Annotated in this window: 40 protein-coding genes, 10 pseudogenes and 1 other annotated feature; of the genes and pseudogenes, 21 read left to right on the top strand and 29 right to left on the bottom strand. The window is 65.3% G+C overall.

What is annotated here, in order from left to right; all coding sequences use genetic code 11:
- Nucleotides 1-222: 222 nt before the first annotated feature.
- From RCG67_RS15855 to RCG67_RS15840, 4 genes are all read right to left on the bottom strand, one after another.
- A complete protein-coding gene (locus RCG67_RS15855; protein ID WP_368827650.1) occupies nucleotides 223-1,920 on the bottom strand; it encodes a tyrosine-protein kinase domain-containing protein in 1,698 nt (565 codons plus the stop codon).
- 44 nt (nucleotides 1,921-1,964) lie between these two features.
- Entirely contained in the window at nucleotides 1,965-2,969 is a 1,005-nt protein-coding gene (locus RCG67_RS15850) for a GDP-L-fucose synthase family protein (RefSeq protein ID WP_368827649.1), read from the bottom strand.
- A 16-nt stretch (nucleotides 2,970-2,985) separates the two neighbouring features.
- Nucleotides 2,986-4,020, bottom strand: coding sequence for a GDP-mannose 4,6-dehydratase (gene gmd / locus RCG67_RS15845; protein WP_368827648.1), 1,035 nt, complete (start codon nucleotides 4,018-4,020; stop codon nucleotides 2,986-2,988).
- 79 nt (nucleotides 4,021-4,099) lie between these two features.
- Nucleotides 4,100-5,323, bottom strand: a complete 1,224-nt coding sequence (locus tag RCG67_RS15840) for a glycosyltransferase family 4 protein (RefSeq protein WP_368827647.1) — start codon at nucleotides 5,321-5,323, stop codon at nucleotides 4,100-4,102.
- Between the two features lie 185 nt (nucleotides 5,324-5,508).
- Between RCG67_RS15840 and RCG67_RS15835 the strand changes: the two genes are divergently transcribed.
- The 5 genes from RCG67_RS15835 (at nucleotide 5,509) to RCG67_RS15815 (ending at nucleotide 9,965) form a co-directional block, all read left to right on the top strand.
- Nucleotides 5,509-6,120 carry an LbetaH domain-containing protein gene (locus RCG67_RS15835; RefSeq protein ID WP_368827646.1) on the top strand — a complete coding sequence of 204 codons (612 nt, stop codon included), beginning with the start codon at nucleotides 5,509-5,511 and terminating at the stop codon, nucleotides 6,118-6,120.
- A complete protein-coding gene (locus RCG67_RS15830; RefSeq protein WP_368827644.1) occupies nucleotides 6,101-7,282 on the top strand; it encodes a glycosyltransferase family 4 protein in 1,182 nt (393 codons plus the stop codon). The genes RCG67_RS15835 and RCG67_RS15830 overlap by 20 nt, the downstream gene beginning before the upstream one ends.
- An 85-nt stretch (nucleotides 7,283-7,367) precedes the next feature.
- On the top strand, nucleotides 7,368-8,156 hold the full coding sequence (locus RCG67_RS15825; protein ID WP_368827642.1) for a glycosyltransferase: 789 nt from the start codon (nucleotides 7,368-7,370) through the stop codon (nucleotides 8,154-8,156).
- A 305-nt stretch (nucleotides 8,157-8,461) separates the two neighbouring features.
- A complete protein-coding gene (locus tag RCG67_RS15820; RefSeq protein WP_368827640.1) occupies nucleotides 8,462-8,842 on the top strand; it encodes an acyltransferase in 381 nt (126 codons plus the stop codon).
- A 244-nt stretch (nucleotides 8,843-9,086) separates the two neighbouring features.
- On the top strand, nucleotides 9,087-9,965 hold the full coding sequence (locus tag RCG67_RS15815) for an ATP-grasp fold amidoligase family protein (RefSeq protein WP_368827638.1): 879 nt from the start codon (nucleotides 9,087-9,089) through the stop codon (nucleotides 9,963-9,965).
- 12 nt (nucleotides 9,966-9,977) lie between these two features.
- On the opposite strand, the pseudogene RCG67_RS15810 reads toward RCG67_RS15815, so the two are convergent.
- Nucleotides 9,978-10,103, bottom strand: a pseudogene (locus RCG67_RS15810) (IS481 family transposase); the annotation flags it as partial.
- 51 nt (nucleotides 10,104-10,154) lie between these two features.
- Here RCG67_RS15810 and RCG67_RS15805 point away from each other — a divergent pair.
- Both RCG67_RS15805 and RCG67_RS15800 read left to right on the top strand, forming a co-directional pair.
- Nucleotides 10,155-11,404 (top strand): IS3 family transposase gene (locus RCG67_RS15805; protein WP_368827636.1). Its coding sequence is split into 2 segments (ribosomal slippage): nucleotides 10,155-10,434 and nucleotides 10,434-11,404, totalling 1,251 coding nucleotides; the frame shifts between segments, so codons are not numbered across the junction.
- Nucleotides 10,433-10,561, top strand: a sequence feature (AL1L pseudoknot). Its footprint overlaps the gene before it by 129 nt.
- A 16-nt stretch (nucleotides 11,405-11,420) precedes the next feature.
- Nucleotides 11,421-11,549: pseudogene (locus RCG67_RS15800) on the top strand (IS110 family transposase); the annotation flags it as partial.
- On the opposite strand, the pseudogene RCG67_RS15795 reads toward RCG67_RS15800, so the two are convergent.
- The 5 genes and pseudogenes from RCG67_RS15795 to RCG67_RS15775 form a co-directional block, all read right to left on the bottom strand.
- Nucleotides 11,531-12,388, bottom strand: a pseudogene (locus tag RCG67_RS15795) (transposase); the annotation flags it as partial. The pseudogenes RCG67_RS15800 and RCG67_RS15795 sit on opposite strands and share 19 nt — an antisense overlap.
- 438 nt (nucleotides 12,389-12,826) lie before the next feature.
- Nucleotides 12,827-14,137: a flippase gene (locus tag RCG67_RS15790; protein WP_368827634.1), complete on the bottom strand. Its 1,311-nt coding sequence runs from the start codon at nucleotides 14,135-14,137 to the stop codon at nucleotides 12,827-12,829.
- Nucleotides 14,137-15,456, bottom strand: coding sequence for a hypothetical protein (locus RCG67_RS15785; protein ID WP_368827632.1), 1,320 nt, complete (start codon nucleotides 15,454-15,456; stop codon nucleotides 14,137-14,139). The genes RCG67_RS15790 and RCG67_RS15785 overlap by 1 nt, the downstream gene beginning before the upstream one ends.
- Nucleotides 15,457-17,106: 1,650 nt before the next feature.
- Nucleotides 17,107-18,654 (bottom strand): sugar transferase, encoded by a 1,548-nt coding sequence (locus tag RCG67_RS15780; RefSeq protein WP_368827630.1) that lies wholly within the window; start codon nucleotides 18,652-18,654, stop codon nucleotides 17,107-17,109.
- Between the two features lie 304 nt (nucleotides 18,655-18,958).
- Entirely contained in the window at nucleotides 18,959-19,420 is a 462-nt protein-coding gene (locus RCG67_RS15775) for a hypothetical protein (protein ID WP_368827628.1), read from the bottom strand.
- Nucleotides 19,421-19,686: 266 nt separating this feature from the next.
- Between RCG67_RS15775 and RCG67_RS15770 the strand changes: the two genes are divergently transcribed.
- Nucleotides 19,687-20,352 carry a calcium-binding protein gene (locus RCG67_RS15770; protein WP_368827674.1) on the top strand — a complete coding sequence of 222 codons (666 nt, stop codon included), beginning with the start codon at nucleotides 19,687-19,689 and terminating at the stop codon, nucleotides 20,350-20,352.
- A gap of 151 nt (nucleotides 20,353-20,503) precedes the next feature.
- Here RCG67_RS15770 and RCG67_RS15765 read toward each other — a convergent pair.
- From RCG67_RS15765 to RCG67_RS15755, 3 genes and pseudogenes are all read right to left on the bottom strand, one after another.
- Nucleotides 20,504-20,725: pseudogene (locus RCG67_RS15765) on the bottom strand (sugar transferase); the annotation flags it as partial.
- A gap of 83 nt (nucleotides 20,726-20,808) precedes the next feature.
- A complete protein-coding gene (locus RCG67_RS15760; protein ID WP_368827626.1) occupies nucleotides 20,809-21,888 on the bottom strand; it encodes a glycoside hydrolase family 53 protein in 1,080 nt (359 codons plus the stop codon).
- Nucleotides 21,889-22,153: 265 nt separating this feature from the next.
- Nucleotides 22,154-23,638 (bottom strand): sugar transferase, encoded by a 1,485-nt coding sequence (locus tag RCG67_RS15755; protein ID WP_368827623.1) that lies wholly within the window; start codon nucleotides 23,636-23,638, stop codon nucleotides 22,154-22,156.
- A 353-nt stretch (nucleotides 23,639-23,991) separates the two neighbouring features.
- Between RCG67_RS15755 and RCG67_RS15750 the strand changes: the two genes are divergently transcribed.
- The 4 genes from RCG67_RS15750 to RCG67_RS15735 all read left to right on the top strand — a co-directional run bounded on the left by RCG67_RS15750 (nucleotide 23,992) and on the right by RCG67_RS15735 (nucleotide 27,105).
- Nucleotides 23,992-24,792: a WecB/TagA/CpsF family glycosyltransferase gene (locus RCG67_RS15750; protein WP_368827621.1), complete on the top strand. Its 801-nt coding sequence runs from the start codon at nucleotides 23,992-23,994 to the stop codon at nucleotides 24,790-24,792.
- 251 nt (nucleotides 24,793-25,043) lie between these two features.
- The gene (locus tag RCG67_RS15745; RefSeq protein WP_368827619.1) at nucleotides 25,044-25,661 is read left to right on the top strand and encodes a 50S ribosomal protein L25/general stress protein Ctc; all 618 of its coding nucleotides are present in this window, start codon (nucleotides 25,044-25,046) and stop codon (nucleotides 25,659-25,661) included.
- A 113-nt stretch (nucleotides 25,662-25,774) separates the two neighbouring features.
- On the top strand, nucleotides 25,775-26,353 hold the full coding sequence (gene pth, locus RCG67_RS15740; protein WP_368827617.1) for an aminoacyl-tRNA hydrolase: 579 nt from the start codon (nucleotides 25,775-25,777) through the stop codon (nucleotides 26,351-26,353).
- Nucleotides 26,353-27,105, top strand: coding sequence for a hypothetical protein (locus RCG67_RS15735; RefSeq protein WP_368827616.1), 753 nt, complete (start codon nucleotides 26,353-26,355; stop codon nucleotides 27,103-27,105). Before pth ends, RCG67_RS15735 begins: the two co-directional genes overlap by 1 nt.
- 13 nt (nucleotides 27,106-27,118) lie before the next feature.
- Here the strand turns inward: RCG67_RS15735 and RCG67_RS15730 are convergent, their stop codons facing one another.
- Together RCG67_RS15730 and istB are read right to left on the bottom strand one after the other, a co-directional pair.
- Nucleotides 27,119-28,282, bottom strand: a complete 1,164-nt coding sequence (locus RCG67_RS15730; protein WP_368827615.1) for a glycoside hydrolase family 6 protein — start codon at nucleotides 28,280-28,282, stop codon at nucleotides 27,119-27,121.
- Nucleotides 28,283-28,706: 424 nt separating this feature from the next.
- Nucleotides 28,707-29,326: pseudogene (gene istB, locus RCG67_RS15725) on the bottom strand (IS21-like element helper ATPase IstB).
- A 147-nt stretch (nucleotides 29,327-29,473) separates the two neighbouring features.
- On the opposite strand from istB, the pseudogene RCG67_RS17650 reads away from it, so the two are divergent.
- Nucleotides 29,474-30,427: pseudogene (locus RCG67_RS17650) on the top strand (IS256 family transposase); the annotation flags it as partial.
- A gap of 53 nt (nucleotides 30,428-30,480) precedes the next feature.
- Here RCG67_RS17650 and RCG67_RS15705 read toward each other — a convergent pair.
- Both RCG67_RS15705 and RCG67_RS15700 read right to left on the bottom strand, forming a co-directional pair.
- Complete coding sequence (locus RCG67_RS15705) at nucleotides 30,481-32,013, bottom strand: ISL3 family transposase (RefSeq protein ID WP_368827614.1); 1,533 nt, start codon at nucleotides 32,011-32,013, stop codon at nucleotides 30,481-30,483.
- 92 nt (nucleotides 32,014-32,105) lie between these two features.
- A pseudogene (locus tag RCG67_RS15700) lies at nucleotides 32,106-33,002 on the bottom strand (IS30 family transposase); the annotation flags it as partial.
- A 194-nt stretch (nucleotides 33,003-33,196) separates the two neighbouring features.
- Here RCG67_RS15700 and RCG67_RS15695 point away from each other — a divergent pair.
- Nucleotides 33,197-34,346 (top strand): annotated as a pseudogene (locus RCG67_RS15695) (IS3 family transposase).
- Between the two features lie 45 nt (nucleotides 34,347-34,391).
- Here the strand turns inward: RCG67_RS15695 and RCG67_RS15690 are convergent.
- Nucleotides 34,392-35,234, bottom strand: coding sequence for a transposase (locus tag RCG67_RS15690; RefSeq protein ID WP_368827610.1), 843 nt, complete (start codon nucleotides 35,232-35,234; stop codon nucleotides 34,392-34,394).
- Between the two features lie 632 nt (nucleotides 35,235-35,866).
- Between RCG67_RS15690 and RCG67_RS15685 the strand changes: the two genes are divergently transcribed.
- The 4 genes from RCG67_RS15685 to RCG67_RS15670 all read left to right on the top strand — a co-directional run bounded on the left by RCG67_RS15685 (nucleotide 35,867) and on the right by RCG67_RS15670 (nucleotide 41,730).
- On the top strand, nucleotides 35,867-37,150 hold the full coding sequence (locus RCG67_RS15685; protein ID WP_368827608.1) for a glycosyltransferase family 2 protein: 1,284 nt from the start codon (nucleotides 35,867-35,869) through the stop codon (nucleotides 37,148-37,150).
- Between the two features lie 164 nt (nucleotides 37,151-37,314).
- A complete protein-coding gene (locus tag RCG67_RS15680) occupies nucleotides 37,315-38,754 on the top strand; it encodes an ArnT family glycosyltransferase (protein WP_368827606.1) in 1,440 nt (479 codons plus the stop codon).
- A 62-nt stretch (nucleotides 38,755-38,816) separates the two neighbouring features.
- Nucleotides 38,817-39,980: a glycosyltransferase gene (locus tag RCG67_RS15675; protein ID WP_368827604.1), complete on the top strand. Its 1,164-nt coding sequence runs from the start codon at nucleotides 38,817-38,819 to the stop codon at nucleotides 39,978-39,980.
- A 310-nt stretch (nucleotides 39,981-40,290) separates the two neighbouring features.
- Nucleotides 40,291-41,730 carry a glycosyltransferase family 39 protein gene (locus tag RCG67_RS15670; protein ID WP_368827603.1) on the top strand — a complete coding sequence of 480 codons (1,440 nt, stop codon included), beginning with the start codon at nucleotides 40,291-40,293 and terminating at the stop codon, nucleotides 41,728-41,730.
- 110 nt (nucleotides 41,731-41,840) lie between these two features.
- Here the strand turns inward: RCG67_RS15670 and RCG67_RS15665 are convergent.
- Nucleotides 41,841-43,138, bottom strand: a pseudogene (locus tag RCG67_RS15665) (IS110 family RNA-guided transposase).
- A 249-nt stretch (nucleotides 43,139-43,387) separates the two neighbouring features.
- On the opposite strand from RCG67_RS15665, the gene RCG67_RS15660 reads away from it, so the two are divergent.
- A complete protein-coding gene (locus RCG67_RS15660; RefSeq protein WP_368827601.1) occupies nucleotides 43,388-43,885 on the top strand; it encodes a hypothetical protein in 498 nt (165 codons plus the stop codon).
- A gap of 18 nt (nucleotides 43,886-43,903) precedes the next feature.
- Here RCG67_RS15660 and RCG67_RS17645 read toward each other — a convergent pair.
- The 3 genes and pseudogenes from RCG67_RS17645 to RCG67_RS15650 all read right to left on the bottom strand — a co-directional run.
- A pseudogene (locus RCG67_RS17645) lies at nucleotides 43,904-44,114 on the bottom strand (IS982 family transposase); the annotation flags it as partial.
- A gap of 84 nt (nucleotides 44,115-44,198) precedes the next feature.
- Nucleotides 44,199-45,491 (bottom strand): Na+/H+ antiporter NhaA, encoded by a 1,293-nt coding sequence (nhaA, locus tag RCG67_RS15655; RefSeq protein ID WP_368827600.1) that lies wholly within the window; start codon nucleotides 45,489-45,491, stop codon nucleotides 44,199-44,201.
- A gap of 144 nt (nucleotides 45,492-45,635) precedes the next feature.
- Nucleotides 45,636-46,133, bottom strand: coding sequence for a DUF2505 domain-containing protein (locus tag RCG67_RS15650; RefSeq protein WP_368827599.1), 498 nt, complete (start codon nucleotides 46,131-46,133; stop codon nucleotides 45,636-45,638).
- A gap of 291 nt (nucleotides 46,134-46,424) precedes the next feature.
- Here RCG67_RS15650 and mfd point away from each other — a divergent pair, with 291 nt between their 5' ends.
- Entirely contained in the window at nucleotides 46,425-50,144 is a 3,720-nt protein-coding gene (mfd, locus tag RCG67_RS15645; RefSeq protein WP_368827597.1) for a transcription-repair coupling factor, read from the top strand.
- Between the two features lie 108 nt (nucleotides 50,145-50,252).
- Here the strand turns inward: mfd and RCG67_RS15640 are convergent, their stop codons facing one another.
- The 5 genes from RCG67_RS15640 to cobA form a co-directional block, all read right to left on the bottom strand.
- Nucleotides 50,253-50,699 (bottom strand): hypothetical protein, encoded by a 447-nt coding sequence (locus RCG67_RS15640; protein WP_368827595.1) that lies wholly within the window; start codon nucleotides 50,697-50,699, stop codon nucleotides 50,253-50,255.
- 191 nt (nucleotides 50,700-50,890) lie between these two features.
- Complete coding sequence (locus tag RCG67_RS15635) at nucleotides 50,891-51,331, bottom strand: hypothetical protein (protein ID WP_058873403.1); 441 nt, start codon at nucleotides 51,329-51,331, stop codon at nucleotides 50,891-50,893.
- Nucleotides 51,332-51,450: 119 nt separating this feature from the next.
- Nucleotides 51,451-52,104 carry a deoxyribose-phosphate aldolase gene (gene deoC / locus RCG67_RS15630; protein ID WP_368827594.1) on the bottom strand — a complete coding sequence of 218 codons (654 nt, stop codon included), beginning with the start codon at nucleotides 52,102-52,104 and terminating at the stop codon, nucleotides 51,451-51,453.
- Between the two features lie 445 nt (nucleotides 52,105-52,549).
- Nucleotides 52,550-53,401 (bottom strand): uroporphyrinogen-III synthase, encoded by an 852-nt coding sequence (locus RCG67_RS15625; RefSeq protein WP_368827592.1) that lies wholly within the window; start codon nucleotides 53,399-53,401, stop codon nucleotides 52,550-52,552.
- A complete protein-coding gene (gene cobA / locus RCG67_RS15620) occupies nucleotides 53,391-54,413 on the bottom strand; it encodes a uroporphyrinogen-III C-methyltransferase (protein WP_368827591.1) in 1,023 nt (340 codons plus the stop codon). The genes RCG67_RS15625 and cobA overlap by 11 nt, the downstream gene beginning before the upstream one ends.
- Before the next feature lie 134 nt (nucleotides 54,414-54,547).
- Here cobA and RCG67_RS15615 point away from each other — a divergent pair, with 134 nt between their 5' ends.
- Nucleotides 54,548-55,270, top strand: coding sequence for a sirohydrochlorin chelatase (locus tag RCG67_RS15615; RefSeq protein ID WP_368827589.1), 723 nt, complete (start codon nucleotides 54,548-54,550; stop codon nucleotides 55,268-55,270).
- Between the two features lie 40 nt (nucleotides 55,271-55,310).
- Here the strand turns inward: RCG67_RS15615 and RCG67_RS15610 are convergent, their stop codons facing one another.
- Nucleotides 55,311-56,699 carry an ArnT family glycosyltransferase gene (locus tag RCG67_RS15610; protein WP_368827587.1) on the bottom strand — a complete coding sequence of 463 codons (1,389 nt, stop codon included), beginning with the start codon at nucleotides 56,697-56,699 and terminating at the stop codon, nucleotides 55,311-55,313.
- Nucleotides 56,700-57,197: 498 nt separating this feature from the next.
- A partial coding sequence (locus RCG67_RS15605; protein ID WP_368827585.1) for a hypothetical protein occupies nucleotides 57,198-57,671 on the bottom strand: 474 nt, incomplete at its 5' end.

The raw sequence follows: 57,671 nt of genomic DNA, 5'->3' as shown, positions 1-57,671 counted from the left end.
CGTCGTCTCACCGCTGTGGGCGTGCGCTTTGCGCAAGAGCCGACGGCGATGGGCCCGGGCACCAGCGCGGTACTCGACTACACGGGCCGTCACCTTCTCCAAAGCACCTCGCTGAACGTCCTTGAGGCCGCGGGGTAGTAGCGGTGGCATCGGCCGTCAACCCACGAGGGGCGCCTCCCGTAGGAAGCGCCCCTTGACGGCTGAGCCGTGAACAGGCCGGGATCAGTGCCCCTGAGCAGTGGACCCGGTGGAGGAGCCGGAGCGCCCCCACGCCTCGAGCCCGAAGGACTCGTGCTCGGCAGAGGCCTGCCCGTTGGACCGCTCCGCGCGAGGAGCGGGGGCCGCGTCCTCGGCCGACGGTGCTGTCGGCTCCTGCCGGGTCGAAGCCGGGGCCGCCTGCTGGGGCTTGGAGCCCTCCGCGCGCGGTGCGGTGCCCCACGGCTGCTTGGCCGCTGGCGCGGCGACGACAGGCTGGGCACCCGTCGCAGGTGCCGCCTGCTCGTCCGAGTCCGCGTAATAGGATTTGCCATAGTAGCCGTAATAGCCGGCGTCCGCACCGGTGGTGGGCACGCGGTTGAGCACGACGCCGAGCACGTTGCCGTGGACCTGGTGCAGGTTCTCCAGGGACTTGGACAGCTCGTCCGTGGTGGTCTTCTGCGCGGTGGCCACGATGAGCGCGCCGTCGGCGGAGGCCGTGAGCAGTGCGGCGTCGGTGACCGGCAGCAGCGGGGGAGCGTCCACCAGGACCAGGGCGTCCTCGGCGAGGGTCTCGAGCATGGTGTGCATGGCCTTCGAGGACAGCAGCTCCGTGGGGTTCGGGGCGGTGCGGCCGGCGCCGAGCACCTGCAAGTTGGGGAACTTGTCGTAGGTCTGGAGGACCTCGTCCACCTGCACCTGCCCGGTCAGCACGTCCGTGACGCCCACACCGGCCACGAGCCCGAACAGGTCGGTGATCACCGAGCGGCGGAGGTCCCCGTCCACGACGACGACGTTGCGCCCCGTCGAGGCGATGGCCACCGCCAGGTTCGCGGTGATCGAGGACTTGCCCTCACCCGGCAGGGAGGAGGTGACCACGATCATCCGAGGCGGGCTGTCCACAGACACAAAGCTGAGGTTGGTGCGCAGCTCGCGCAGGGCCTCGGAGAACTCGTGGTGCCCGCGCCCGGCGGAGAAGCCGGTCTCGACGATCTCGCGGTGGTCGGCCAGCCGGTCGTCGGTGGGGATGACGCCGAGGACGGCCACGCCGAAGCCGTCCCGGATCTCCTCGACCGACTTGATGCGGCGGTCCATCTTGTACCGGGCGAAGGCGTAGAGCAGGCCCAGCCCGAGGCCGCCCACGAAGCCGAGGGCGAGGTTGAGCTTGAGGTTCGGCGAGGAGGGTGCCAGCGGCAGCGAGGCGTTGCTGAGCGGCTGGACGGCCACGCGGTTGATCGCGTCCTCGTCGCCCTGGCTCTCGAGCTCCTGCACTTGACCGGCCAGTGCCACGACCCAGGCGTTGGCCAGGTCGGCCGCCTCCGTCGGATCCTCGGCGTCCGCGGTGATGCGCAGTTCCGGGGTTTGCATGGGGACGTCCGTGGCGATGCGCGGCAGCAGCTCCTCCGGCGTCGTGTCCAGCTCGAGGTCCTCGATCACCGTGACGGCCACCGGCCGCGCCGTGGCCAGCGACTCGTAGGAGACGGCCTTGGACTGCGCAAGGTTGTTGCCGGCGAGGGCGCTGGCCAGGTCCTGCTCACCGGTGGCGACCACCAGGCCGGAGGCGGTGGCCGAGTAGATCTTGGGCTGGATCAGCGTCCAGCCGAGCGCGAGCAGCGTGCACAGCAGGGTGATCAGCGTGATGGCCCGCCAGTGCGTGCGCACCAGCCGGAGGAGTTCCCGTGCATCGAGAGCGGGGGCCTCCCGCTCTGCGTCAAGGTGCTCCATGGTTCTCCTCGGGATCGGCTCGGGGGTGGGGGGAGGGGTGGAGGTCACTCGCGGATGCCGTCCTGGTGCTCGCGGAACCAGTCGACGGTGGAGCGGAGGCCCTCGCGCAGGGGGATGCGGGCGGTCCAGCCGGCGGCGGCGAGTTTGGAGACGTCCATGAGCTTGCGGGGGGTGCCGTCGGGCTTGGTGGCGTCCCACTCGATGCGGCCCTCGTAGCCCACAGCTTCGGCCACGAGCCCGGCGAGCTCCTTGATGGTCACGTCGGTGCCGGTGCCCACGTTGACGTGCTCGGGTCCGTCGTAGTGCTCGAGCAGGTGCAGGCAGGCCTCGGCCATGTCGTCCACGTGCAGGAACTCCCGCAGCGGCGACCCGGTGCCCCAGTTGGTGACCGACTCGGCTCCGTCCAGGCGGGCTTCCTCGTAGCGGCGGATCATGGCCGGCAGCACGTGGGAGCCGGTGAGGGAGAAGTTGTCGCCCGGCCCGTAGAGGTTGGTGGGCATCGCCGAGATCCAGGGCAGTCCGTACTGGCGGCGCACGGCCTGGATCTGCAGGATCCCGGCGATCTTGGCGATCGCGTAGGCGTCGTTGGTGGGCTCCAGGTGCCCGGTGAGCAGGTACTCCTCCTTCAGCGGCTGCGGGGCCAGCTTCGGGTAGATGCAGGAGGAGCCCAGGAACAGCACCCGCTCCACCCCGTGCTCCAGGGCGGCGTCGAGGACGTTGACCTGGATCCGCAGGTTCTCGGAGAGGAAGTCCACGGGGTAGGTGTTGTTGGCCAGGATCCCGCCGACCTTCGCCGCGGCCAGCACCACATAGCGCGGCTTGGCCTGGGCGAAGAAGGCGAACACCGCGTCGCGGTCCTTGAGGTCCAGCTCGGCGGAGGTGCGGCCGATGAGGTCGGTGAAGCCCTCGGCGGTGAGCTTGCGCCAGATCGCGGAGCCGACCAGGCCGCGGTGGCCGGCCACGTAGAACGGGGCGGTACGGTCCAGCGGGCCAGGGGTGAAAGTGGAGGAAGCGGTGCTGTCGATCATTTCGGTGGTGTCTGCTGTCATTGTGGCGTGTCTCCGGTCACTTGGCCCAGGAGGCGAGCTCGACGGTGTCGACCCAGCCCTCGGTGTGCTCGAGCATGGCGATGTCGGCGTCGACCATCAGCCGGGCCAGCTCGGGGGCCTTGACGGTGGCCTCCCAGCCCAGCTTGTCCTTGGCCTTGGCGGGGTCACCGATCAGGGCGTCGACCTCGGTGGGGCGCAGGTAGCGCTCGTCGAACTCGACGTGCTCGCGCCAGTCCAGCCCGGCGTGGTCGAAGGAGATCTCCAGGAACTCCCGCACCGTGCACGGGTGCCCGGTGGCCAGCACGAAGTCCTCGGGCTCGTCGGCCTGGAGCATCCGCCACATGCCCTCGACGTACTCGGCGGCGTAGCCCCAGTCGCGGATGGCCTGCAGGTTGCCCATGTAGAGCTTCTCCTGGGTGCCGGCCTTGATCGCGGCCACCGCCCGGGTGATCTTGCGGGTCACGAAGGTCTCGCCGCGGCGGGGGGATTCGTGGTTGAAGAGGATCCCGTTGACCGCGAACATGTCGTAGGCCTCGCGGTAGTTCTTGGTGATCCAGTAGGAGTAGATCTTCGCCGCGCCGTAGGGGGAGCGGGGGTAGAACGGGGTGTCCTCGTGCTGCGGCGGCGGGGTGGCGCCGTACAGCTCGGAGGTGGAGGCCTGGTAGTAGCGGGCGTCCACGTTGGCCAAGCGCATCGCCTCGAGCAGGCGGACGGTGCCGAGCCCGGTGGTGTCCCCGGTGTGCTCGGGCTCCTCGAAGGAGACCTTCACGTGGGACTGGGCGGCGAGGTTGTAGACCTCGTCCGGGCGGATCTGCGCCATCAGCGTCACCAGCCGGGACCCGTCGGACAGGTCGCCGTAGTGCAGGAACAGCTTGGCGTCGGCCTCGTGCGGATCCGAGTAGAGGTGGTCGATCCGGTGGGTGTTGAAGGTCGAGGCGCGGCGGATCAGCCCGTGGACCTCGTAGCCCTTGGCGAGCAGCAGCTCCGCCAGGTAGGAACCGTCCTGACCGGTGATCCCGGTGATGAAAGCCTTCTTGGGGGTGGCGTGCATGATCGTCCTTCGGGGGGAGGGGGTGTGGGCCGTTGAGGGGACAGCTTTATGCTAGTGAATGAACGGGCAAAGCCGGTGATCAGAGCCGGACATGTTGCGTCAAAGATCGAAGCACATCATCCCATCGACGCATGGCGGCGTCCGCGGCGAGGTGCTCCGCGACGTATCCGGGACCGCGTCCGCCGATCTCCGAGGCCAGCGCCCGGTCGCCGCCGAGCTCCTCGGCGGCCTGCAGCAGTCCCGCGGGATCTCCGGAGGCGATGACCCTGCCGGCGCCGGAGGACTCGATCTCACCGGCCGAGGAGCTCTCGTCGTCCACCGCAGCCAGGACGGGGCGCCCGGTGGCGAAGTAGGACGTCAGCTTGCTCGGCACGCACATCTCCCGGAGCTCGGGCTTCTCATTGACGAGCAGGACGTCCGCAGCGGCCAGGGCAGCGGTGTACTCCTCATCGGGCAGAGGCTCGACGAACTCCAGGCTCTTGATGCCCGCGGCCAGCTCCTTGAGCCGCTGCAACTGGTTGCCCGCGCCGAGCAGGACGAACCGCACACGAGAGCCCCGCTCATCGGCGAGCCGGGCGGCGTCCACCACGTTTTCGAGGTACTGCTTCACGCCCATGTTGCCGGCGTGGAGGACGACGACCTCGTTCTCGGACCAGCCCCGACGAGCACGGACCGCCGCGGTGTCGATCGCGTGCTGCGGGCTGATGTGGGACCAGTTCCGGTGGATGAGGGCCCTCTCCGTGGCGACGCCCAGCTCGTTAACAGCGTGGCGGCGGAACCGGTCGTGGATGACGATCACACGGTCCATGGCGCGGAGCACCAGGCCCTCGACGTGCCGCATCACGGGTGCCAGCGCGGCGGCCGAAGTGTGCACCTCCTCGAGGCCCCTGGAGTACAGGTCCTGAATCCAGATCGCCGTTCCGGGACGGCGGCGGCCGAGCTTGGCTCGAAGAGCCGCGATGCCCGAGGAGAACAGGCCGGGATTAACGAACAGGACTACGTCCGGGCGACCCCAGTTCGAGAGGGCCGCGCGAATCCCGAAATGGACTTCCATGAGTAGCCGATTGAACAGCTTGGGCTCCGCGGGCACGTAGTGGCGCAAACGCAACACGTCGATCCCGCGGTGATCCTCCTCCAGCGTCCGGCCGTCGTATCCGTCATAAACCCGCCACTGCGGGTAGTGCGGGAAGCCGGTGATGACGCGGACGTCCCACCCGAGCTCGGTCATGCCTTCGGCGAGGGCCGTGGTGTAGGGAGCGTTGCCGCTGGACTCGGGAGCGTAGTTGATGCCGATGATCGTCAAACGAGGGCGCATGGGGTGCTTTCGTCACACTGGGAGCAACGCCGAGGGGAATCAGCGGCCCACCGGAGGGCATGGGGTATAAATCAGACGATACATGTGAGCGCATTCAGCTTCAGGACGAGGCCCCACGTCGGACCGTGGTTCAGCTCACATGACCTCCCCGCCCCCCACACGTAGAGGTATTCATGACCACCGGCGCTGAGCGCAGCCCTGCCGACTCCGACATACCCGTCATCGACCTCTCCCAGGCGCCCGGTGAGGGCGAAACCTGGAACAGGCCGAAGTGGATGATCTACCTGTGGTCAGCCACCGAGCTCGTCCTCGTCACGAACCCGTGGCAGATCAGCTCCGGCCTACGGGCAAAGGCACTCCGCGCCTTTGGCGCCAAGATCGGCGACGGCGTCATCATCCGGCCCCGTACGCGTATCAAGTTCCCTTGGAACCTAGAGATTGGTGACCGCTCCTGGATCGGCGAAGGCGTGTGGATTCACAATCAAAATCAGGTCACCGTCGGCCATGATTCAGTAATATCCCAAGAAACCTTCATAACAACCGGTAGTCATTCACATAGAAAAGACATGGGTTTAATCACGCGGCCAATTAGTATTGGAAACGGCGTTTGGATAACTGCTCGATGCGTGGTCACGGGAGGGGTGTCGATCGGTCAATCGGCTTTGGTGCAACCCCTCACGCGGGTGTCCGAAGATATACCAGAAAACACCGTGTACGGAGGTGCGAATCCAATCGCAAAAGGAAGGAGGTTTAGACAAGCGCCTAATGAACGGGATAAAGCTTAGGGTATTCGGCATGTTACCCATTGGACATGCACGACGAAATGTGGAAGCGGTGGACATGAATCTGCTCAGGGTGCTAACGCTGGCAAGTAAAACGGGGGCATATGGCGGCCCATTCGACACCGCAAGCCGACAAGCGCAAATCGCATCCGATGCGGGAATGACAGTTGAGCTCGTTGCTGGGACCTTTGCAGGAGACGCGCCGGACTGTCAATCAGCCACATACAAAAAGATTTTCGTTCCGATTCGAAAAATGGGTGTCCACGGAAAATTCGCGACCGCATTATCCGTTGCCATAGTTGTTGAGCTATGGAAGGCCGTAGGTCGAGCACAAATTGTCCACATCAGCTTTTCGCGTGAATTAATACCTATAGTCGCTGCATTATTTTCAGTCCTCCGAGGCCGGCGATTGATCCTTCAACCTCACGGCATGCTCACGTCACGATCGAGCTGGATTCATCAAACTCTCGATCTTGGTGTGCGGAAATTATACGCGAGGGCAGCAACCGTTATAGCATTAACAGAACGGGAGTCAAGCCAACTGGCACTTTGGAGTTGCCGTCCCGAGGTCGAGGTCGTCGCCCTAGGAAACCCTGTCCCTCCGCATGCTAAGGCCCGCATACGGGAGCTCGGTTCGCAGGTAAGTGCAACGTTCATAGCTCGACTACATCCACGGAAAAACGTCGGCACGTTCTTGGATGCCGCGGCTCTTATGACTGCGCAGCAAAACCTGAAATTTACTGTTGTGGGGCCCGACGAAGGCGACCTGCATAAGGTCCGTGCCGCCCTGCGAGACATCCCGAACTTGCAGTACTTAGGGGCTGTAGACGCTCAAAAGGTCCTTGACGTTTTGGATGTTTCCGACGTATTCGTGTTAACTTCTCATAATGAGCCGTGGGGGAACGTTTTGGCCACAGCTCTAAGTATGGGAATCCCAGTGATCGTGAATAAGTCCTCCGCCTTAAGTTACGCCATTAATGAGTACGATGCAGGCGCTGTTGTCCCGGACGGCAAGGCGGGATCCCTGGCTGCAGCTTTGAAGCGACTGACTAGTGACCCCGACTACTACGCCAATTGTTCGTCCAATGCGTTGCGACTTTCGGAAAACCTACTAGATCGCCAGGTTCAAAAAAGCAACCTACTGCGTATATATACTGGCAAATAACTATTTACTCCACACGCATGCACGAAGTCCTGACCGCTGATAGCTAGCCGGAGAAAAAATGTCTGATATAAAATTTAGCATAATCATGCCTAGTTACAACTCGCAAACGTATATCAACGAAGCAATCAACTCCGCAGTCAAGGAGATGTCGGATTTTGACGAGTTGCTCGTACAAGACGGTCAGTCAACCGATGAAACACTGAGTCTGCTGGCCGCGTATGAAGCGCAGTACGACCAGGTGCAAGTTGAGTCCGGCCCTGACAAGGGTCAATCCGATGCACTAAATAAGGCACTTATGCGGGCCACGGGCGACTATGTTGTCTGGCTCAACTCGGACGACGTCCTATTGCCTGGCTCTTTGGCTGCTCTAAGGGCACATATTGAGAAGTCAGATAACATGCCAAGTTTGGTCTTTGGTGGACATCAAGTCTTACGGGCAGACGGATCAGTAATTGGTAGCTATATGCCCCCTCGCCTTGAGCGGCACAAGCTTATGTTGCGCGGTTGTTATGTATTTTCGGGTTCAGTTGCAATTTCTCGATCCCTGTTGCTCGAATCAGGCGGATTCGCAAATCAGTTCGACTATTGTATGGACCTCGACTTATTCTTTCGTCTTCTAGATAAGTCGGCGGATTCTCCGCTCAATGTCCCCGAATACATAGGTGCATTGAGGTGGCACGATGAGTCAAAATCAGGAGATGCTGGATATCGCTTTGTCGGCGACGGTTGGAAAGTGCGTGGCATGTACGCGCGCTCTAGCTTCGACCATGTAGCGCGAATCGGAGCCGCTCTCGTTCAGAGTTTTGCTCTTTTCGCTACGCCCGTTCGACACAGTGTCCTGTACTCAAAACTCAGAGGAAAGGTCCGAAAGTGATTCATAAGTTCGGCAAACTGGCTCGATGCGCTGTAGGTTTGCTTCCTGCTAGCCGTATCAAGAATTACTTGCTAACGACTTTAGGTTACCAAGTAGATCCTCATTGCCGCGTGGGCATATCACTAATGGTGAACGTTGAGTCTGTCATCCTAGCTCCGGGTGTTCGTATCGGCAATTTCAACGTTTTACGAGACCTAAAAATACTAGAAGTTGGCATAGCAGGGTCTATCGGTTCTTGGAATTGGATCTCTGCATCACGGGAATATAGTTCCTTCCGTGTTCCGGACCAGTCCAGGACGCTTCGCATGGACCAGCACAGTGCAGTCACAAGCCGACATTACATGGATTGCTCTGGTGGTGTCGCCATAGGAAGGCACTCGACTGTTGCTGGTCAACGCTCGACGATTCTTAGTCATGGCATTGACTTTGAGCGGAATGTACAAACGCTAAAACCGGTGTCCATCGGTCAATATGCATTTATATCAACCGGATGCATTATTGTTGGAGGATCACATGTGGGGGACAGGTGTGTTGTAGCTGCAGGGGGAGTTGTCAGTGGTTCGATCCAGCATGCTGAAGGGCCCAGTCTGTGGGGCGGAGTGCCGGCTCGTTTTATCAAGAAATTGGACGGGGACTACTTTGTGAGAGAGCGTGGATATGTGAAGACGGAAATCATCCAAGGTTGATGCAGCCTTTTCATTGATGTGCCAGCCTACACATAGATAGTGTAAGTCGTGCGGCGATCTGTAATTAACGTACAACCAGCCAGTCTAAGAAGTACTCCAGCCGACTAACCTATGGCGAACGGGGTGTTGTGGCGCTTGCTCGAGCGTTTCCGTCTTTATGCAGTGCAGCTGTAGAAGATTTCTCACTGTGGCGATAGGCTTGAAGCGAACATTGGAGTGGTACTGCTTATGCCAGGCAACGAGCGTGAAAACTGAAGGAGATAGTGTGGGCAATATGCTTTGGGTTACTGTGCGCAAATTATTGCCGCACTTGCCGATGAAGGTCAAACGTCATGTGCTGTGGTGGATGACATATAGGCGGCCGGTTCCCCGTAATCCTCAAACATTTATGGAGAAAGTTCATTGGCGCATTACGAACGATCGGCGGGAGATCATTGCCAGAGGCGGTGATAAAGTTGAAATGAAGAAGCATGCGGCGTCTGCATGTCCGTCTGTCCTTATTCCCGAAACGCTTTGGTACGGGGACGACTTAGATTCAATTGCTGACACGGATTGGGGCTGTGAGTGGGTGTTGAAGCCCATCTCCGGGGCGGGCTACGCGGAGTTTGGCCACGGATCCTTACTGTCTTCTGGGATTGATCTTGGAGCGGTCAAGTCATGGCGTTATGAGGAGGCTGTCACAGTTCAGGGGGAGTGGGCTTACTCGCAAGCGCGAAGTGGCTACCTCATTGAGAGAAAAATCCCCACCTCGAACGGGGATCTGCCCAACGACCACAGGTTCTTCGTGTTTGATGGCGTCGTGAAGCTTGTTCAAGTCGACTCCCCTAGGTTTCAAGGGGTTCGTCGGCGCTTTTACACGCCCGAATGGGAGCCGTTGGAGGATCGCCACGGCGATAAACGTCTGGCGGATGTAGTTTCCCGCCCCGTTAATTTGAATGTTATGTTGAGAATGGCTTCTGAAATCGGTGCGGAATATGACTTTATACGCGTCGACCTTTATGATACGCCGGATGGAATTTATTTCGGGGAAATTACTCCTTACCCGACTGGCGGACTTACAAAATTCAGTAATCATCAGTTCGATTTGAAGCTCGGTCGTGCATGGATATTGCCTCAGGTTTGATGGTCAATTTTGCTAGCTGTAAGAGGGCATGACGTTATTGGCACGGATCGGGACGCGTGAGGCCGAAGGCTGATCGCCACAGGCGGTATGGGGCCGTTGGTAGTTCAAGTGGTTCGCCCACACCCCGATGGCGTCCCTGTCCCGTGACGGGTCTGTTGGAGGCTTTCATTCCACGGAAGGATGAGAGTCATGGGAGCACCGAGGAAGTACCCCGACGAGTTGCGTGAGCGCGCCACTCGGATGGCGGTGGAGGCCCGGCGGGACCCTGCGACGAAGGTCGGGGCGCTGGCGCGGATCGGGCAGCAGCTGGGAATCAATCCGGAGACGCTGCGGAACTGGGTCAGACAGGCCGAGGTCGACGAGGGATACCGACCGGGGACCACCACCGATGACGCCCAGCGGCTGGCCGAGCTGGAGAAGCAAGTCCGGGAGCTCCGCAGGGCCAACGCCATTCTGCGGTCGGCCTCGGCTTTCTTCGCGGCGGAGCTCGACCGCCCACACAACAGGTAGTGGCTTACATCGACGCCCACAAGGACGAGTTCTGGGTCGAGCCGATCTGCAGGGTCCTCCGAGACGCCGGTGTGCAGATCGCCCCGAGCACCTACTACGCCGCCAAGACCCGGTCGCCCTCGGCGCGGTCGGTCAGCGACGCGGCCACGACGGAAGTAATCCAGAAGGTGCACGCGGACAACTACGGGGTCTACGGGGTCACCAAGGTCCACGCCGAGCTGCGCCGGAACGGCCACCGGGTGGCTCGATGCATGGTGCACCGGCTGATGAGGGCGGCCGGGCTGCGCGGGATCATCCGGTCCAAGGGCCCGCGGACCACGGTGGCCGGCACCGGCCCGGACACCCGCCCGGATCTGGTGGAGCGGTCTTTCACCGCCGCCGCCCCGGACCGGCTGTGGGTCGCGGACATCACCTACTGCAGAACGTTCGCCGGGTGGGTCTACGCCGCCTTCGTCATCGACGTGTTCTCCCGCCTGATCGTGGTCTGGCAGCTGTCGACCTCGTTGCGCACGGACCTGGCTCTGGACGCTCTTGAGATGGGGTTGTGGACCCGATCCCACGGCGGCCATGACACCAGTGGGGTGGTCCATCACAGCGACAAGGGCGTGCAGTATGTCGCGGTGCGCTACACCCAGCGGTTGGCCGAGGCCGGGGCGGTGACCGCGGTGGGATCCACCGGGGATTCGTATGACAATGCCCTCGCAGAGGCGTTGAACTCGCTGTTCAAGGCCGAGCTGATCCGTAACAGGGGTCCCTGGAAGTCGATCGACGACCTGGAGATCGCGGTGGCCGAGTACGTCGACTGGTTCAATCACCGGCGCCTGCACGGGAAGATCGGGCTCGTGCCCCCGGCGGAGTACGAGGACGCCTACTATCGTCACCACACCGCCTCGTCGACCGCCGGAGCGGCACTACCGAGTCTCTACTGAACTCGTCACGGGACTAGAGGGCAAATCCCACAAACAAGCACTCATCGCCCTCGCACGCCGCCGCCTCAACGTCATCTGGGCCATGCTCCGTGACCACACCGCCTACCGAGAACCGACGCCCACCCGGGAACTCCTCACTGCTTGACAACAGCATTGAGATTCCCAGTGCCCGGGGAACGCACGATCCTCGGCCTCAGCGGGGCGCGCCGAGAGGACGACATCGGCGGTGACATGCCCTTGCGGCTTGTTCTGTGAGCGCGCCATGGGAGTCCGCAGCGCCCGGCCGGCGCGCAGACACGCGACCAACTCGCGCCTGAGCGCGCCACGCCCCTGGATGAACAGTGACTGATAGATCGCCTCGTGGCTGATGCGCATGGAGTCATCATCGGGGAAGTCGCCCCTCAGCCGGTGGGCGATTTGCTCTGGACTCCACGCCGTCGACCATCGGCGGTCCTGCCGGTGCGGCTTGTTCAACCCTTTCCACGCCGGCGTCTCGGAGCCCGTGACGATCGTGCCGTCGGATCGGCGCACGTTCCCGGCGAGCCGTTCCTGTACGTACTCACGCAACGCGTCGTTGTTCACGAGCTTCGCTGTCTTCGGGCGCTTCCCGGCCTGCTGCGTCTTCCACTGCACCACCAGGGCCCGGTAGACCTGCTTGCCGCCCCTAGTTGCCGCGTTGCGGCGCAGCTCGCGAGAGACCGTCCCGGGGTCGCGTCCGATCCGGCGGGCGATCTCGCGCACGCCGAGCTCCTGGGCACGCAGCAGCGCGATCTCCTCCCTCTCGGCGAACGACAAGCATCGACCCGTGGGTTCGTCCAGGCTGATCGGCGACATGCCGCCAGCCTGACGGAACCAGCGGGCCCCGACCAGCCAGGACACACCAATGGACTCCGTGGCCTCGACCGTCGTCACACCTGATGCGATCCGCCGCCAGAACTCCCGTTGCACCGCGCGCGAGGGCTCAGGCCGGCCCGGTGAGCGCATCGACGGTCGCAGTGCCCGATCCGCCGCCCGCTGCCGTCGTGCACCTTTCGGCGCTTCGGGTATCTGCTTCTTGCGACTGGCCATCGCGCACCTCCATGATCGAGGTGTTGCGACGACCGGTTGAATCCGCCGACCCAACCTGACCTGTCGGTGAATCAGTCTCGTTGAAAATCCCCTGGAAGGCCGGCTACACGATCCGCGCCCGCTGCTCCAGTTCCGTCCGCACCAAGGTCGAGCGCACGAGCCTCTGTAGCGTCTCCCTGTCGCTCTGGCCCAACAACAGCGGGACCGCAGGATGGGTTGCCATAACTCATCATCCCACTGCTTCATCACCTTGAAGACGTGCCCGTGGCAATCAGTTGCCAGCGCCATGAGTCCTGACCCGGGCACATAGCGTCATGACTCTCAAGTTCAGTGTTGACCCCAATCCCAAACGGCTTACCGTCTCAAATTTCGCGCTTGACGATACACGCATTGCGTCGCGTAAAAGGGGTCCAAAGCTCGGAGCTGGGTTTTAGCAATCGGGCGCGTCTCCTTGAATAAAAAATTTCCCAGACAACTTGCGGTAGCGTGAGCAAGAACGGTGGAACACGCGGCACCTGTGGCCCCAAAAATGGGGATCAAATAAAAATTGAGCCCAATGTTGATAAAAGCAGCAAGGCAGGCAAAGATAAGCTGGAATCGATGCAGACGTGCAGCTGCGACCCATATCCCTTGTATTACCCCGACGAAAACGAAGGGAACAGAAAACAATAAGATTTGCAAGAGTTCAGCGCTAGGGTTGTAAGCTTCCCCGTATAATAATGCAATAACGAACGGAGAGGCGAACCAGCCGCAAATAACGATAATATAGCCGATCCCGGAAATTAATCCCAACACAAAGCGCATTCTGGCGAAAAAGCGGTCATGACTAATCTCGTACAACTTGAAAGCTGCTGGCATGAATAGCGTGGAAACAATAGTCGGAATAAAAGCGAGGGAGTCACTTAAGTTGGCAGCCGCCGAGTATAGGCCCACTTGGGCCGAGTCAGTCATGTATAAAAGCATGGGTTGATCCGCCCGCATGTATAGCATGACTGCCAAGGAGGAAAAAAACATTGGGACGCTCGAGCGAATAATGTCCTTTCGGATCGTGTGATTTGCCCGAACTTTTTTGAACGGCTCCCGCGTGCGGCGATAATCAATGGCAAATAGGATTCCAGTAATCGCATGTTCAAGCACTACAAATACTGCCAACGCCCATAACGACTCTGTAGTAACGGCGATTATAAGGCGTCCGATGCCCGAAATGAGAATACCAGAAAGCCGAATGACCGCAGCCCGGTGATTCAAACTCCTTGCTTTATACCAAGCATCAAAACCCCAAAATGGTCGTGCTAAAAACGAAAAACTAAGAATAGCAATGAGATTTCTAGTCTCACCCGCCGGCGCCAAGAGAGCAACAGTGAGCATTACCGTTGCACCCAACACGCAACCCAAAATCGTTAAACGCACACCAAATGACACAATACCGCGACTAACGCCAGAACGTTTTTGGGCTGAACTGAGGCTTCGAACGACTGGCACATGCCCTAACGTAGATAGGGGCATGGCAATCGCAAGAATACTAGTTGCCGCACCCAGGTATCCATAAATGGATGGACCAAGTTCACGCAGCAGGACAACATTCACTACGGCCACTGCAAGTAGCTGTCCGACCTTTTCGACGAAGAGGTACGTTGCATCACGCCTCGCCCGATTGTTCAGCATCAAACCGCCCCGTGCGAGTGAGGGCCCGAACCGGCTAGCTGTTTACCGCGCGCGATGCCTCGCTTAGCGCATGGGAAAGCTGCAAGGCCCACGGCGAGAGAGATTGCAACAGGAAAACGCGTAGTGTCGCCCAAAGGGGACACGAACAGGTGTACGCCGCCGCTTAGGATAACAAACGTGGCCAAAAGATTTTTAGACGATATTCCATAGCTAAGGGCCCGCACCCAAGGATGTAGCAACGAAATAATCAAGGGAATGGCAAATAGGCCAGCTTGAACCAATAAACCCAAAAAAATGGAATGAAGGGGAAGGGAGTCTACAACAAACAATCGATTAAAATCGGATAAATTTATGGTATAGCCGTGCAAAACATACCAATTATATACTTCTCCCATATGCCGACTATCTACGGCGGCTGTGGGTCCCCAGCCGAATATCGGGGACCTAATCCAAGCGGCGGCGAGTAATATTATCTCCTTTCTTGCCCCTGGGAGAACGCCAAATTCTCCGTTTTGATCACTATACTTTGTTGCGGAATCCTCGCCCAACAGTCCTGTTTGCGCATAATAGGAATAAATTTTAACAACGCCGAAGACCGTCGCGCTAATCAATGCGAAGCAGCCTATCATTTGGTAATTTGTGAATCGACTTTTGCTCCGCCTTATAAGAACTAAAAGCACGGATAGCATAAGAATTCCGGCAAGAGATCGAGAACCCATGATAAAGTGAAGTGAGGCTAGGCTAATCAATATAAGAGGCATCACAAATTGGCTGCTACTTATTATTGACCTATGCGTTAGCGCGAGAATGACAATCACTGTTAGAGCATTGCCAAGCCCAAACTTCCAGGGGTCAATTAGAATCTCGGGAGTTGGTGAAACATAAAAACCGAGTATCTCACCCAACGCCGATCCCAACATTATTGGCGCTAAGCGCCCGGGAATGTCGTCCTTCAAAAAATGAGCCAGTGCGACTATCGAAAGTATAAAAATTCCATAGCCGCCAGTTGTCCGTAAAATTGAGTCGCCGCCAAACCCATAGGCCGCGTTCGCCGCAATAAAACCCAACAGTAATAGTGTCAAGCAAAAGAAGTACGGCACAACGGTCGCCGGTATTCGCTTGCGATTTATTATCTGCAGCAGAAGATAGCCCAGGAGTAGAAATTCCGCGATAGACACCCGTGCGCCAAAATCGATGAAGATTGATGTTAGGAGCCCTAGGCCGGTGGCGATCAGGGTGCCCGTACGTTTATGGGAGGTCACTGCACGGAGCGGGTAGCCGAATTTTGAGCCTGGCATACTCTGGCGCTGGTTTGTCATGTTTCCCATTGCGATTTGCCTTGGCCCCTAGAATTCTCTTTGTCTAATTGTGCATGGAGTCTTGTTTAGATCGTTAAGTTTTTGGAAGGCCGCGGTGTATCCCTACGACAACGGTACCGGGTCTGACGCTGCTCAGTACGATAGACCCGGCCCCTATCTTGGCCCCAAAACCAATGTTTATATCTCCGAGTAGGACGGCGTGTGCGCCTAATGTAACGCCATCTTCAATGCGTGGATTCCGGACGGGGTCTTCTTCTGTGCGCCTTTGTCCCAAGGTGACACCCTGCATAATAGTAGCATTTGCGCCTATTTCTGATGATTTTCCTATGACGATTCCCGTCGGGTGCCTAATAATCACTCCCGGACCAATTCGAGCACCGGGAACGATGTCAATTCCGTGTAGACGGTGGTTGCGTGCAGCTATGAGTCGACTTACCACCCGATAACCGGCGTCCCAGCAGAGGAACTGTAACCTCATATAAAATATGGCACGAGTGCCCGGGTCCCACTTGGTATACCAAACGACCCGCAGTTTTGATGTTTGGGGCCACATCCGTGCAATATCTTGGTGCCAATGTGATTTAAACCGATTTAGTGCACTCTGTGTCATTGTTGTTCCTTTGTGGCCAAAATTGACAGTTTCCTGAGTAGACTGACCACGGGACGCCGCACCCGGTGACTTACATGCTCTAAAGTGATCCGTGCGGCGTACGAGTTTTGATATTGACGGTTGTGTCTTACTGTTAAAGGTAGGTTTATGTCGTCGGACAAGGGACGCGCTTGAATCGCACTGAATCTCGATTTTCCACTTGTATGAGTTCCGGAGGCGTCATGCCCGATATTCGTTATCGTGTTTTGCGTGGGTATGGCACATAACAAGTTTTGCTCAGCCAAGTAGTTTAGCCATGGTATAGCCCACGAGTTGAGGGCTCCTCGAGCTGCCTTTTTGATTAAGTAATTTCTATAGGGCCAGCCGATTCCGTAATAGCGAACGGATCTGGCGGTTGGGGTGGGAATAGTCCCGATACGCCTGTAGTGTTGCCATCTAGTGGACCACGTGCCCCATCCCCATATGTGTCCTTCGCTGAATATGGCGTCATGATCCGTGTGTGTAAAGCTTCCAAGGAAATTGGTGCCTGTAACCATACCAACGGCCTCATTTTCCGCATACCTTTCCAGGACCGATTGAGAGAAACGAAAGAAGTCCTGGTTTGGTAAGCAGTCGTCTTCTAGGACAACTCCACGTGATTCATTAGCGAAAAATATATCTAGACTCTTTTCGATCGATTTACGAACGCCTAGGTTCGACGAATGATACAATTTTTTGACTGTGCATTCCCATATGAATTCGTCTACTACTTTTTTGGCCATTTCGTTTGCTGCGATTTCTGTGGGTATGTTCCTTGCGCCGTCTATAGCCACATATAAAATAGACGGTTTGTGGGCGTGGACGGCTCGTAGCACTTCGCGAAGTTTATCGGGCCTTGCATGCCCCAAGACAATGACTGGAATGCTCAAGTATATTCCTTTTTACTTGTCGAATGGTCGCTTTTCTCGCAGAGGAGAACGCTATAGTGCTTCTGTCGGGAAGCCTTTTGCGATCGATTCGTCATGTTGTGTGGGGTGTAAGCTGAGACCTTCTGCAAACTGTCAGTAGGCTCCGTCTCTGGCCAGAACCGCTTTGAATGTGCGCGCCAAAATTAGTATGTCCTGGACTGGCGACCAGTTCTCCACGTAATAGAGATCCAGGCGCACCGACTGTTCCCAGTCCAGGTTCGATCGCCCGGAGACCTGCCACAGTCCGGTGATGCCCGGCCGCACGCGCAGCCGGCGGTGGACGTAGTCCTCGTACTGCTCGACCTCGGCGGGGAGCGGGGGGCGGGGGCCCACCAGGGACATCTCGCCCTTGAGCACGTTGAGGAACTGTGGGAGCTCGTCCAGGCTGTAGCGGCGCATCCACTTGCCGGGGGTGGTGACGCGGGGGTCGTCTTTCATCTTGAACAGCAGGCCGGCGCCCTCGTTCTGCTCCTTGAGGCGCTGCAGTACCTGCTCGGCGTCGGTGCGCATGCTGCGGAACTTCAACATCTTGAAGCGGCTTCCGTCTTGGCCGATGCGCTCCTGCGCGAAAAAGGCGGGGCCCTTGTCGTGCGCCTTGACGATGATCGTCAGGGCCAGCAGGACGGGGGAGAGAATGAGAAGGGCCGTCGCAGAGCCTGCAATGTCCATCAGCCGCTTGGTCAGCGCCCGGCTTCGGCTCAGCCGCGGGGTGGCCACGTGGATGAGGGGGAGTCCTGCGACCTGCTGCATGTGGATGCGGGGGCCGGCGATGTCGGTGAGGCCGGTGTCCATGACCAGGCGGATGTGGGCGTCGGCGAGCTCCCAGCTGAGGTGGCGGATCTCCGTGGTGCTCAGCGGCACGTTGGAGGACAGCACCACGGTCTCGATGCCGTGCCGGCGGCAGGCGTCCATGACGCCCCGCACGGAGGGCCGTTCACCCGGCGCCAGGGCGTTGGGGGGCAGATTCAGGCGCTGCAACTCGACGGGGAGCGGCTTGCGGGTCTCGGGGACGTAGACGGCGGCGGCCTCGAGCCCGGACGTGGGGTACTGGCGCAGCGACTTGATGAGGTCGACGGCGCCACCCAGGCGACCGACCACCATCGTCCGGGAGAGGGCCTCACCCCGGTAGCGGGCCTTGACCAGCCGGTCCCGCACGCCGAACCGGCCGAGGATGAGCAGGCCGATGCCGAGGGGCAGGGCGATGAGGACGTAGCTGCGGGCGGTGGGGATCTCGAAGCCGAAGGAGATGATGGCGATCGCGCCGAACAGGATGAGGCTCGAGTGCACCACCTGCCGGGTCTCCTCCATGCCGTGGCCGATGAGCCGGACGTCCCGGGCGCCGCGCAGGCCCAGGTGCATCCACCAGACGAACGCGAGCACGATGCCGACGATCCAGTACGGCACGGACAGCGGGCCCAGGTGCAGGCCGGCGTGCTCCAGCTGGAAGCGCACCAGGTGGGTGCCCAGGAGGGTGACCATCAGCGCGACGCCGTCGGCCCAGCGCAGGCGATTGAGGTAGGCGGAGCGCCATCCGGTCTGGGACGCCGGGGTGCGCTCGGCGTGGACCTGATGACGCTGGTCGGTCTGCTCCCGGGTGTGATGCTGCGCTGCCGCGTGGGCGACCTGATCGACCTTGAGCATGCTGGTGCTCCCTCCCCGAACAAAGCACGCGGCCACCTGGGGTTGTCTCCTTCAGCCCGTGGAGGAGACGGTGGGCCGCGCGCTGCATTGCACTTGTCACCAGTTTAGGGGCGCAAATGGATGAATCTGGCACTATGACGAAAGGTGTTTGCACTTGCACTTGACGATGCCGAGAACTCGCGGAGCAGCGTTGTGCCTAGTGGTGACGGGGATCACGTCGTCGGGCGGATTGGCGTGCCTCGACGCTGATGGTGCCCATTCTTGTCCCCTACTCGGGGGACCGTGGCATCGTTGGGTGTGCGACTCAGGCGGCGCGCGCCTGCGGCGCGGCGAGGCCGGCGGCGCGCAGGTGCTCGGCCTTGAGCCGGCGGAGGTTCAGCACCAGGCAGCCCGGCGTGTAGGGCGGGCGGAACACCACGGGCGTGCCCTCGTGGCCGTGGGCAGTCAGGATCTCGCCGAGGGCGGCCTCGTGGCGCTCGAGGAGCAGGTGGCCGAAGTAGTGCTCGTTGAAGAGGTAGGCCAGGTCCAGGGCGTAGGCCCAGGTGGGGGTGCCGGCCTCCATGGACGCCTTCGGGCAGTCCCAGTCGCTCGGTGCGCCGGTGATGCGCAGCTGGTTGCGCAGCACCTGGTCGAGGGCCTCGGGGGTGAAGGCCAGGGTGAGCTCGGCGACGTCCTCGACGATGTCGAGGTCCAGGAGGGCGATGCCTGCGGGGGAGCAGGAGTCGAGGTGCCGCTGGATGGCGGTGGCGAGGGGGGAGGTGCGCATCGGATTCTCTTTTCGTCCGTCGAGGGGTACGGATCCTTGGGTCCTCCGAGCGTATCGGGGTGACGTGCCTAGTGGGGACGGATTTCTGTCCCCATATGGTCCCCATCGGACCGGACAAAAGTCTATTGTCAGGGCCTTGTTCCTATGCGGGAAGTGGTTCGGTGTGCACCATTGTCCAGCGGCCGCCCTCGCAGCGTGACGAGGGGCATGCGTCCCACGTGATGACGGACGAGTAGTCATGCCGCCGTCACGTCGTCGCGGTGATCATGACCCTGCGGGCGGTCGCCATGAAAGCTGCTGTCCACCACAGTCTGGTTGCTGCGGCGGCCACTGCCCTGCTGGCCGCCGGTGCCACCCTGACGGGCGTGGTGCCGGCCCATGGCCAGGAGGTCTGCTTCGGCGCGGAGGCCACCATCGCCGGGAGCGCCGGCGACGACGTGCTGATCGGCACCGACGACGCCGACGTCATCATCAGCTACGGCGGTGACGACATCATCTACGCCCGGGCCGGCACCGACGTGGTCTGCGCCGGCGACGGGGCCGACGTCATCTGGGGTGGAACGGACCGTGACCGCCTCGAGGGCCAGGGTGGCAACGACTTCATCCACGGCGAAGCAGGCAACGACGAGCTCTACGGGGGCCAGGGCTTCGGGTGGCTTCGCGGAGGGCCGGGTCACGACGTCCTGTCGGGCGGACCGGACGGGAACTTCCTGGAGGGCGGGTGCGGCGTGGACATCCTCCTGGGGGATGCCGGGGACGACCGCTTGGCCGGTGGTCGCGACGACGACTATCTCGATGGCCGGGGCGGCCGCAACAGCAACGACGGCGGTCCGGGCGCCGACCTCTGCCGTGCACCGGATGCCGGAGGCGGCGGGGTGCGCTGCGAGATGGGGTCGGCAGCGGTGCAGGAGCGTCTCCGGTCGATCGAATAGACGGCATCGCTGCGCGGCGCCGCGGTGCGCGGGGATTCGGGCATGCCCTGCCGACATGAACTCTGCGCTTCCGCCGAAGTGCCGACCGGTGCGTGCTGGTCTGGCCGTGGCGATCGTGACCGGTCTCGGGCTCGAGGCCGGTGACCTGTCCTCAGTGCGCGCCCTCCTTGGCGACCACGGCCTTGACGGTGCGCAGCAGGATCACGAAGTCCTGCACTGGGGACCAGTTCTCCACGTAGTAGAGGTCCAGGCGCACGGCCTGCTCCCAGTCGAGGTCGTCGCGGCCGGAGACCTGCCACAGCCCGGTGATGCCGGGCTTGACCCGCAGCCGGCGGTGGACGTGCTCCCCGGGCCAGACAACCTCCGAGGGCAGCCAGGAATCCTGGCCATCCGCAGGGCGGGAATGCACTCGGTGTTGTGTTGACCAGTGACATCGCTCGCCTGTCGCCGTCGTTGTCACGGCGAATCGCGACGGAAAGCAGCAAGCGCCGGGAGTCCTCGACCCTCCCAGTCAAAAAGTGTGAGATTTCCGTGCGTGGTGCCGACCTCGGCAGTGGCGTTCACGCCGGGCAGCCACCCCGGCTCCCAGACGAAGAACCCCGCTCCGTGTCCGTGCGGAACGTCCCGCAGGATGCGGCGCAAGGACTCGAAAAACGCCGCCTGTCCCGCGGGTGTCGGCGGATGTTCGGAGGCATGCGGCAAAGCCTGGGCGGTCTCGACCACGCTCGGACCGCTGTTGGACAGAGTCCAGGGGTAGGCGGTCTCCGCGATGATGATGTCCTTGCCGTAGCGATCGGCCAGAGTGTGGAGGTTGTGTTCCAGGTCAGTCGAAGAGCCCTGCCAGAACGGGTAGTACGTCAGGCCGATGTAGTCGAACTCGACCTGATGAGCGAGCATTCGATCGAAGAAGTAGGTGGACATCCCCACGTCACCGCCGGTGTCGGTGTGGATCATGACGGCCGGCGGCGCGGAGGGGTTGCCCTGGGCGGCACCGCTGGCCCCGGCCTTCACCAGCCGGGCGAAGTCCGCCCAGTGCTCACCGTCCTGCCGATAGATCTCCCCGACCGGCCACAACATCCCGAGGGTGACCTCGTTGCCGATCTGGACGATGTCGACGGGGGTTCCCTGCGCGGCGAAGGCCGCGATGACGTCCTCGGTGTAGGACTCCACCGACGAAGCCAGCTCGCCCACGTCCTGACCACGCCAGGCAGGTGGTGTCCGCTGGTACGTCCGGTCCGCCCAGGTGTCCGAGTAGTGCAGGTCCAGCAGTAGCTTCATGCCGGCTTTGTGGGCACGCGCCGCCAGGACGAGCGCGGACTCCAGATCGCTGGTGCCGGCGGCAGGGTCCACCCATACACGTAGCCGGACATGGCTGGCGCCGTGCTGCGACAAGATCTGCTCGATGGGCTGGGTCTTCCCGTCCATGCTGACAGACCGGCCGATAGCCTCTTCCTGAAGGGTGAAGGAAATGTCAGCGCCCCGGATTTCGATCGAGGATTCGGAAAAGTCGCGTGACGCCGAGGCGGTGGTGGTCATACCCGTGATCGCTACCATGGTTGCGGCGACGATGGAACGGAGGCGGTACACAGTTGCTCGTCTCAACGCTACGTCCTGACGTTCTCGTCTCAGATGCAGACACTTTCATGTCTTTGCATTGGACTGTAGAAGCGTCAGGTCAGTGCGTGGCGAAGCCACGCACTGTGCAGCCAAGGTCTGGAAGAAGGTCGACATCGCGTGGGCGGTCCCGCCATCTGACCCACTCGGGATTGCCGTTGCAGAATCGCCTCGACGACCAGATCGACTAGTGCGCGCCTTCCTTGGCGACCACGGCCTTGACGGTGCGCAGCAGGATTACGAAGTCCTGCACTGGGGACCAGTTCTCCACGTAGTAGAGGTCCAGGCGCACGGCCTGCTCCCAGTCCAGGTCGTCGCGGCCCGAGACCTGCCACAGTCCGGTGATGCCGGGCTTGACCCGCAGCCGGCGGTGGACGTGCTCCTCGTACTGGGCGACCTCGGAGGGCAGCGGCGGGCGCGGGCCCACCAAGGACATCTCGCCCCGCAGGACGTTGAGGAACTGCGGGAGCTCGTCGAGGCTGTACTTGCGCATCCACTTCCCCGGGGTGGTGACCCGCGGGTCGTCGGCCATGAAGAACAGCACCCCGCCCTTGGCGTCGTTGGCGGCCATCAGCTCGGCCTTGCGCTCCTCGGCGTCGGTGTACATCGAGCGGAACTTCAGCATCTTGAAGCTGGAGCCGTCCAGGCCGGTCCGCTCCTGGGCGAAGAGCACGGGTCCGCCGTCGTGGGCCTTGACGATGGCGGCGAGCACGAGCATCACAGGGGAGAGGACCAACAGCGCCGTGACGGCGCCGGCGAGGTCGACCAGGCGCTTGAGCAGCAGTCGTGACCGGCTCATCCGCGGTGTGGAGACGTGGATCAGCGGCAGACCGGCCAGCTGCTGGGTGTGGATGCGCGGGCCCGCGATGTCGGTGAGCCCGGTGTCGAGGACCAGGCGGATGCGCTCGTCGGCCAGGTACCAGGACAGGTGCCGGAGCTCCTCCGAGCTCAGCGGCGCGGACGCGGCCATCACCAGGGTCTCGATCCGATGGGCGCGGCACGCGGCCACGATCCCCTCCACGGACGGCGCCTCCCCGGCCGGGAGCATGTTCTCGGGCATCGGCACCCGGGCCAGGTGGTGCGGCAGGACGCGCGACGACGACGGGGCGTAGACCGCCACCGGGTCGAAGCCCGCCGCAGGGTGCTGCTGCAGCGACTTGAGCATCTCCACGACCCCCGGCACGCGCCCGACCACCAGGGTCCGGGACATCGCCTCGCCGGTCAGCCGGCGGCGGGTCAGCCCCCGCCGCACCAGGCCGCGCCCGGCCAGCAGCAGGAGCGTGCCCAGCGGCAGGGCGATCACCACGTAGCTGCGGGCCATCGGCACGTTCAGCACGTAGGACAGGATCGCCAGGGCGCCGAAGAGCACCAGCGTGGCCGAGACCACCTGCCGGTTCTCCTCCACGCCGTAGCCGATCAGGCGCACGTCGCGGGCGCCCCGCAGCTCCAGCCAGCCCCACCAGGCCGCACCCAGCAGGGCGCCCACCAGCCAGTACGGCATGGTCAGCTGGCCCAGCCTCAGCGCCTCCTGCTCGAAGCCGAAGCGCAGCAACTGCGTCAGGACCAGTGTGGCGGCCAGGGCGGCCGCATCCATTCGCCGCAGGCTGCTGATGTGGGTGTCCCGCCAGGCGGCAGGCCGCACGGACATGTTCTTCTTGAGCACGTTGGTCACTCCCCCCGAGTGTGATGGGGGCCGGAACACTCCTCCTACGCCCCCCGGCGTGGTTCCGGCCCCCATCGATGACTTTACAAGTGCACATCTATGCAAACAGGCCCTTAACTGGGGACAGTCCTGCTGGCGTGATGTCGCTCCTGCTTTGCTAGCGTAAATGCAGGCGCATGATCCCGGACACCAGGGCTGGTGGGCACGGGACCTGCGCTCCAGGGGGTGTCGGTGTGCCGGCGGAGATCCGGGGGGATCCCGCCGCACCATGGACGGTGCTCCCTGCCGAAGCCGCCGGCCCGGTCACCGGGTGCCGGCGGGGGAGCGAGGCGCCGCCGAGGCGCAGCACAGGGGGAGTTCGCATGTTGAAGCACCAGAGCCGTGCCCAGGGCACGGGTCCGATCGAGATCCCGGTCAGCGGTGTCCGGGTGACGCCCATGGACGCCGAGGAGCTGCACCGCTGGATCTCGGCCACGTGGCAGGAGCGGCGCAAGGCCGCCGTCCTCGCCCACAACCTGCACAGTCTCTACACCTGGGAGGTCAACGCCACGTTCCGCGCCTTCTACGAGAAGGCCGACGTAGTGCTGACCGATGGGTTCCCAGTCCTGAAGCTGGCCAAGTGGCGGTCCGGGCGCGACCTCAGCGCCAAGCGGCACCGCCTCGGCACCCTGGACTGGCTGCCCGGCCTGATGGGACGCACCCCGGTGCGGCGCGTCGCCGTCGTCGGCGCGACCGCCGCGGGCAACGCCCGCACGGTGGACATGCTCCGGCGGGACGCAGCCGGCGGTCAGGTCGAGGGCTGGCCGGGGGAGGGCTGGAACCCCGTGCTCGAGGACCACATCGTCCGGGAGCTCCAGGAGTTCCGCCCGGACTTCGTCATCGTGGGTCTGGGCATGCCGCTGCAGGAGGAGTTCCTCAGCCGGCGCTGGGAGGGGCTGCCCACGGCGATCTACGCGGCCGTCGGCGGCGGGATCGACGAGTACGCGGGCATCCAGAAGCCCCCGCCGCGGTGGCTCGGGCCGATCGGGCTGGAGTGGGCTTACCGCTTGGTCACGCAGCCGCGGCGGCTGGGGCACCGGTACGTCGTCGAGCCCTGGATCCTCGCCTACCTGCTGGCGACCAAAGGCCTCCGGCGCGATGCGGGCGGTCCTGTGGGAGCCTGAACCGAGATCCTCCGGAGGTGCGGGGGATCCGTCCGGGCCTGCCGGGTTCCGTTCGCCGTGCTAGCCTTGTGCGGTTGCCAAGGCGAGGGGACCCCTGCGGTCCCGTGATCGACGACGGCTGGTTGAACGTTCCCGCCCCACCGGCGCGGCGCCCCTCCGGGTGTCCCGCCCAGCGTCCAGAACGCGGGGGAGGGTCTGCGGCCGGTATCGCCTGGCCATTCCGACGACAGACCCGCTACCGAGGAGTTCCCATGGTTGACACCATCCGCATCCCCGCCACCACGCGCACCGACTTCGGCAAGGGCTACGCCCGCCGCATCCGCAACAACGACCAGATCCCCGCGGTGGTCTACGGCCACGGCGCCGAGCCCAAGCACGTGATCATCCCCGGTCACGAGACCATGCTGGCCGTGCGCCACTCCAACGCCGTGCTCGAGCTCCAGCTCGACGGCGGCACCGAGCTGGTCATGGTCAAGGACATCCAGCGCCACGCCACGCGCCCCGAGATCCTGCACGTCGACCTGCTGGCCGTGCGCCGCGGCGAGAAGGTCGAGGTCGAGATCCCCGTCCACGTCATCGGCGAGGTCGAGCCCAACGCCGTGCACAACGTCGAGGAGAACACCCTCACGGTCGAGGCCGACGCCCTGAACGTGCCCGAGGACGTCGTCATCAACCTCGACGGCCACGGCGTGGGCGACCACGTCTACGCCGCCGACGTGCGCCTGCCCGAGGGCGTGACCATGGTCTCCGACCCGGAGCTGCTGGTCATCAACGTCTCCGAGCCCCAGGCCCAGGACCTCGGCGAGGACTCCGCCGGTGGCGAGAACGAGACCCCCGAGGGCGACGTCGTCCCCGAGAACGAGGCCTGAGCCTCACCGCTCGACTGATCCTCCGGAGTGCGGGGCGGCTTCCGGGCCGTCCCGCACTTCGCATGACCGCGCTTCGCATGACCGCACTCTTCTCACCGTCGATGGAGGCACCGATGTCCGACGCATGGCTGGTCGTGGGGCTGGGCAACCCCGGCCCCGAGTACGCCCGGACCCGGCACAACGTGGGACAGATGGTCCTCGACGAGCTCGCCTCCCGCCTCGGCGGGAGCTTCAAGGTGCACAAGGCCCGCGCCCAGGTCCTCGAGTCCCGGCTGCGCCCGGGCGGCCCGCGGGTGGTGCTGGCCAAGCCCATGACCTACATGAATCTTTCCGGCGGTCCCGTGGCCGGGCTCGCCAAGTTCTACGGCATCCCCGCCGAACGGGTCGTCGCCGTGCACGACGAGATCGACATCCCCTTCGCGGCCCTGAAGCTCAAGATCGGCGGGGGAGAGGGCGGGCACAACGGCCTGCGGGACATGTCCAAGGCCCTGTCCACCAAGGACTACTACCGGGTGCGCGTGGGCGTGGGCCGGCCGCTGGGTCGCATGGACGCCGCCTCCTACGTGCTCAAGCCGTTCTCTTCCACCGAGGGCAAGGAGCTGCCCTTCCTGCTCGACGACGCCGCCGACGCGGTCGAGCAGCTCGTCGAGAACGGCCTGCTCGAGGCGCAGCAGCGGTTCCACTCCCGGTGATGCTCGTCCGGGCACTGTGGGCGCGGGAGGTCGCCTCGCCCTGGCCCGTGCGGATCGCGGGCGCGGTCATGGTGGTCAACGCCCTGCTCCTCATCGCCCACGTGCTGCACCGCAGCGCTGCCGCGCTGAACCCGGACGGCAGCCGGTTCCCCGTCTTCCGCTCGGGCGCACTCTGGAACGGCGGGATCGACGGCTCGCTCATGGAGTTCTTCGGGCTCCTGCAGCTGGGAGCCGCCGCGGTGCTCCTCCTGCGTGCGGGCGTGCACGAGCCGGCGCATCGCGTGCTGGCGGCGTGGGGCGGCGTCCTCCTGCTCCTAATCGCCGACGACCTCGGCCGCCTCCACGAGCGGGTGGGTGCGCGCCTCGCCCTGGGCCGGCTGGTGCCCTCCCTGGGAGCGACCGCCGCCCAGGAGCTCGGCGGCCTGGTCTTCTGGGCGCTGTCCGGACTCCTCCTGGTGGGCGGGCTGATCCGGCTGCACCGTGCGAGCGCACCTGCGGCCCGCGCCGAGTCCTGGGCGCTGCTGGCCACCGTGGTGCCGTTCGTGCTCGTGGCCGTCGGCTATGTCCTGGTCCGGACCCTCGACCCCGGGCTGTTCGACGGACCCTGGGGCGAGGTCGCGGCGCTGCTCCGGATCACGGTGAAGCTGTTGACCATGACGATGCTGCTCGTCCAGGCCCTCCGGATCGCCACGTCCCATCCATGGCTCCACAATCCGGATGCCGCGATCTGGCGTCGGAATCTGCGGCCATAACCATTTGGCGCGCTCAGTCTGGAAAGGCAGGGTTCGCGTTCCTGATGAGGTCGAGAGCCTGTTCGGGGAACCAAGCGCCCGCCGGTGGATGGCCGATACCCCAAGCGGGATCCGTAGCCCCTGCTCCCAGGCCTCGATGGCACTCGCCGTCGGACTCGCCGGGTATCTTGATCCACAGGAACGCGTCGGCAAGTTCGTTGCCCGTGTCCGCTGTAGGAGTCCGGCCCAGACCACGCCCGGGAGGGTTGCACCATTCCTGTGGATCCGGATAGCTCTGCTCTGGTGTCCAGGCCCCCCGGCCGTTGCGGCTGGTGTCGATAACGAAGTGCGCGAGGGCTCCGGGCCTTGACGGGCTGTTGCTGGCGTCGTCGACATGCTCGGCATACCAGGCGTCTGTTCGCTCCCAAGTGGAGATGTCCCCTGCGGTGGCTGGGTAGTACTGACTTCCGCAACCGGTGAAGTTGCCCGGGTAGGTAGTGGTGCCGTAGTAGATGCACTTTGACACCCAAGTGCCGTACTTGAGTTGACTTTCGGTGAGTTCGTAATTGGAGACATTGAGCGCGAAGCCGTCGGCTTGTTGCACACCGGCCTTCACGAGCCTTTCCGCGGCATCTCCGACGGCGAGCCAGCTGCTGTGCGTGCCGTCGAGGTATACCCGGGTGCGGGGCAGAGCCTTGAGAGTGTCAACGGCGTAGCGAAGCATCTCGAACCGTTCCTCGGCTGCCGTGGCGCGGTTGGCCCCCGGGGGTCGACATGAGTCCAAGTCGCCGTTGGCGGTGGTGTACCACGGGATGAGGCCCAGGCTGTCCGGCTCCAGGATCACTACAGCATCCCGGTCCTGGACCCCCTCGGCGATCCCGTCAATCCACAATTTGTACTCCGCCACGCTTGAGGAGCCTCCCGAAGAGAACTGCGAGCAGTCCCGGAACGGCAGATGGTACGCCACGAGCACCGGCGGCAGGCTCGTGTTCTTCGCACGCTCGGTCACCCGGTGTACCTGTTGCCGAACTTCCTCTGGGGTCCCGGAGGTCAACCACTCTGATTGCGGGGTCGAAGCCAGTGCCTGTAGGGCCGCTGCGGACTCATGGTCGCCGGAGGCCTCCAGCTCGGTCGCCTGCTTCAGCGCCTCCTGAGCATGACTCGGCTGGTCATCGGTGAAACCCATGCCGTCCAGCATGCCTGCCTCCGCTGGGAGGACAGCGAGACAGACCACAACCATGAGAGCTGTGGCAACGGTGGTCCGTGGCCTCGAACGGGTGATGGACGGTCGTCCGAACATGAGCTACCTCTAAGCAGTGACTGGGCGTGGGGCCGCTTCGAGCAGACCGTGGCCGGCAACCGATCAAAGGTCCTCGTCACAGTGTGGATTTGCGCACTGCCGGTGAGCAATGGACAAAGGTCTGGACATGAGGCCAGTACGACGGGTAAAAATTCGCAGGTTTCGGGTGTGGCCCGGCGAAGCCGCCGCCGCATGATGGACGCCATGTCCGATCTCGAAGACGAGTGTGTGCTTCACACGCCGATGCCGTCCGGAGATGCTGATGGCGCTCTGTGAAAGTCCCCAGGGTTGCTCGCTGATTGTCCCCACCCGGTGGTGGTGGTCACTGTAGCGGTCGTGGGGTGCCGGTGGTGGTGCGGCGTAGCGTGTCGGCGCGGGCGTGGTGGGCGCGCAGCCGGTAGGAGTCGCCGTCGAGGTTGGGGACCACGGAGCGGTGCAGGAGCCGGTCGAGCAGGGCCGCGGCGACGGTGGTGTCGCCCAGGACCTCGCCCCAGGAGCCGACCCCGCGGTTGGTGGTGAGGATGATCGAGGTCTTCAGGTAACGCTGGGAGACGACCTGGAACAAGGCCGAGGCGGCCTCGGCGGGCAACGGAAGGTAGCCGAGCTCGTCGATGACCAGCAGGGTGAACCTGGCGTAGAAGCGCATGGTGGTGGCCCAGCGGCCCTCGATCGCGGCCTTGTGGCAACGCGCGGCCAGGTCGGCGGCAGTGGTGAAGTAGATGCGGTAGCCGGCCTCGGCGGCCTTGCGCGCCAACCCGACGGCCAGTGGGTCTTCCCGACGCCGGGCGGGCCGATCAGCAGCACGTTGGTCGCGGTCTCGAGGTACCGGCAGGACGCCAGCTCGTGCACCAGCCCCGGATCCAGTCCCGGGGCGGCCTCGAGGTCGAAGCCCTCCAGGGTCGTCGGGGAGGGCAGCGAAGCGAACCGCAGCCGCCCGGCCAACCGCCGGGCCTCGGTGGCCTCGACTTCCAAGCCCAGCAGTCTCTCCAGGGGGGACTGTAAGAAGATAAGAAGAACGGTGTGTGAGGGTCCGGCCTGATCCGAAAAGAGACGGCCGTGACCGACTTCACGACTGACAGGACAGAGGAGATGATCGATCCTGTGACGGGAGAGATCATTGATCCGAAGGAACTCGCCGAACGGCTGCTCGCCCAGGCCAAGGAGCAAGGTGTGAGCTTGGTCGGGCCCGGAGGGCTGCTGAACCAGCTCACGAAGAACGTCCTCGAGACCGCCCTGGAAGCCGAACTGACCGAGCACCTCGGGCACGACCACGGGCAGACCCCGATCGCGGCCAATATGCGCAACGGGACCCGGGTAAAGACCGTGCTGACCGAGATCGGTCCGGTCGAGATCGAGGTGCCCTTCGGACCGGGACGGCTCCTTCGAGTCGGTGATCGTGCCCAAGCGCAAGCGGCGCCTGGACGGCATCGACCAGATCGTGCTCTCGCTGTCGGCCCGCGGGCTGACCACCGGTGAGATCGCGGCGCACTTCGAGGAGGTCTACGGCGCGAAGGTCGCCAAGGACACCATCAGCCGGATCACTTCAGAAGGTCGCCGGCGAGCTAGCCGAGTGCTCCTCCCGCCCCCTGGACCCGATCTACCCCATGCTCTTCGTCGACGCGGTCGTGGTCAAGGTCCCCGACGGGCAGGTGCGCAACACCGAAGTTCTACGTCGTCATGGGCGTCACCGTGCACGGGGAACGCGACATCCTCGGAATCTGGGCCGGTGACGGGGCTGAGGGCGCCCGGTTCTGGCTGCAGGTCTTCTCGGAACTCAAGAACCGGGGCGTCGAGGACGTGTTTATCGCCGTCTGCGACGGGCTCAAAGGCCTGCCGGGGACGGTCACGACGACCTGAGACCGCGCGGTCGTTCAGCAGTGCATCGTGCACCTGATCCGCAACTTCTTCCATTACGCCGGTCGACAGCACCGCGACGGGATCCTCAAGGCGCTCAAGCCGGTCTACACGGCCCCGTCCGAGGCTGCGGCGAAGGACCGGTTCGCCGAGTTCGCGGCGCAGTGGGGCCAGCGGTATCCAGCGATGGGACTGTACGTTTTTCGGCTCTGTCGCACTTTCGGTGATTGGGTGGGCGTCCGTCAGCCGAGGAGGATGCGGTGGCGGAGCAGGGTGAAGCCGGCTCGGCCGTACATCTGTCGTTTGAGCATTTTCGTGCGCGTGTTCACGCCCTCGGTTCTGCCGTTGTGGTGGGGTGTGGTGAGCGCGGCGATGACGGCGTCATGGTCCTGTTCGAGTCCACGGGCGAAGGAGTGCACGTGCGCCAGGTCGGCAGACTGGGCGGCGCGGATCCAGGTCTGGAGTCTGGCCGGGTTGGTCTGTTCGGGCTTCAAGAGGCCGGCGAAATCCCGGATCAGGCAGCGCAGAGCGGTCATCTGCGGGCATGAGGCGGCGAGCCGGTCACAACGCTCGCTCTGCCGATCGGTCAGGTAATCCGGCCGGGTCAGCAGGAGTCGGGCCGCACGGCGAGGCGACAGGTGCGCCTGGTCCTCATCGGCCCGGCCCTGGTTCAGGTAGCGATGCAGCAGGTTCGCACTGCCGGGATAGCCGAGCTCGCGAATCTCATCCAGTAGCTGCGTGACCGGGATTCCGGGTTCTTCGGCTCGCCGCTGCCGTAGATGATCGCGATAGGGATCCACGAGCGTGGGCCGGTACTGCGGGACACGCCGAAGGCGATCGGGCTCGCTGGCCCGGGCGTAGCGCTTGACCGTGTTCAGGCTCAGGTTCAACCGCCGGCCGCAGTCCAGCAGTCCGACGTCCTGGTCGAGCAACTCGTGCACCTGCCGCCAGCGTTGGGCAGTCGTGTGGGCTCGGGGGCCGTCCTGCAGACCAGTTGCTCCCACCCAGCAGGTGGAGTGGGCGGCGACCTCCTTGGTGGCGGCTTCGGCCAGACCGTGCCACAGGTGCCACCGGTCGGTAACCTGGATCGCTGTCGGCAGCGTGTCCCGGACGGCCCGGGCGTACGCGGCCGAGCCGTCCCGGCACACGGTTTGTACTCCTGGATGAGTGCGAAGCCACTCGGTGAGGGGCTCGGCGCCCCGCCCGGCCAGCACGTCGATCCTGTGGCCGGTGTCGGCATTGATCAGCACGGTGGCGTAGTTCCGGCTGCGGCGCAGCGCGAAGTCGTCGATCCCCAGCACCGCCGGCACGGCGCGTTCGGGCAGCGCGATGCCCAGCAGGGTCCGCAGGGCGGTGTCCCGCCCGGCGGCGATCCCCAGGGCGGGCAGCAACCGGGCCGATGCCCTGCCGGCGAGCTCGCGCACGACGGCTCGGAGTAGTTCTCTCAGCCGGACAGTGCGGCGTTCGTAGCGTTCCAGCAACCCCGGGACCTGCTCCCGGAAGGTTTGCCGCGCGCAGCCAGATGACCGGCACCGCATCCGGCGTACCCTCACCCGCAGTAGTACGCGCCGCCCAGCGACCGGCAGGTCTGCAGGCATCCGCTCATGAAAGGCGTGGACCCTGCGGGTCGGCGTCCCGCACGCCGGGCACTGCACCGCCCCGCCGCGCGTCGACGCGCGAACCACGATCACCTCGCCAGCGTCCTCGATTTCCTCGATCACCAACGCCGACAGCCCCGAGAACACCATTTCGATCAGCGCTTTCGCATCAACCATGCCCCATCATGAGAAGCCCGCAAGCATGAACCAACCGTCGAGGAGCCGCACCACCACCGAATGTGCGACAGAGCCGATAACTAGACAGACCCGAACCAGGCAGCCACCAGGTCGTGTCGGGCCATCTCCGAGCCCTGGTCCCAGGTCAAGGTCCGCCGCGCCGGCTGCGGGAGGTGCTCCACCAGCGCCTCCAGGGCATCGGTCAGCGCTTGTGCGGCGTGGCCGTGCGGCAAGTGCACCAGGCGGACGTAGCGGCTGGTGCGGTCCACCAGCGTCCCGATCGCCGAGCGTCCCTTCGCCCCCACAATGAGGTCGCCCTCCCAATCGCCGATCCGCACGCGTTCTTCGACCACGGCCGGACGCTGAACGATCAGCAACCCGGGGGCGATGAAGCGTGGGGTCCGCTGGTCCGGGCGCCGGCGGCGCCGACGCATCGACCGACCGGTGCGTAACCGGGCGGTCAGCCGCCGGTGCAGCCCGCGACGGGTGCCGTGGTAGAGCGCCTGATAGATCGTCTCGTGGCACACGTGCCACGCCGAGCGGTCCAGGTACGCCGACCGTAGCCACACGGCGATCTGCTGCGGAGACCAGTCCAGCTCGAGCTTGCCCTGCACCACATGGCGCAATTGCTCATCTTGGGTCAGCACCCCGGGCCGGTGCCGTCGAGCGGCCGTCCGCGCCCGAGCATGGGCCAACACCGGGTCATAGCCCCCGCGGTCGTGCGCGGCGGTGTTGCGCCGCAGCTCCCGGGAGACCGTCGAAGGCGCCCGCCCCAGCCGGGTGGCGATCGCCCTCATCGACAGACCCTGCCGGCGCAGCACCTCGATCCGCTCTCGCTCCAGCAACGACAGATACCGTTCCGATTGCTGCGCCTCGGCGCTCCTGGCCGGAGCCAGTCCGCCGAGCTCGGCCCGCCACCGGTACCCGGTCTTGCGCCCGATGCCGACCATCCGGCAGGCCTCGACCGTGCCCACCCCGGACAGGATCAACGCCTAGTACTCGTCTTCCGGGACCAGCCGCCTCTTGCGTCCTCTGATGCCCATTTCCATCCCCTTCATCTACAGGGATGTTGCGACGACCGCTAGAACCCACCTTGAATCCGCCCGACGACAGGGGCGGGTCTGCCCCGGGTTTCCTTGACTCCTGACATGTGAGGATCCGTCCCCACGGTAAGGATGAACCCGTGCCCAAGCCCTACCCCGAGGAGTTCCGTCGCGACGTGGTGGCGGTGGCCCGCAAGCACGAGGCCCCGCTGTCCCAGATCGCCCGCGACTTCGGCATCTGAAGAAGCCACCCTCCACAACTGGCTGCGCAAGGCCGACGTCGACGACGGCGTCCGGCCCGGGGTCACCACCGCCGAGTCGGAGGAGTTGCGGACGCTGAAGCGGCGCAACCGGCTGCTCGAGCAGGAGAACGAGATCCTGCGCCGGGCCGCGGCGTTCAACGCCTAACGAGCTGCCCCCAAAATGAGGTTTCCGCTGGTCCTCGACCTGGCCGCCGACGGGATTCCCGTCGCGGTGACCTGCCGGATACTGGGCTTCTCCAAACAGGCCTTCTACCAATGGAAGGCCAACCCCGTCACCGATCGCGACTGGGACGACGCGCACTTGATCGACGCCGCCGTCGACATCCACGCCGACGACCCGGGCTTTGGCTACCGCTTCATCGCCGATGAGCTGCCCGAGCACGGCATCCATGCTGGGGAGAACCGCGTGCAGCGGCTGTGCTCGGCCCAGCGGCTCTTCAACGTCCACTCCAAGAAGCGGGGCCTGCATCGCCGGTCTGGCCCACCGGTGCACGACGACCTGGTGGAGCGGGACTTCACCGCAACCGCCCCGAACCAGCTGTGGCTCACGGATCTGACGGAGCACCGCACCGATGAGGGCAAGCTCTACCTCTGCGCGATCAAGGACGTCTACTCCAACCGGATCGTCGGCTACTCCATCGACTCGAGGATGAAGGCGTCCCTGGCGGTCACGGCCCTGCGCAATGCGGTGGCCCGCCGCGGCACGGTGGCCGGTTGCGTGGTCCACAGCGACCGCGGTAGCCAATTTCGAGCGCGGAAGTTCGTGCACGAACTCGCCCACCACGACCTCGTGGGGTCGATGGGCAGGGTCGGGGCGTGCGCGGACAACGCCGCCATGGAGTCCTTTTTCGCCCTGCTGCAGAAGAACGTCCTGGATCGGCAGCGCTGGTCCAGCCGGGAGGAGCTGCGGCTGGCTATCGTGACCTGGATCGAGAAGTCCTATCACCGCCGGCGCCGGCAACGCCGTCTGGGTCGCCCCACCCCAGTCGAGTTTGAGACCATCAATCACGGCCTCAAAGCAGCCTGAAAGCTATCAACCCCGAGAGTCAACGGAAGTCGGGGCAGTCCCGGGTCAGATTTCAGCCGACGTTGATAATCCCCTACATATCAGGTGTGGAGTGGGTCGCCCATGCGTCCGCCGTGCCCGCGACTGTCCGGCTGGACACTCGCGGCACGCATCCAGGGCATCGCAGGCCAGGCGCACGATGTGGAAGGGTCCATGACCGCCACGGCACCGGGCAGTTCCTCGGCTGTGACGGTCTTGCAGCGAAGTGAAGCCGTACATCGCGACGACCTCGACCGCCTGACGCCAGGGGTCGGCGCGTTCGGTGAGCCCTTGTCTGCAGGCCTGCTCGGAGCGGCCCTCGACCATGTCCAGCAGCCGGGCCGGCCCCGTGCCTTCACAGATCGGAATGACGTCGATGAGCACGCACTTGCCCTCGGCCAGGACCGCATCATTGGCTGTGTTGCACGACACCCCCAGACCACCGGCGACCCGCGCGACGGTGAGGTGCTGGCACACGATGCCCTCCAACGCCCACCGCAGACTGCGGCGCAGAAGCTTCGTCCGGGGCTCGGCCGCCTTGGACGCGTCCGGGCGCCACACATGCCCGCAGCTGGTGTACCGGGGACGGCGGAACGTGATCAGCAGTGTCGTGGGACGCCTTCCCACGGGTTCGTGCGCCAGCCGCCGCACCACCGTGTCTCTCGGGAGTCCCTGGCACCCGCAGCGGCGGCACCACTGTTCCGCCTCCACCACCCGGAGGGCCAGGACCGAACGATCAGACTCGAGGCGCTGCCCTACGACGTCGAGATCGAGCTCGTCCAGGCGGACCAACGTGGTCAGGTCAGGGCAGGCGAAGGCAGCATCGGGCACGCCGAGGTTCTCCGGATGGATGGATGCAGGAATCCCCATCAGCGCTGGGCCTCGACCTCTACCCGGCCCACGACGCGCCGTCGTCCGCTCCACCCCGACTGCGCCGAGCCCAACATGTCGATTCATCGACTCCTCGCGAGATCAGCCCGGTCATCGGTAGTTGTTCCGATCGCCTACGGCGCCATCGCCTGCCCGTGACCTGCGCCACAAGCTCCGTCAGGTCGCGTTCTCAGCCCAGTAGCGTCGCAACACTGCGTCACGGTACACCCGCGTCAAACTTGAATGTGTAGGCCCTTGCAGTGAAAGCCCGTCACTCGTGTCCCCTCAAGCGGCTACAACTCTCGTCTGCATTGAAGACGCAAAACAGGAGCACACCATCGAGGCCACATGCTCGTAAGAGCAAACTTATGGATTTGCATAAGGAGGCTTCTTTATTACCTCCAGGGACCAAGTAGCGGAACTTCGGGTGGTCCTGACACTCTGTGCTGACTGGGTCGCCCGATCCAGACAGAGCAACTGAACCGTCGGGGGACGGGACAGCGACGGTTCTCAGATCCTTCCTGCTCTGTCTGCACATGTCGCCACGGCAACGGGCCATTCCGGCCACCATGTACGTCACAGCAGACGATGCTGGCATTCCTACTGCCCAGCTCGTCTACAAGGGGGAGCGAATGTTTGCCGTCCTGATTTCTGGCCTGGTCGTTTTTATCGCCTTGGCACTGTTCGCTGTTGCCTCGTCCACGCTGTACTTGAACACGTACGCCTGGTGGGATCCGAAGACTCAAGAACGCACTTTCTACGGCGGTCTGTTGCAGCAGGAACGGTTTTCCTTCTCGTTAATCATGCCGTGCAGGCACGAGGAGGAACCAGTCATGCGAGCGACCCTCGCCGCCTTGCTCAGCCAGAGCCACGGACAGCTCGAAGTCATCATCTCCGTAGGCCACGACGACCCGGACACCGTGACCATCGCTCAGCGACTCGCCGCGGAGCAACCTGACCGCGTGCGCGTCAGCGTGGACGAGAGCACCGTCAAGAACAAACCACGGCAGCTCAATACCGCCCTCGCCATGTGCCGCAACGACATCGTGGGCGTCTTCGATGCCGAGTCCATCGCGGCGCCGGACCTGCTGCGCAACATCGACAGCTGCTTCGTGGGTCGCAACGCGGATGTCGTCCAGGGAGCGGTCCAGCTGATCAACTACAAGGACACCTGGTACTCGTTGCGCAATTGCATGGAGTACTTCACATGGTTCCGATCCCGCTTGCACGCGCATGCCGACAGGGGTTTCATCCCTCTCGGGGGCAACACCGTCTTCATCAAACGCGATCTGCTCCTTGAGGTCGACGGCTGGGACGCCGGATGCCTGGCGGAGGACTGCGATCTGGGGGTGCGACTGTCCACCCTCGGCCGCGAAATAGTCGTAGCCTATTCGCCCCACCTGGTCACGCGAGAAGAGACACCGGATTCCATCAAGAACCTCGTCAGACAACGTACGCGCTGGTCGCTCGGTTTCATGCAGGTGCTGGCGAAGGGCGACTGGAAGCAACTGCCGACCCGTCGTCGCCGAGCACTGGCGTGGTGGACCTTGATGCAGCAGCACTTCATGGCCTTCGCCGGAGCCGTCATTCCCATCGCCATCGTCGCCGCGGTGTGGGGCGACTTCCCGCTGGCTATCACGCTCGTCGCCTTCCTACCTTTGATCCCCACCGTCGCAACCATTGCGCTCGACGTCTGCATGCTCCACGAGTTCGGCCGTGACCACAATTTCCACGTCAGCATCTATGACTACTTTCGCTTGATCGTGAGCACACCCTTCTATCAGCTGGTTCTGGCGTTCGCGGCAGTGCGCGCGCTGGTCAAATTCCAGACCGGTGACTTCCGCTGGGAAAAGACTTCCCACTCCGGCGCACACTTGAGCTACGTCCAGCAGTCCGGACAGCTGGCCCAGGCATGAACACGACTCTGTTGCCAACTAGCACTCCTTCCGCATCTCCGCTTCGGACACCCACCCAACGAGGCCGCGCCGTCTGGATAAAGTTGCAGGCACTGCTGAGCGATAGATCCCCGTGGTGGTATGACCGGCTTGTGCTGGTCGCATTGGGGTCTGCCGCTGGTGTGATGAGCGTGTGGAACCTCAGTGGAGCAGCCGACTACATGGATGACGAGGGAACCTACACCGCCCAAGCGTTCAGCGTGCTGGAGGGCGAGCTGGCGCCCTACACCTACTGGTACGACCACCCACCCCTGGGCTGGATCCAGCTCGGAGGCCTGGCATGGCTTCCGGACATGCTGGGCCTTGGCGACGGCTCCTTCATAGGGACCACGCGATATGCCATCGCACCGTTCTTCGTGGCCACCGCCCTGCTGATCTACCTCATCGCTCGACGCCTGGACATCCACCGCGCGTTCGCAGCACTGGGCGTCGCGGTGTTCATCTTCTCCCCGCTTTCACTGGTGTTCGGACGCAGCGTGTATCTGGACAACATCGGGGCGACCTGGTTGCTCCTGGCCTTTTGGATGGCGATATCGCCACGCACTGCCTTGTGGCACCACATCGGTGCCGGTCTTTTCTTCGCCTTGGCCGTGCTCTCCAAGGAAACACTCGCCCTTTTCGGCCCGGCTCTGATGATTGCACTGCTGAACAGGCCGTCCTGGGCCAACCGAAAGTTCTCCATCGTAGGTTTTCTTGCCGTCGGCGGAATCGTGCTCGGTTTCTACCCTTTGACGGCAATACTGCGGGGCGAATTGGTCCCCGGCCCTGACCACGTGTCATTGCAGGAGGCGCTGGAGTACCAGCTCATGAACCGTTCAGGTTCTGGTTCGATCTGGGATGCCGACTCCAACGCAGCCGAACACCTGCGTGGTTGGCTAAATTTCGACACTCATATCATCGTTGCCGGTCTACTGGCCGGATTGTTCTGCCTGATGCAACGCAATACCCTCTGGATCACGGTGGTCCTGGCCTTTGCGGCTCTGCCAGTGGTATCGGGGCGAGGCTATCTGCCGGCCATGTACATCGCCGCGATTCTGCCCTTCTTGGCGCTCAGTCTGAGTGCTGGCCTCAACATCGCGTGGGGGTGGCTTGCGAAGTCCATGGCCTACTTCGGACCCGAGGCTCGGTCCTCGCCGCGGCAGTTCGGAGCGACCTATCTTGCCGTGGGCCTCCTCGTAATGACGGGTCCGCAGTGGTTTGGACCGAACAAGGTTCTGCTGACGCAGGAAGCCAACAACGACTGGACCACGACGTTGCAGTGGGTCAAGACCAACGTGCCACGGGAGGACACCGTCGTGGTGCCCTATGTCATGTGGAAAGACCTCAGCTCTGCGGGCAGGAACGATCCGTGGACGGTGGTGGCCACCGAAAAGGTGGATCTGGATGTGGAGTTCCTCATCGAGAACCCGCGGGGCTCAGCCGACATCGAGTGGGTCGTTGTAGGGCCCTTTACGAGAGCGGCCATTGAAAGCCACGGGCTCACCATGGTCAGCCAGGCTCTGGAGAACTCCGTGGAAGTCAAGACCGTCGGCGCATGGAGCGTGCACCGCATTGAGCTCGATTAGATCCATCTGATCAACCCGGTCCATACGGAACGACCGGCGTCGTGTGCGAGGGGAAGAACAACATGGAACTGTCCATCATCGTGCCCACCTTCAATGAGGCACCGAACATCGCCGAATTTGTCCGCAGGACGGAAGCGGCTTGCCTGGGGATCGATGCCGAGATCGTTTTCGTGGACGACTTCCACGACGCCACCCCACAAGCGATTCTGAACGTGGCGTCAGGTTCTGCCATGCCGGTGCGTCTCATCCATCGTGAAGTTCCGACCGGAGGCCTGAGCGGGGCCGTCATCGCGGGCATCCGGTCCAGCGAGGCGGTCTACGCCCTGGTGATGGACGGGGACCTTCAGCACCCACCCGAGATGATCCCCGTCATCCTGGCACGCTTGCAGGAGTCCGGCGCGGACGTCGTGGTCGCCTCCAGGTACTGCGTCAACGGAGGCAGCGCCGCTGGACTGTCCAATGGAACGCGGAGACTGGTCTCTTCCGGCTCTACGCTGCTCACCAGGAGCCTCTTCCCCGTGCGGCTGAAGGAGTGCAGCGATCCTATGACCGGATTTTTCGGTTTTCGCCGCTCGACAGTACAGGTGGACTGCCTGAAACCCACCGGGTTCAAGATCCTGCTGGAAATTTTAGCCCGCAACAGCCTGCGCGTCGTGGAAGTGCCCTTCATCTTTGGGGAGCGGTTCGCCGGAGAGTCCAAGGCAACCTTGGGGGAAGGTATGCGCTTCATCCGCCAGCTGGGCAGTCTACGATTCGGCCGAATCGCCAGTTTCGGTCTCGTGGGCGCAATCGGGGCCGTGCTGAACTTGCTCATCATGGGTGTGCTTGTCTTCGCTGAAGTCCATTATGTGACGGCGGCCGTCATCGCGGCCGAGACCACCATCTTGACCAATTTCTTGATGCAGGAACGCATGGTGTTCCACGCTGACCGCGACAAGGCGCACCCAATACGCCGACGTTTTCTGCAGTCCTTCGGCTTCAACAATGTCGATGCGGCGGCCCGCCTTCCCGTCCTGTGGGCTCTGGTCGAGTACGGAGGCATGGCTAGTTTGGTCGCCCAAGCAGGGACCCTGGCGGTAGCCTTCCTGCTCCGCTATCTGTTCCATGCTCGGGTCGTCTACGGCGTGGCCCATGCTTCCCCGGTTTTCCAGGCCGCTGTCCATCAGTCCCGTTTCGGCGTGATTCCCGTCCCCAGGCGCCAGCAGGCAGACATGCCACCCGCATGAGATGGGAAATGAACCGTGTCGGTCAAGTTCCGAGGCGAAGTCACAGCCACAGAAGACACCCTTTCTCGCACATGCACAAGGACTATGCACAGCAAGTCGGAAAGCCGGTTGCAGCATGAACGCCACCATGGCACCCCCCGCACCTAGGCCGGGGCAGTCAGTCCCCGAACACAAGCCCCACCGCGAGCATCGACGTTGGTTCCCGCCGAACGGACATGACCGCGACAGGTGGGCCAGGTTTTTCCTGGCCAGATCCACCAGTTGGTACGACTGCTTGACCTTGGCCGCGCTGGGCACAGCCGCTGTGTTGATGAGCCTGTGGAACCTCAACGGAGCTGCGGTCCTTATGGAGGACGAAGGCACATACACGGCTCAGGCCTTCAGCGTGATGGAGGGTGAGCTCGCGCCCTACACCTACCGTTACGAACATCCGCCGCTCGGATGGATCCAGCTGGGCGCGCTGGCTTGGCTACCACACGCGCTGGGACTCGGTGACGGCACCTACATCGGCGCTACCCGCTATGCCATCACCCCGTTCTTCGTGGCCACTGCCCTGCTGATCTATCTCATCGCCCGCCGCCTGGACATCTACAGGCCCTTTGCAGCGTTGAGCACGGTGGTTTTCATCCTCTCGCCCTTGTCGCTCGTTTTCGGTCGACAGGTCTTTTTGGACAATGTCGGCATCCCCTGGTTGCTCCTGGCCTTTTGGATGACGATGTCTCCTCGCGCAGCATTGTGGCACCACATCTGGGCTGGAGCATTCTTCGCTCTCGCGGTGCTCTCAAAAGAGACCTTGGCCATATTCGGCCCTGCACTTCTCGTTGCGCTACTGAACAGACCTATGTGGTCCAATCGCCGGTTTTCCGTCGTGGGTCTCCTGGCCGTCGGCGGTGTGGTAATCAGCTTCTATCCCCTCATGGCGATCCTGTCCGGCGAGCTGTGGGCCAGATCTGACCGAGTATCCCTTCAGGACGCTTTGGCATACCATTTCATGGACCGTTCGGGATCCGGCTCGATCTGGGACTCCGAATCCGACCGCTTCGATCTGCTCAATGGTTGGCTGTATTACGACGAGTATCTCGTCGGGGCTGGCGCTGTCGCCGGCCTGATATGCCTCGCGCAGCGCAGGACCGCGTGGATCATGGTCGCCGTTGCTTCCTTTACGGTGCCGATTGTGGCCGGCATCGGTTATTTGCCGGGTATGTACATCATCGGCGTCCTGCCCTTTTTGGCCTTGGCGATCGGGGCCTCTCTGGACCTGCTCTGGAGATGGATGGAGAAACACACGATTGCTTTGGGGGCGCCGACCCGACTTTGGGTCCAACTCACCGCCGCGCTCTGTATCGCCGCCGGTCTCGTGCTGATGGCGGTTCCACAGTGGTTGGAGCAGAACAGGATGATCTTGACCCGTGAAGCCAATAGGGATTGGGCCAGCACACTGCAGTGGGTCGCGAACGAGATACCGCCGAAGGACACCGTCCTGGTGCCTGCCGTCATGTGGAAAGAACTCCACGCCGACAAGAGCAGCGGCACGTGGACGGTGGTACCGACTGAGAAAGCGGACCTGGACCCACAGTTCTTGATCGAGCACCCCCAAGGCGCGGATGCCATCGACTGGATCGTCGTGGGACCCCATACTCGGAAGTCGATCGACAGCCTCGACCTGGACATGGCAGGCGAGGCCTTGGAGAATTCCGTGCCGGTGCGAACGATCGGCGATTGGAGCGTGCACCGAGTGCAGAACGAATGAGAGGGGGCTCCACCCTACCGGTGGCTTCGCCCTGTCTGTCAGCCTTGAGTGAGGCACCAGGAGAGTCCTGATCAGTGTCTCGAGGGCGGGGGGTGCCTCTATGGTTTTCGTCAAGCGGCCAGTGCTACCGGTGATGGGGTCTGGGGCTGGGTGGGGTCTTGGTAGAGGGTGCCGTCGCGCAGCATCGCGTACAGGACGTCGGTCCGTCGGCGGGCCAGGGCGATGATCGCCTGGTTGTGGCGTTTGCCCTGGGCTCGTTTCCGGTCGTAGTAAGCCCGTGACGAGGCATGGTGGAGCGAGGCGAAGGCCGAGAGGAACAGCGCCCGATTCAGTCTCTTGTTCCCGTCCCTGGGGGCGTGTTCGCCGCGGACCGAGGTTCCCGACCGTCTCGTGACGGGGGCGATCCCGGCGTAGGAGGCCGGGTGCCCGGCATCTCGGAACTCCTTGCCGACGACCTCGGTGAGGATCCTCGCGGCGGTCCTGACCCCTACCCCGGGCATCGAGGTCAGGACCTCGGAAAGAGGGTGGGCCTCCACCAGGGCCTCGACCTGCGCGGCGACCTGCGCCCGCTGCGTGGTGAGAGAGGCCAGCTGCCCGGCCAGGATCGGGACCACGGTGGCAGCGGCCTCGGTGCCGGCGACCACGACGGTCTGCTGCTCCAGAGCGTCGAAGATCTCTCCAGTGAGGGGCTCGGCCAATCGCGGGGCGTGCTTCTTCAGTCTCGCCCGCACGTGGCCGCGCCCGGCCGCGGCCAGCTTTCCTGGGGTCGGGTAGCGGCTCAGCAGATCGGCGACCGCCGGGTGGGTGACCCGCGGCCCCAGCACCCGTTCCAGTGCCGGGTGGATCTGGGTGAGCATGCCTCGCAGCCGGTTCGAGGTCGCGGTGATCTGGGCGGCGAGGTCGTCGTCGAAGCCGGCCAGTACGGCCAGTTCGGCGATCTGGGCCTCGTCGACCCGGATGTTGCGCAGGGTGTGCGGCATGGTCCGGGCCGCCTCGGCGATGATGGCCGCGTCGCGGGCGTCGGTCTTGGCCGTGCCCGGGTGCAGGTCAGCGATCGAAACGCATTGCCAGCCCGGGCAGATAGGCCACCTGTACGCCGTTGGTGGCTTGGGCGACGGCCACCGGCAGCGCCCCGATGGTGGCCGGCTGATCCACGACCATCAGCACCGGCCCGTGCTCGGCGGCCAGCTCCTCGAGAATGGCCCGCAGCCGGGCCTCGTCGTTGGGCAGGGCCTTGTCATAGACCGTCTTCCCGGCCGCTGTCACGCCCACCGCGTGGTGGTCGGACTTGCCGACGTCGAGGCCGACGAACACCGCCGGCAGTGGTCGCTCCGACAAGGACCCATCCCTTCTGCTGCGCTGGCATCTGCGCGTGCTGGCCGGCCGGGGAGGTGGTCACGCTCGGCATCCATCTTACGAAGGTCCCCCAAGAAGTTCTCGCCTCTACCAGCGATCCGTGACCAACGGACCGGCCCTCGGTGACAACACCGCCTTCGATCATGGGTGACTGGGGGCAAACGATGATGCCGGCAACCGGCCGGCCAACACCCCTCCATCCTGCGGGACGGATGGGTCACGAGAAAGGTAACGGGAGTTCCCCTGAGGACCAGGGCAGTGACGCAGGCGGCCGGTTCCGGGCAGGCTGGAGCAATGAACGATGTTCCCGATCCCGAGGTCCCCGAGCGGGCGCGCCTGGCGGACCTACACCGCGAAGTACAAGCGCGACGTGCTCGCCGAGTACGAAGCCTGTGACCGTGCCGGCAAGGGCTCCCTGTTGCGCCGGGAGGGTCTGTACACCTCGCTGATCAGCTCCTGGCGCGACCAGCGCGATGCAGGGACCCTGGAGGCGCTGGGCAGGTCCTCGGGCCCGGCCCCGGCCGATCCTGCCGCCCGGGAGGCAGTCCGGTTGCGGAAGGAGAACCAGCGCCTGGTCGAGGAACTGGAGACGGCCAAGTGGGTGGTCGAGGTACAGGGAAAACTTTCGGCTCTGCTGGAGCAGTTCTCGACCGGCAGCAGCAGCGACGACGAAGCACCCCGATCCCCCGAGCCTGCCCGGGATCGCCTGGTTCGGGTCTGTCCAGTTATCGGCTCTGTCGCACATTCGGTGGTGGTGCGGCTCCTCGACGGTTGGTTCATGCTTGCGGGCTTCTCATGATGGGGCATGGTTGATGCGAAAGCGCTGATCGAAATGGCACAACCACCGAGCTTCGCTGGTGTAGCCGCCCAGGGCTTGCAACACTGCCAGCGTGACCAGCTGAAGCGTCGGTGATCCGCGGGGCGATCCCGGTCGATGGGCGGGCCGGGGCGAGTTCGGGATGGGGCTTCAACAGCTCATTCGCGCTCACGTACAGTGCGGTGGCGAGGGTATCCAGATCGGCGTCCAGGAAAACCTCCAGGGTCGCGTTGGGTAGCAATGCCGATTTTTGGCACCCTCGCCCTATTCCGCCAGACCCCTTGTAACCACTCATTTAGGCGGCGTCCAACTTGTCCACCTCCACGCCCTGGAGGCGTAGCTTCTTGTAGTGGGTGTTGCGCACGGCCAGCAGGGAGCCGCCGATGACGGCGGCGATCGCCGAGCCGGTGAGGATTCCAACCTTCGCGTGGTCGTTGTGCGGGCTGCCGGTGCCGAAGCTCAGCTCCGCCACGAGCAGCGAGACGGTGAAGCCGATGCCGGCGACCAGGGCGAGGCCGCCCAGGTCCAGCCAGGTGTAGTCGTCGTCCTTCGTGGCCGGGGTGAACCGGTCCATCAGCCAGGCGGCACCGAAAATGCCGACCAGCTTGCCGACCACCAGGCCCAGCACGATACCGATCGCCACGGGATCGGTCAGGGACTCCGCCACGCCGTTCGCTCCGCCCACGGCCACGCCGGCGGCGAAGAACGCGAACACCGGGATGGCCAGGCCGTTGGACAGCGGCCGGAAGCGGTGCTCGAGCATCGGGGCGAGGCCCAGCTCCGGGACGTCGCCGCGGATCACCCGGGGCTTCACGTGCAGCACCGGGACCATGAACCCGAGCAGCACGCCGGCGATGGTGGCGTGCACGCCGGCCTCGAGCACGAAGAGCCAGGTGAGCACGCCGATGGGCATGAGGATCACCCACGCGGCCCAGGGCCGGGTCAGGAAGAAGATCATGAAGCGCTGGGTGAGGTAGTAGAACAGGGCCAGGGGGACCAGGGCCAGCAGCAGGAACTGGCCCTGCACACCGTCGGTGTAGACGAAGGCGATGATGACGATCGCGATGAGGTCGTCCACCACAGCGAGGGTCAGCAGGAATGTGCGCATGGCCACGGGCAGCGATGCCCCGACCACGGCGAGCACCGAGACCGCGAAGGCGATGTCGGTGGCCGTGGGGATCGCCCAGCCGTCGATGGTGCTCGGGTCCGCGTTGTTGATCCGGTTGACGGCCACGTAGATCAGCGCCGGGACGATCACCCCGCCGAAGGCCGCCGCGATGGGGAGCATCGCCTTCTTGATGTTGCGCAGCTCGCCGTCCACGAACTCGGTCTTGAGCTCCAGTCCCACGAGGAAGAAGAAGATCGCCAGCAGACCCTCCGAGGCCCATTCGCCCACGGTGTGGTCCAGGCCCGGGAAGTCGATGCCGATGTGGGTGTCCCGCAGCGTGAAGTACCAGTCGCCCCCCGGGGTGTTGGCGAGCACCAGCGCGGACAGCATCGCGACCAGCAGCAGCACGCCCCCCACCAGGTCCTTGCGGAGGAAGTTGCCCAGCCCGGGCCCGTGCTCGTCCTTCTCGACTGCGCTCACGGTCGGACTCCTGTTCGTCATCGGAAAAAACAGGGTCAGTCTACGACTGCGCCGGGGGCGCGCAGACCATTCCGCCGGGAAAGACGTGCAGAGGCTTCAGTGGGGCAGTGGGGCAGTGGGGCAGTGGGCCAGCGGGTCAGTGGCTCAGCGGCCGGCGAGCCACGCCTCGGCCTCCTGGGACTGCAGGGACAGGGCCTTGCCGATGAACGGCTCGGCGGCCTCGGCGACCATCTTGCCCACGAACGGGATGTTGGCCTTCACCACGCAGTGCACGTGCACGTCGGTGGCCTCGCCCTGCGGGGTGAGGGTCTGGGTCGCGGAGCCGGAGACCGGCAGGGCGGCCACGGAGATCTCGGTGCGCACCACGCGGATCCCGTCGGCGTCGGCGGTGGAATAGGTGTCCACCTGGGTGAGCTGCACCGAGGAGCCCACGAACTTCCGGGCCATCTCGGGCAGCCGGTCCGCGGCCATGTTGCGCACCGTGGTCACGGCGAACTGGGCCTCGACGTCCCCGGCGACCTCCACCGACTCCAGGGTGGCCCCGGCCCGGTGGGTCACGTGCCGGATGAACTCCTCGTCGGAGAAGGTCACCACGACCTGGTCGACGGGCGCGGGGACGGTGGTGGAGGCGGTGACGGCCATGGAGGGCTCCTCGGGACGGCGGACGGGCAGCGGCGGTTGCGTGCCCCCATGGTAGGCGGGCGCCCGGCCTCAGGGACGTGGGCACCGGGTCCCGGAGGCCGGGCGCTGCGCCGCGGGGCCTCCGGGCCGTGGGCAGTGAGCCCAGCATTCCGGGCCCTGCGCTGCGGGGCCTCCGCTCCGGACCCGGGCCCTGTCGGGGCCCGGGAGTAAGCTGGGACCCGCGAACGTTGGCTCCGACAGCCTCTGTGCTCCACCAGCACCCCACTCAGCGTCCCAGGAGACTGCTTCCCCATGACCTTGTCCGGACTGCTCGCCGCCCTCGGGGCGGAGCGCTCCTTCGCCAATCTCCGCACCCAGGCCGGCCTGCCGCCGGGGGAGCGCAGCGCCGAGACCGTGATCAGCGCCCCGGACGGGATGCGCGCGGTGCTCACCGCCCAGTTGCGCGGCTCCCTCGACGACGCCCCGGCTCCGGCCGACGACCGCGCCCCGGTGCTGCTGGCCGTGACCGCGACCGGCCGCGAGTCCGAGGACCTCGCCGCGGCGCTGGGCGCGTACCTGCCGGGGGAGGAGGTCGCGGAGTTCCCGGCCTGGGAGACCCTGCCGCATGAGCGGCTCTCGCCGCGCTCCGACACCGTGGGCCGCCGCCTCGACGTGCTGCGCCGGCTGGCCGGCCGGGACCCCGAGCGCCCGCTGCGGGTGCTGACGGCCCCGGTCCGCTCCGTGCTCCAGCCCGTCGTCGAAGGCCTGGGGGACATGGACCCCGTGCGCTTCGCCCGCGGGGAGGAGCTCGACTTCGACACCGCCGTGAGCGCGCTCGCCGAGGCCGCCTACGCCCGGGTGGACATGGTCACCCGGCGCGGGGAGTTCGCCGTGCGCGGCGGGATCATCGACGTCTTCTCCCCGGTCGAGGACCACCCGGTGCGCATCGAGTTCTTCGGGGACGAGGTCGACGAGCTGCGCTGGTTCGCCGTCGCCGACCAGCGCACCTTGACCACGGGGGACCACCCGGACCGGCTCGTGGCCCCGCCGTGCCGCGAGGTGCTCATCACCCCGTCCGTGATGTCCCGGGCCGCGAAGCTCAAGGACTCCCTGCCCGGGGCCGAGTCGATGCTCGAGCGGATCGCCGGCGGCATCTACGTGGAGGGCATGGAGTCCCTGGCGCCCCTGCTCGTGGACGGCATGGTGCCGATGCTCTCCCTGCTCCCGCCCGGCTCCCTCGTGGTGGTCATGGAGCCCGAGAAGGTCCGCACGCGCGCCCACGACCTCGTGGCCACCAACGAGGAGTTCCTCCTCGCCGCCTGGGACTCCGCCTCGGACGGGCAGTCCGCGCCCATCGACATCAGCTCCGCCGAGCAGGCCGTCCGGGCCGACGACGGCGAAGGGCGCACCCTGGCCTCCGGGTCCTTCCAGACCCTCGCCGAGGCCCGGGCCACCGCGCTGGGCACCGGTCTCGGCTGGTGGGCCGTGACCGCGCTCAACGTCAACGCGGTGGCCGGCCAGGACGTGGACGCCGACACCGCCGCGGAGGACATCGCGCTGATCGACTCGGACGCCGACACCCTCACCGTGGCCGCCCGGGACCCGCTGGGCTTCCACGGCGACGTCGAGGCGATGCTCGAGTTCCTGCAGGGACGGGTGGCCGACGGCTGGCGCGTCGTCGCCGTCACCGAAGGGCCCGGCCCCCTGGCCCGGATCGCGGAGCTGCTGCACGAGGCCGGGATCCCGGCCGCCCGCCGCGAGTCCCTCGCCGAGGAGCCGCAGCCCGGGATCGTGGAGCTCACCACCGCCGTGGCCGGCAAGGGCTTCGCCCTGGACGGTCCGCAGATCGTGCTGCTCACCGAGGCGGACCTGCTGGGCAAGGCCAGCCCGTACACCACCAAGGACATGCGCAAGCTCCCCGTGCGGCGCAAGCGCAACGCCGTGGACCCCCTGGCGCTGAGCCAGGGCGACTTCGTGGTGCACGAGCAGCACGGCATCGGCCAGTTCGTGGAGCTCATCCAGCGACCCATCGCCGGGGCGATGATCAAGCCCGGGCAGCCGAAGCCCGTGCGCGAGTACCTGGTGCTCGAGTACGCGCCGTCCAAGCGCAACGGCCCGCGGGACCGGCTGTTCGTGCCCACCGACCAGCTCGACCAGGTCACCAACTACGTGGGCGGTGAGACCCCGACCCTGTCCAAGATGGGCGGGACGGACTGGAACAAGACCAAGCGCGCCGCCAAGAAGGCCGTCCGGGACATCGCCAACGAGCTGATCCGGCTGTACTCGGCGCGGATGGCCTCCCGCGGCCACGCCTTCGGGGAGGACACCCCGTGGCAGCGCGAGCTCGAGGAGGCGTTCCCCTACATCGAGACTCCGGACCAGCTGACCACCATCGACGAGGTCAAGGCGGACATGGAGCGCGAGGTCCCCATGGACCGGCTGATCTCCGGGGACGTGGGCTACGGCAAGACCGAGGTGGCCGTGCGCGCGGCGTTCAAGGCCGTCCAGGACGGCAAGCAGGTCGCCGTGCTCGTGCCCACCACGCTGCTGGCCCAGCAGCACGCCGAGACGTTCACCGAGCGGTTCTCCGGCTTCCCCGTGCGCCTGGCCGCACTCTCCCGGTTCCAGACCGCGAAGGAGACCAAGGAGACGCTCGCCGGGCTCAGGGACGGGACGATCGACGTGGTGATCGGCACCCACCGGCTGCTGTCCAAGGAGGTCCAGTTCAAGGACCTCGGCCTGGTGGTCATCGACGAGGAGCAGCGCTTCGGCGTGGAGCACAAGGAGAAGCTCAAGGCGATGCGCACCAACGTGGACGTCCTGGCGATGTCCGCGACCCCGATCCCGCGCACCCTCGAGATGTCGTTGACCGGCATCCGCGAGACCTCCACCCTTGCCACCCCGCCGGAGGAGCGCCACCCCGTGCTCACCTACGTGGGCGCCTACACCGACAAGCAGGTCTCCGCCGCCGTGCGGCGCGAGCTCATGCGCGAAGGCCAGGTGTTCTACATCCACAACCGGGTGTCCTCGATCGAGCGCAAGGCCAAGGAGATCGCCGAGCTCGTGCCCGAGGCGCGGATCGCCGTGGCGCACGGGCAGATGTCCGAGTCACGGCTCGAGCAGATCATCGTGGACTTCTGGGAGAAGAAGTTCGATGTCCTGGTGTGCACCACCATCGTGGAGACCGGACTGGACATCGCCAACGCCAACACCCTGATCGTCGACGGCGCGGACCGCTACGGGCTCTCGCAGCTCCACCAGCTGCGCGGGCGCGTGGGCCGTGGCCGGGAGCGGGCCTACGCCTACTTCCTGTACCAGGCGGAGAAGCCGCTCTCCGAGACGGCGCTGGAGCGGCTCAAGGCCGTCGCCGCCCACAACGAGCTCGGTGCCGGCATGCAGCTGGCCGTCAAGGACCTCGAGATCCGCGGCGCCGGCAACCTGCTGGGCGGGGAGCAGTCCGGGCACATCGCCGGGGTGGGCTTCGACATGTACCTGCGCCTGGTGGGGGAGGCCGTCGCCGAGTACCGCGGCGAGGAGGACGAGCGGCCCACCGAGATGAAGATCGAGCTGCCGGTCAACGCCTACCTGCCGCACGACTACGTCCCGGGGGAGCGGCTGCGCCTGGAGGCCTACCGCAACCTCGCCAACGCCGCCACCGAGGAGGCGATCGAGGAGGTCGCCGCCGAGCTCGTGGACCGCTACGGCGAGGTGCCCGAGCCCGTGCAGAACCTGCTCGAGGTCGCCCGGTTCCGGGTGGCCGCCCGCGCCGCCGGCCTCACCGACGTCGCCGCCCAGGGCAACATGGTCCGCTTCGCCCCGGCCGATCTCCCCGAGTCCCGGCAGATGCGGCTCACCCGCCTCTACCCGGGCGCGCAGCTCAAGACGGTGCCCGGCACCGACACCTCCCAGGTGCTGATTCCCAAGCCCAAGACCGAGCGGATCGGCGGCAAGGACCTCGTGGACGGCGCGGTGCTCGCGTGGGCGCGCGGCGTGGTCGAGTCGGTCTTCGCTAAGGAGCCGGCCACGGCCTGAGCCGCCACCGGGACAGCGGCGGCCGGTCCGGATCGCGGAACGTGCGAAGGCCCCCTCCCGGTGCGGGAGGGGGCCCTCGAGACGACAGGTGGTGCTGCCGGCGAGGTGCTACTCGGTGGCCTTGCCGTACTTGTCGTGGTGGTGGACGGCGGCGGTGCGGGCGTCGCGCTCGCGGGCGTCCCGCGGGCCGTCGTCGAACGCGGCGGCGGTGCGGTCCACGCCGGGCACCTCGGTGGTCGAGGGGACGTCCATGGCGACGGTGCGCCCGCCCTCGGCCCTCTTCGCCGTGCTGGACTGCAGGAGGCCCACCGGCACGAGCAGCGCCAGGGTGTAGAGGCCCAGGCCGATGAACCAGACCAGGGGACTGTTGGGGTAGCTGGCGAAGGCGATGAAGCTGCCGATCATGATGGCCATGCAGGCCACCAGGAAGAGCAGGTTGTTGACCGTGCGTCCCTGGCCGGAGTGCGAGCGCACGGTGGCGTTGCTGCCGCCGCTCCGGCCGGTCGACGCTCCGGTCGCGGACGTGCTGGTGGACGACGGAGCTCTGTTGGCCATGGTTCCCATCCTTCTGGCGATCTGGGGGGCGGCCGGCCACGGGCGGGCCGCGATGCATTCGCGTCCAGTCTAGTCGTTTGGGCCGACACCCCGGACCCTCCCCGTGCGCACCGGCGACTCTCGCCGGGAACGCGCACGGCCCCCGCCCGCGGGTCGCGGAAGGGGGCCCGTGCGTCGTCGTGCGGGCCGGGCTACTGGGTCGCCTTGCCCAGGGTGTCGTCCTTGTGCTCCGAGCGGACCTCGGCGTCCCGGGCGCCGATGTCCCTCGGGCGGTCCGGGAAGCTCTCGGCGGTGGTGGGGGTGCCGGCGACCTCCGTGGTCGGGGGGACGTCCATGGCGAGGGTGCGCCCGCCCTCGGCCCTCTTCGCCGTGCTCGTCTGCAGGATGCCCACCGGCACGAGCAGGGCCAGGGCGTAGAGGCCCAGGCCGATGATCCAGACGAGGGGGCTGTTCGGGTAGCTCGCGAAGGCGATGAAGCTGCCGATCATGATGGCCATGCACAGCACGAGGAAGACGAGGTTGTTGACCGTGCGGCCCTGGCCCGAGTGGGAGCGGACGGCGGCGCCGCCGCTGCGAGCGCGGGGCGAGGCGTCCTCCGAGACGCTGGTGGACGACTGGGCTCGGTTGGCCATGGTTCCAATCCTTCTGGCGGTGGGAGGCGGCCGGTCACGGGCGGCCGCGGAGGCGTTCGCGGTCAGTCTAGTCGCTCGGGCGCGGCCCGCCGGGGTGCGGCCCGCGGGGCGCGGCGGGCTCAGCCGAGCAGCGCGGGCCCGCTGCTGGCGCCGATCCGGGAGGCGCCGGCCTCGATCATCGCCAGGGCGTCCTCGCGGGTGCGGATCCCGCCGGAGGCCTTGACGCCGATGTCCGGGCCCACGGTCTCCCGCATCAGCCGGACGTCCTCCACGGTGGCCCCGGCGGTCGAGAAGCCGGTGGAGGTCTTCACGAAGTCCGCGCCGGCGGCCACGGCGGCCTGGCAGGCGAGGACCTTCTGCTCGTCGCTGAGCAGGCACGTCTCGATGATCACCTTGAGCCGGGCCCCGCCCCGGTGGGCGGCCTCGGCGACGGCGCGCACGTCCGCCTCGACCCGCTCGCGCTCGCCCGCGCGGGCGGCGGCGATGTCGATGACCATGTCGATCTCGTCCGCCCCGGCGGCCACGGCCGTGGCGGTCTCGAACGCCTTGACCTCCGTGGCGGAGGCGCCCAGCGGGAAGCCGACCACCGCGCAGGTCAGCACGTCGCTGCCCGCCAGCTGCTCCCGCACGAAGGAGGTCCACACCGGGTTGGTGCACACCGAGGCGAAGCCGTACTGCCTGGCCTCCGCGCACAGGGTGGCGATCTGCTCGCGGGACACCTCCGGCTTGAGCAGCGTGTGGTCGACGTAGGAGGCGAGCTGAGGGGTGGTCACGGGCGGCCTTTCGACGGGTCGGGCGGGTCGCGCCCAGCCTACCGGCCGCCTTGGCCGGACCCGGGGGAGCGTCGGCCGGAGGACCCGGTGGCACGCTCGGTGCGCGGACCGTGACCGTTCCGTCACCATTACATCAGGAAAGTGTTCGCTAATCCGGCGGGGAGTGCTACATTCAGTGCACGGCGAACCAAGGTCCGCCTGACCTGCGACGACGGCGGTGGCCGAACGGTCGCAGGGGTGCGTCGGGGTACCCCCGGTTCCCCTGACCCCCGCCCCGGCGCGCCCCCGCAATCGTCCTGACCCGTGGCGAGCCGGCGAACGACTGCGCGCCGGTGGAACGGCTCCCGTACCACGGTCGCCATGCCGACAACCGGGGCGTGCCGCCAGGGCACCCGTGACGTCTCCAGCACCGAGCACCCGCCGCGTCCAGCGGCGGCCGGAGCGGCTACCGAGCGTCGTCGCCGGTGTCCGTGCCGGCCAGGGCCTCCGTGAGCTGCTTGAGCATCGCGCCCATCCGGAACCGTTCGGGCACGAGCGGGTCGATCCCGAGCTCGAGCAGCGGCGCGGCCGTCACGGGCCCCACGGTCGCGGCGAGCATCCCACGGCGGAACGCGGCCAGCAGCTCCTCGTGCAGCCCCAGCTCCTCCGCCGTGCTGAACAGCGCGTCCACGGCCGGGGCGGCGGTGAACGTCACGGCGTCCACCCGCCCGGCCGCGGCCTCGCGCACGAGCACCGGGACCTGCCCGGCGTCGTCGGCGGGAGCCCAACGGTAGGGGGTCACGGTGAGCACCCGGGCCCCGGCGTCGGTGAGCCGGCGGCGCTGGACCGCGTCCGCGATCCCGTGCAGCTGCAGGCCGACGGTGCGCCCGGTCAGGTCGCCGCCGTGCTCGGCCAGCACCAGGTCCACGAGCCCGGCGGTGGTCTCGTCGGCGGACATGCCGGCGTCCTCGAGGCCCAGGCCGCGCACCGCGCCGCGGCCCTTGGGCCCGCGCACGTAGACGGCGGCCTCGCGCAGGCACAGCAGCAGGTCGGCGTCGAAGCCCTGGGCCACCGCGGCGTCGTGCCAGCGCCGCAGCCCGTAGCCGGTGGTGAGCAGCACCAGGTCGGGACGGGCGTCGAACATCGCCCGGGACGCGGCCGCGAGCCCGGCGTCCTCGCCGACCGGCTCCACGCGCAGGGCGGGGGCGTGCAGCACGCGGGCGCCGCGGCGCTCGAGTGCTGCGATCTGGTCCTCGGAGCGGCGGTGCGCGGTCACGCCCACCACCCGTCCGGCCAGGGGCAGGTCCTCAGCAGCCATGGGCGGTGACCTCCGCGAGGAACGCGTCCCGCTCGGCGGTCGCCAGGCGGACCACGGGGCCCACGACGACGACGGCGGGCGAGCCGCAGCCCGCCGCCGCGGTGTCCGCGACCGCGTCGGTGAGGGTGGTGATCGTGGAGCGCTGCCGGTCGGTGAAGCCGCGCTCCACCACCGCGAGCGGGGTGCGGGGATCGGCGCCGTTGCGGACCAGCCCGGCCACGAGGTGGGGGAGGGTGGCCACGCCCATGAGCACCACGAGCGTGCCCCCGCCCGCGCCGAGGCCGGCGAAGTGGGCGAGCTCCGCCTCGGAGAACGGCACGTGCCCGGAGGCGACCGTGAACATCCGGGACACCTCGCGGAAGGTCACCGGGATCCCGGCCGCGCCCGGCACCGAGACCGCGCTGGTGATCCCTGGGACCACGTCCACCGGGATGCCGTGGGCGGCGCACGCGGCGAGCTCCTCGGCGCCGCGGCCGAAGACGTAGGGGTCCCCGCCCTTGAGCCGGACCACCGAGCGTCCGGCCAGGGCGTGCTCCACCATGAGGTCCTGGATCCGCGACTGGGGGACCGGGTGGTGGCCGGGGGTCTTGCCCACCGGGACGATCTCGGCGCCGGGGGCCGCGGCCGCCACCGCACCCGAGGGCGCGAGCCGGTCGACGAAGACCACGTCGGCGTCCTGCAGGGCCGCCACGGCGCGCACGGTGAGCAGGTCGTCCGCGCCCGGGCCTCCACCGACCAGGGTCACACGGCCCCCGGTGCGGGCCGCGGGCTCCTGCACCACGGGCACCCGGGCGCCGGCGGCGCGCAGCGCCTCGCGCCAGCGCTGCGCCGCCGGGCCGACGACCACGGCGAGCGCGACGCCCACCAGGTCCGCCGGGCCGAGCAGCGCGGGCTCGGCCACGGAACGGACGGCGGCACCGGCCGCCTCGTAGCGGTGCCGGGCGCGCCGGGTCTGGTCCGGGGCGCCGAGGACGAGCACCGGGACGTCGGTGAGGTCGGCGGTCAGCAGCATGCGGTCCTCCAGGGGGCGGGCGGGGGGTCGTGCGTCCCTACCAGGATGCGGCACGCGTGTTACAGCACGGTTGCGCCCGTGACGCCGCATGACGCGGGCGTCCTTCCCCGGGCCCCGCTCGTAGGCTGGGGGCCATGACGAGAACCGAGCCCCCCGTCCTGCTCGCCTGCGCCCACGGCACCCGCTCCCCGGCCGGGCGCACCGCCGTGCAGCGCCTTGTGGACGCCGTGGCCGCCGAACTGCCGGACGTCGAGGTCGTGCCCACCTGGGTGGACGTGCAGACCCCGGACCTCGCCGAGCGCACCGAGCAGCACGCCGGGCGCCCGGCCGTGGTGGTCCCGCTGCTGCTCTCCGCCGGCTACCACGTCTACGTGGACGTGGCCGAGGCGGTGGCCGCCGACGACCTGCACCGCGTCTCGGCCGCCCTGGGCCCGGACCGGGCGCTCGCCCGGTTGCTCGCCCGGCGGGTGCACGAGGCGTGCGCGGCCGCCGGGACGCCGCTGGGGGAGCACGACGCCGTGGTGCTGGCGACGGCCGGGTCCTCGGACCGCCGCGCGGTGGCCGACTGCGCCACGGTGGCGGAGCAGCTGGCCGAGGAGCTGTCCCGGCCCGTGACCGTGTCCTACCTGGCCGCCGCGCGCCCCCGCGTGGCCGAGGCGGTGGCGGACGCCCGGGCCGGCCTGGCGGAGGAGGGCCGCGTCGTCGTCGCCAACTACCTGCTGGCCCCCGGCTACTTCCTGGACCTGTCGCGGAAGGCGGGCGCGGACGTGGACACCGAGCCGCTGGCCGTGTCCGAGGGGGAGGTCCCGCCCGAGCTCGTGGACGTGGTGGTCTCCCGCTACCGCTCGGTGGCTTGAGCCGACCGAGGTTGAAAGAGGATGCGGTTCTTGATTGACGTCAACCCTTCAGCTCGTAGACGTGCCAGACCTGTTCCCCTCCCCACGCCGGCGCTCTGAACGGCTCCGTGACGAGTCTGTAGCGTGGACTGTCTTGCACGGCCTGCCGAAGGACGGCTATTTGAGGATCCTCCGCGGAGCTGCCGGCGCTGTCCGCGGACCACACGAACATCTCGTACGTCCCATCCTCCACGGACTGCCGTATCGCCTCGGGGCTGCTCGCAGCGATGTTGTAGTGGGGCACCCACTGGATCTCCGGATGCTCGTCCCAGGTGTGGTACCTGAGCGGATATGCCTGCGTTGAAAGATACATGCCAGCTTCTGGGTTCTCGGCCATGACGACCGCAACCACTGGTTCCACGTTCGGCCACTGGTACATCCCGCCAGCGCGCGACGTTCCGGAAACGAGCATCACAACCATGAGAGCCGCCAGGAGCATCATGTGCATCGTCGACTTTGCAAGATACGCCAGCGACCGGCCCGCCAGCGGTGCCAGGAACAAGGCTGAGTAGGCCAGATGCTTTTCGAAAGACACGGATTCTCCCAGATGTAGGTGGCTCAGCACTAGCGCGAATGCACCTGTGAATAACAACAAAACAAGGAGAGCGGACCGCAGCGATCGAATCAAGGAGTAACCGCCGACCAGTGCAAGTAAGGTCAGTAGGCCGATGTCCCGGGCAAAGTACCCGGCCAGCTGCGAATTTGGGGTCGGGTTCAACACCTCGCGACTGGCAGTGGTGAGGACGATACCGTCATGGACTTCTCTGCCCCAGAGGCCGTAGAGAAGACCGATTGCTACCGCCGTCACCAACGCGGCGGTCAAGAACCGGACTAAGCGATTTCTGCCCGTCTGTCGGCCGGCTGCTACCAGAACCATGGCCAGTACCACGGGTAGGAAGACAGCACTTGTGTACTTGACGACTGTTGCCGCGGCAAGCGCGAGACCCACCAGCACCGCCGAGCTGCGCGACGTTTGCGTCACCGCAAGCCGCAGTGCCACTGACAGCAGCATAAGGCAGAGGGCGTCGAAGGTGGCCAAGGCGGAGAGAAACACTACCGGACCCGTCACCGCGAAGGCGAAGCCGGTAAGGTCCCCGGCTCTCTGACTGAATACATGGGCGGCGGTGGCCCGAGTGCTGAGCATCGCTACCACGATGCAAGCCATGCTGAAACTTCGCACCAGCTCCAGCCCTCCGATGCGGTCCAGGAACCCGGCCAGCAACGGGTAGGCCAATGGGGCTCCGGAGAAGAAAACACCGTAGTCGGGTGCCACAACGCCGGTTTGCCAGTGTGCAAGGAGATCCTTGCCCGCTTGGATGTAGAGAGCCTCGTCCTCGAACGCCGTATTGCCGAGGTTCAGAGAGAGGAGTACTTGGAGGAAGACCAGCAACGGTACGGCCAGGCGTTGCATCCATCGGCGCGTCAGAGGGCCAAGGCGGGAAGGAGCGAGTTCGGCTCCAGCCGCTCGTGCCGCGGGTCTCTCTGCCGGACATGCCATCCCAGATGTACTCACGTGTCAATTTCCTTGCTTCGGTTCCAGATCCTCGCCAAAGGGCCGCTGGTTGCTCCGTCGGAAGCAGATCGGGGCGACTCGACCGGATCTGCGTCCGTTGTCCCGTGAACGACGAGTTCGTCGCGGTGTAGGTGGAGGGATGCGTTTGCGGGTGTCGTGAGAACACCGGTGCATTTGTCATGGAGAGGCTTGGGCAGCAGGTGGCGCCATGGGCGGTGCACACGGCAGCACCTTTCCGTGCTGGTCCGCGGCTGCGGGGGGCATTCCATGGTCGTCCGGTTCGTCATCCTGATCCTTGTGCATCGCGAGCGATGAAGAGATGGCAGAGTTGCGACGCTCCGAGCATGGCATGCCCATCGATTCCAAGCCGAGGTGTCAATGGCTCTCACGGACGATGAACTGCGCGTTGTCATGCCCGGGTGCCTCAGCTCCGGTGATTTCGTGTGCTTGACCCAAACGGTGTCTTGTTCCAGCGAGGTTTGGAGAAGCAAGGACCTGGCCGCTGGCATGGCTGTCGTGCGTTCGACCAACGCCCGAGATCGCCCGACCAAGAATGTGAATATGCATTTCTATAGTCTTTGCATCGGCAATGTCCTGGCATGGAGAGCTACGTGCTGGCGAATCCACGCGTTCCTTTTGCCGCCGTCGCGGTTCGAGCGGTCGGCAGGGATTTGGTGTGTTCCCTTCAATATTTGTGGAGTCTCTGCCATTTCTTGGATCCGTGACGCTGTATTGCACGATGGATGCGAGTGATGGCAGGCCGATGTAGGCCGAGGCGGCGGCCATCAGGTCCATGTCGCCGATGAACGCCTGGTAGTTCTGCCCGAGGATCACCACGGCGCACAGCAC

The sequence above is a fragment of the Kocuria cellulosilytica genome (assembly GCF_040981245.1).
Taxonomy (GTDB): domain Bacteria; phylum Actinomycetota; class Actinomycetes; order Actinomycetales; family Micrococcaceae; genus Kocuria; species Kocuria cellulosilytica.
Note: the sequence above shows the minus strand (reverse complement) of the source record. Positions and strands in the feature narration are given on the sequence as shown.

What these genes read in the sequence shown, in the direction of transcription:
- RCG67_RS15855 (WP_368827650.1), bottom strand. Translation starts at nt 1,920, where the DNA reads ATGGAGCACCTTGACGCAGAGCGGGAGGCCCCCGCTCTCGATGCACGG.
- RCG67_RS15850 (WP_368827649.1), bottom strand. Translation starts at nt 2,969, where the DNA reads ATGACAGCAGACACCACCGAAATGATCGACAGCACCGCTTCCTCCACT.
- gmd (WP_368827648.1), bottom strand. Translation starts at nt 4,020, where the DNA reads ATGCACGCCACCCCCAAGAAGGCTTTCATCACCGGGATCACCGGTCAG.
- RCG67_RS15835 (WP_368827646.1), top strand. Translation starts at nt 5,509, where the DNA reads ATGACCACCGGCGCTGAGCGCAGCCCTGCCGACTCCGACATACCCGTC.
- RCG67_RS15830 (WP_368827644.1), top strand. Translation starts at nt 6,101, where the DNA reads ATGAACGGGATAAAGCTTAGGGTATTCGGCATGTTACCCATTGGACAT.
- RCG67_RS15825 (WP_368827642.1), top strand. Translation starts at nt 7,368, where the DNA reads ATGCCTAGTTACAACTCGCAAACGTATATCAACGAAGCAATCAACTCC.
- RCG67_RS15820 (WP_368827640.1), top strand. Translation starts at nt 8,462, where the DNA reads ATGGACCAGCACAGTGCAGTCACAAGCCGACATTACATGGATTGCTCT.
- RCG67_RS15790 (WP_368827634.1), bottom strand. Translation starts at nt 14,137, where the DNA reads ATGCTGAACAATCGGGCGAGGCGTGATGCAACGTACCTCTTCGTCGAA.
- RCG67_RS15785 (WP_368827632.1), bottom strand. Translation starts at nt 15,456, where the DNA reads ATGACAAACCAGCGCCAGAGTATGCCAGGCTCAAAATTCGGCTACCCG.
- RCG67_RS15780 (WP_368827630.1), bottom strand. Translation starts at nt 18,654, where the DNA reads ATGCTCAAGGTCGATCAGGTCGCCCACGCGGCAGCGCAGCATCACACC.
- RCG67_RS15775 (WP_368827628.1), bottom strand. Translation starts at nt 19,420, where the DNA reads ATGCGCACCTCCCCCCTCGCCACCGCCATCCAGCGGCACCTCGACTCC.
- RCG67_RS15770 (WP_368827674.1), top strand. Translation starts at nt 19,687, where the DNA reads ATGACCCTGCGGGCGGTCGCCATGAAAGCTGCTGTCCACCACAGTCTG.
- RCG67_RS15760 (WP_368827626.1), bottom strand. Translation starts at nt 21,888, where the DNA reads ATGACCACCACCGCCTCGGCGTCACGCGACTTTTCCGAATCCTCGATC.
- RCG67_RS15750 (WP_368827621.1), top strand. Translation starts at nt 23,992, where the DNA reads ATGTTGAAGCACCAGAGCCGTGCCCAGGGCACGGGTCCGATCGAGATC.
- RCG67_RS15745 (WP_368827619.1), top strand. Translation starts at nt 25,044, where the DNA reads ATGGTTGACACCATCCGCATCCCCGCCACCACGCGCACCGACTTCGGC.
- pth (WP_368827617.1), top strand. Translation starts at nt 25,775, where the DNA reads ATGTCCGACGCATGGCTGGTCGTGGGGCTGGGCAACCCCGGCCCCGAG.
- RCG67_RS15735 (WP_368827616.1), top strand. Translation starts at nt 26,353, where the DNA reads ATGCTCGTCCGGGCACTGTGGGCGCGGGAGGTCGCCTCGCCCTGGCCC.
- RCG67_RS15730 (WP_368827615.1), bottom strand. Translation starts at nt 28,282, where the DNA reads ATGCTGGACGGCATGGGTTTCACCGATGACCAGCCGAGTCATGCTCAG.
- RCG67_RS15705 (WP_368827614.1), bottom strand. Translation starts at nt 32,013, where the DNA reads ATGGTTGATGCGAAAGCGCTGATCGAAATGGTGTTCTCGGGGCTGTCG.
- RCG67_RS15690 (WP_368827610.1), bottom strand. Translation starts at nt 35,234, where the DNA reads ATGGGGATTCCTGCATCCATCCATCCGGAGAACCTCGGCGTGCCCGAT.
- RCG67_RS15685 (WP_368827608.1), top strand. Translation starts at nt 35,867, where the DNA reads ATGTTTGCCGTCCTGATTTCTGGCCTGGTCGTTTTTATCGCCTTGGCA.
- RCG67_RS15680 (WP_368827606.1), top strand. Translation starts at nt 37,315, where the DNA reads ATGAGCGTGTGGAACCTCAGTGGAGCAGCCGACTACATGGATGACGAG.
- RCG67_RS15675 (WP_368827604.1), top strand. Translation starts at nt 38,817, where the DNA reads ATGGAACTGTCCATCATCGTGCCCACCTTCAATGAGGCACCGAACATC.
- RCG67_RS15670 (WP_368827603.1), top strand. Translation starts at nt 40,291, where the DNA reads ATGAGCCTGTGGAACCTCAACGGAGCTGCGGTCCTTATGGAGGACGAA.
- RCG67_RS15660 (WP_368827601.1), top strand. Translation starts at nt 43,388, where the DNA reads ATGTTCCCGATCCCGAGGTCCCCGAGCGGGCGCGCCTGGCGGACCTAC.
- RCG67_RS15650 (WP_368827599.1), bottom strand. Translation starts at nt 46,133, where the DNA reads ATGGCCGTCACCGCCTCCACCACCGTCCCCGCGCCCGTCGACCAGGTC.
- mfd (WP_368827597.1), top strand. Translation starts at nt 46,425, where the DNA reads ATGACCTTGTCCGGACTGCTCGCCGCCCTCGGGGCGGAGCGCTCCTTC.
- RCG67_RS15640 (WP_368827595.1), bottom strand. Translation starts at nt 50,699, where the DNA reads ATGGCCAACAGAGCTCCGTCGTCCACCAGCACGTCCGCGACCGGAGCG.
- RCG67_RS15635 (WP_058873403.1), bottom strand. Translation starts at nt 51,331, where the DNA reads ATGGCCAACCGAGCCCAGTCGTCCACCAGCGTCTCGGAGGACGCCTCG.
- RCG67_RS15625 (WP_368827592.1), bottom strand. Translation starts at nt 53,401, where the DNA reads ATGGCTGCTGAGGACCTGCCCCTGGCCGGACGGGTGGTGGGCGTGACC.
- cobA (WP_368827591.1), bottom strand. Translation starts at nt 54,413, where the DNA reads ATGCTGCTGACCGCCGACCTCACCGACGTCCCGGTGCTCGTCCTCGGC.
- RCG67_RS15615 (WP_368827589.1), top strand. Translation starts at nt 54,548, where the DNA reads ATGACGAGAACCGAGCCCCCCGTCCTGCTCGCCTGCGCCCACGGCACC.